The sequence below is a fragment of the Paenibacillus sp. GCM10023252 genome (assembly GCF_042653305.1).
Lineage (GTDB): Bacteria > Bacillota > Bacilli > Paenibacillales > Paenibacillaceae > Pristimantibacillus.
In genome coordinates, this window is the sequence record NZ_JBHSHW010000010.1 from 171,925 (window position 1) to 229,595 (window position 57,671).

46 protein-coding genes (2 of these 46 only partly in view) are annotated in these 57,671 nt (G+C 50.1%); 30 read left to right on the top strand and 16 right to left on the bottom strand.

The window, feature by feature from the left end; all coding sequences use genetic code 11:
* From ACFO9Q_RS08950 to ACFO9Q_RS08965, 4 genes are all read left to right on the top strand, one after another.
* Window positions 1-376, top strand: partial view of a CheR family methyltransferase gene (locus ACFO9Q_RS08950; RefSeq protein ID WP_379180938.1) — the 3' end only. 449 nt of this gene lie to the left of the window's left edge; 376 of the gene's 825 nt are visible here — the last part of the coding sequence; the start codon falls outside the window, past its left edge; its stop codon occupies window positions 374-376.
* 40 nt (window positions 377-416) lie between these two features.
* Window positions 417-2,525 carry a response regulator gene (locus ACFO9Q_RS08955; RefSeq protein WP_417621355.1) on the top strand — a complete coding sequence of 703 codons (2,109 nt, stop codon included), beginning with the start codon at window positions 417-419 and terminating at the stop codon, window positions 2,523-2,525.
* 107 nt (window positions 2,526-2,632) lie between these two features.
* Complete coding sequence (locus tag ACFO9Q_RS08960; protein ID WP_379180942.1) at window positions 2,633-3,436, top strand: ChbG/HpnK family deacetylase; 804 nt, start codon at window positions 2,633-2,635, stop codon at window positions 3,434-3,436.
* Window positions 3,437-5,123: 1,687 nt separating this feature from the next.
* Window positions 5,124-5,849 (top strand): glycosyltransferase family 2 protein, encoded by a 726-nt coding sequence (locus ACFO9Q_RS08965; protein WP_379180944.1) that lies wholly within the window; start codon window positions 5,124-5,126, stop codon window positions 5,847-5,849.
* 20 nt (window positions 5,850-5,869) lie between these two features.
* On the opposite strand, the gene ACFO9Q_RS08970 is transcribed toward ACFO9Q_RS08965, so the two are convergent.
* Entirely contained in the window at window positions 5,870-7,555 is a 1,686-nt protein-coding gene (locus ACFO9Q_RS08970) for a response regulator transcription factor (protein WP_379180946.1), read from the bottom strand.
* A 201-nt stretch (window positions 7,556-7,756) separates the two neighbouring features.
* Here ACFO9Q_RS08970 and ACFO9Q_RS08975 point away from each other — a divergent pair, with 201 nt between their 5' ends.
* A complete protein-coding gene (locus ACFO9Q_RS08975) occupies window positions 7,757-8,881 on the top strand; it encodes a Gfo/Idh/MocA family protein (protein WP_379180948.1) in 1,125 nt (374 codons plus the stop codon).
* Window positions 8,882-8,987: 106 nt separating this feature from the next.
* A complete protein-coding gene (locus ACFO9Q_RS08980) occupies window positions 8,988-9,998 on the top strand; it encodes a LacI family DNA-binding transcriptional regulator (RefSeq protein WP_379180950.1) in 1,011 nt (336 codons plus the stop codon).
* Here ACFO9Q_RS08980 and ACFO9Q_RS08985 read toward each other — a convergent pair.
* Complete coding sequence (locus ACFO9Q_RS08985) at window positions 9,970-11,715, bottom strand: sensor histidine kinase (RefSeq protein ID WP_379180952.1); 1,746 nt, start codon at window positions 11,713-11,715, stop codon at window positions 9,970-9,972. The genes ACFO9Q_RS08980 and ACFO9Q_RS08985 overlap by 29 nt on opposite strands.
* A 244-nt stretch (window positions 11,716-11,959) precedes the next feature.
* Here ACFO9Q_RS08985 and ACFO9Q_RS08990 point away from each other — a divergent pair, with 244 nt between their 5' ends.
* The 3 genes from ACFO9Q_RS08990 to ACFO9Q_RS09000 all read left to right on the top strand — a co-directional run bounded on the left by ACFO9Q_RS08990 (window position 11,960) and on the right by ACFO9Q_RS09000 (window position 15,420).
* Entirely contained in the window at window positions 11,960-12,880 is a 921-nt protein-coding gene (locus ACFO9Q_RS08990; protein ID WP_379180954.1) for an ABC transporter permease, read from the top strand.
* A gap of 13 nt (window positions 12,881-12,893) precedes the next feature.
* Window positions 12,894-13,805, top strand: a complete 912-nt coding sequence (locus tag ACFO9Q_RS08995) for a carbohydrate ABC transporter permease (protein WP_379180956.1) — start codon at window positions 12,894-12,896, stop codon at window positions 13,803-13,805.
* A gap of 67 nt (window positions 13,806-13,872) precedes the next feature.
* Window positions 13,873-15,420: an ABC transporter substrate-binding protein gene (locus ACFO9Q_RS09000; RefSeq protein ID WP_379180958.1), complete on the top strand. Its 1,548-nt coding sequence runs from the start codon at window positions 13,873-13,875 to the stop codon at window positions 15,418-15,420.
* 489 nt (window positions 15,421-15,909) lie between these two features.
* On the opposite strand, the gene ACFO9Q_RS09005 is transcribed toward ACFO9Q_RS09000, so the two are convergent.
* The 3 genes from ACFO9Q_RS09005 to ACFO9Q_RS09015 form a co-directional block, all read right to left on the bottom strand.
* Window positions 15,910-17,463, bottom strand: coding sequence for a sensor histidine kinase (locus tag ACFO9Q_RS09005; RefSeq protein ID WP_379180960.1), 1,554 nt, complete (start codon window positions 17,461-17,463; stop codon window positions 15,910-15,912).
* Window positions 17,460-18,146 (bottom strand): response regulator transcription factor, encoded by a 687-nt coding sequence (locus ACFO9Q_RS09010; protein ID WP_379180962.1) that lies wholly within the window; start codon window positions 18,144-18,146, stop codon window positions 17,460-17,462. Before ACFO9Q_RS09010 ends, ACFO9Q_RS09005 begins: the two co-directional genes overlap by 4 nt.
* Before the next feature lie 182 nt (window positions 18,147-18,328).
* On the bottom strand, window positions 18,329-19,507 hold the full coding sequence (locus ACFO9Q_RS09015) for a YhgE/Pip domain-containing protein (protein WP_379180964.1): 1,179 nt from the start codon (window positions 19,505-19,507) through the stop codon (window positions 18,329-18,331).
* A gap of 136 nt (window positions 19,508-19,643) precedes the next feature.
* Between ACFO9Q_RS09015 and ACFO9Q_RS09020 the strand changes: the two genes are divergently transcribed.
* A complete protein-coding gene (locus ACFO9Q_RS09020) occupies window positions 19,644-20,258 on the top strand; it encodes a TetR/AcrR family transcriptional regulator (RefSeq protein WP_379180966.1) in 615 nt (204 codons plus the stop codon).
* Between the two features lie 43 nt (window positions 20,259-20,301).
* Entirely contained in the window at window positions 20,302-21,072 is a 771-nt protein-coding gene (locus ACFO9Q_RS09025; RefSeq protein ID WP_379180968.1) for a metal-dependent hydrolase, read from the top strand.
* 93 nt (window positions 21,073-21,165) lie between these two features.
* Here ACFO9Q_RS09025 and ACFO9Q_RS09030 read toward each other — a convergent pair whose 3' ends face one another.
* A complete protein-coding gene (locus tag ACFO9Q_RS09030) occupies window positions 21,166-22,077 on the bottom strand; it encodes a J domain-containing protein (RefSeq protein ID WP_379180970.1) in 912 nt (303 codons plus the stop codon).
* A gap of 151 nt (window positions 22,078-22,228) precedes the next feature.
* Here ACFO9Q_RS09030 and ACFO9Q_RS09035 point away from each other — a divergent pair, with 151 nt between their 5' ends.
* The 7 genes from ACFO9Q_RS09035 (at window position 22,229) to ACFO9Q_RS09065 (ending at window position 31,222) form a co-directional block, all read left to right on the top strand.
* Window positions 22,229-23,377 (top strand): sn-glycerol-1-phosphate dehydrogenase, encoded by a 1,149-nt coding sequence (locus ACFO9Q_RS09035; RefSeq protein WP_379180972.1) that lies wholly within the window; start codon window positions 22,229-22,231, stop codon window positions 23,375-23,377.
* The gene (locus ACFO9Q_RS09040; RefSeq protein ID WP_379180974.1) at window positions 23,374-23,982 is read left to right on the top strand and encodes a PolC-type DNA polymerase III; all 609 of its coding nucleotides are present in this window, start codon (window positions 23,374-23,376) and stop codon (window positions 23,980-23,982) included. Before ACFO9Q_RS09035 ends, ACFO9Q_RS09040 begins: the two co-directional genes overlap by 4 nt.
* Before the next feature lie 1,069 nt (window positions 23,983-25,051).
* Window positions 25,052-26,560, top strand: coding sequence for a spore germination protein (locus tag ACFO9Q_RS09045; protein ID WP_379180977.1), 1,509 nt, complete (start codon window positions 25,052-25,054; stop codon window positions 26,558-26,560).
* 1 nt (window position 26,561) lies between these two features.
* Window positions 26,562-27,743 carry a Ger(x)C family spore germination protein gene (locus ACFO9Q_RS09050; protein ID WP_379180980.1) on the top strand — a complete coding sequence of 394 codons (1,182 nt, stop codon included), beginning with the start codon at window positions 26,562-26,564 and terminating at the stop codon, window positions 27,741-27,743.
* A gap of 5 nt (window positions 27,744-27,748) precedes the next feature.
* Window positions 27,749-28,834, top strand: a complete 1,086-nt coding sequence (locus tag ACFO9Q_RS09055) for a GerAB/ArcD/ProY family transporter (RefSeq protein ID WP_379181289.1) — start codon at window positions 27,749-27,751, stop codon at window positions 28,832-28,834.
* Between the two features lie 127 nt (window positions 28,835-28,961).
* The gene (locus ACFO9Q_RS09060) at window positions 28,962-29,588 is read left to right on the top strand and encodes an FMN-dependent NADH-azoreductase (RefSeq protein ID WP_379180982.1); all 627 of its coding nucleotides are present in this window, start codon (window positions 28,962-28,964) and stop codon (window positions 29,586-29,588) included.
* Window positions 29,589-29,776: 188 nt separating this feature from the next.
* Entirely contained in the window at window positions 29,777-31,222 is a 1,446-nt protein-coding gene (locus ACFO9Q_RS09065; RefSeq protein WP_379180984.1) for an ABC transporter substrate-binding protein, read from the top strand.
* A gap of 10 nt (window positions 31,223-31,232) precedes the next feature.
* On the opposite strand, the gene ACFO9Q_RS09070 is transcribed toward ACFO9Q_RS09065, so the two are convergent.
* Together ACFO9Q_RS09070 and ACFO9Q_RS09075 are read right to left on the bottom strand one after the other, a co-directional pair.
* On the bottom strand, window positions 31,233-32,867 hold the full coding sequence (locus ACFO9Q_RS09070) for a response regulator (RefSeq protein WP_379180986.1): 1,635 nt from the start codon (window positions 32,865-32,867) through the stop codon (window positions 31,233-31,235).
* Window positions 32,842-34,704: a sensor histidine kinase gene (locus ACFO9Q_RS09075; RefSeq protein WP_379180989.1), complete on the bottom strand. Its 1,863-nt coding sequence runs from the start codon at window positions 34,702-34,704 to the stop codon at window positions 32,842-32,844. The genes ACFO9Q_RS09070 and ACFO9Q_RS09075 overlap by 26 nt, the downstream gene beginning before the upstream one ends.
* 190 nt (window positions 34,705-34,894) lie before the next feature.
* On the opposite strand from ACFO9Q_RS09075, the gene ACFO9Q_RS09080 reads away from it, so the two are divergent.
* The 5 genes from ACFO9Q_RS09080 to ACFO9Q_RS09100 all read left to right on the top strand — a co-directional run bounded on the left by ACFO9Q_RS09080 (window position 34,895) and on the right by ACFO9Q_RS09100 (window position 45,008).
* Window positions 34,895-35,872: an ABC transporter permease gene (locus ACFO9Q_RS09080; protein ID WP_379180991.1), complete on the top strand. Its 978-nt coding sequence runs from the start codon at window positions 34,895-34,897 to the stop codon at window positions 35,870-35,872.
* A gap of 4 nt (window positions 35,873-35,876) precedes the next feature.
* A complete protein-coding gene (locus ACFO9Q_RS09085) occupies window positions 35,877-36,800 on the top strand; it encodes a carbohydrate ABC transporter permease (RefSeq protein ID WP_379181291.1) in 924 nt (307 codons plus the stop codon).
* 53 nt (window positions 36,801-36,853) lie between these two features.
* The gene (locus tag ACFO9Q_RS09090) at window positions 36,854-38,374 is read left to right on the top strand and encodes an ABC transporter substrate-binding protein (RefSeq protein ID WP_379180994.1); all 1,521 of its coding nucleotides are present in this window, start codon (window positions 36,854-36,856) and stop codon (window positions 38,372-38,374) included.
* An 86-nt stretch (window positions 38,375-38,460) separates the two neighbouring features.
* Entirely contained in the window at window positions 38,461-43,338 is a 4,878-nt protein-coding gene (locus ACFO9Q_RS09095; RefSeq protein WP_379180997.1) for a sugar-binding protein, read from the top strand.
* Window positions 43,339-43,484: 146 nt separating this feature from the next.
* The gene (locus ACFO9Q_RS09100) at window positions 43,485-45,008 is read left to right on the top strand and encodes an ABC transporter substrate-binding protein (protein WP_379180999.1); all 1,524 of its coding nucleotides are present in this window, start codon (window positions 43,485-43,487) and stop codon (window positions 45,006-45,008) included.
* Between the two features lie 42 nt (window positions 45,009-45,050).
* On the opposite strand, the gene ACFO9Q_RS09105 is transcribed toward ACFO9Q_RS09100, so the two are convergent.
* A complete protein-coding gene (locus tag ACFO9Q_RS09105; RefSeq protein WP_379181001.1) occupies window positions 45,051-46,373 on the bottom strand; it encodes a choice-of-anchor Q domain-containing protein in 1,323 nt (440 codons plus the stop codon).
* Window positions 46,374-46,584: 211 nt separating this feature from the next.
* Entirely contained in the window at window positions 46,585-46,794 is a 210-nt protein-coding gene (locus tag ACFO9Q_RS09110) for a small, acid-soluble spore protein, alpha/beta type (RefSeq protein ID WP_379181003.1), read from the bottom strand.
* Window positions 46,795-46,931: 137 nt separating this feature from the next.
* On the opposite strand from ACFO9Q_RS09110, the gene ACFO9Q_RS09115 reads away from it, so the two are divergent.
* From ACFO9Q_RS09115 to kduD, 4 genes are all read left to right on the top strand, one after another.
* The gene (locus tag ACFO9Q_RS09115; protein ID WP_379181006.1) at window positions 46,932-47,813 is read left to right on the top strand and encodes a hypothetical protein; all 882 of its coding nucleotides are present in this window, start codon (window positions 46,932-46,934) and stop codon (window positions 47,811-47,813) included.
* A gap of 99 nt (window positions 47,814-47,912) precedes the next feature.
* Complete coding sequence (gene kduI / locus ACFO9Q_RS09120; protein ID WP_379181008.1) at window positions 47,913-48,743, top strand: 5-dehydro-4-deoxy-D-glucuronate isomerase; 831 nt, start codon at window positions 47,913-47,915, stop codon at window positions 48,741-48,743.
* A 1-nt stretch (window position 48,744) separates the two neighbouring features.
* Window positions 48,745-49,521 (top strand): DeoR/GlpR family DNA-binding transcription regulator, encoded by a 777-nt coding sequence (locus tag ACFO9Q_RS09125; protein WP_379181011.1) that lies wholly within the window; start codon window positions 48,745-48,747, stop codon window positions 49,519-49,521.
* 1 nt (window position 49,522) lies between these two features.
* Window positions 49,523-50,278, top strand: coding sequence for a 2-dehydro-3-deoxy-D-gluconate 5-dehydrogenase KduD (kduD, locus tag ACFO9Q_RS09130; RefSeq protein WP_379181013.1), 756 nt, complete (start codon window positions 49,523-49,525; stop codon window positions 50,276-50,278).
* A 114-nt stretch (window positions 50,279-50,392) separates the two neighbouring features.
* Here the strand turns inward: kduD and ACFO9Q_RS09135 are convergent, their stop codons facing one another.
* Window positions 50,393-51,748, bottom strand: coding sequence for a TrkH family potassium uptake protein (locus tag ACFO9Q_RS09135; protein WP_379181015.1), 1,356 nt, complete (start codon window positions 51,746-51,748; stop codon window positions 50,393-50,395).
* A 196-nt stretch (window positions 51,749-51,944) separates the two neighbouring features.
* Between ACFO9Q_RS09135 and ACFO9Q_RS09140 the strand changes: the two genes are divergently transcribed.
* Window positions 51,945-52,652, top strand: coding sequence for a DNA alkylation repair protein (locus tag ACFO9Q_RS09140; RefSeq protein WP_379181017.1), 708 nt, complete (start codon window positions 51,945-51,947; stop codon window positions 52,650-52,652).
* 71 nt (window positions 52,653-52,723) lie between these two features.
* On the opposite strand, the gene ACFO9Q_RS09145 is transcribed toward ACFO9Q_RS09140, so the two are convergent.
* Window positions 52,724-53,053, bottom strand: a complete 330-nt coding sequence (locus ACFO9Q_RS09145) for a DUF1904 family protein (protein ID WP_379181019.1) — start codon at window positions 53,051-53,053, stop codon at window positions 52,724-52,726.
* Between the two features lie 174 nt (window positions 53,054-53,227).
* Between ACFO9Q_RS09145 and ACFO9Q_RS09150 the strand changes: the two genes are divergently transcribed.
* Together ACFO9Q_RS09150 and nikR are read left to right on the top strand one after the other, a co-directional pair.
* The gene (locus ACFO9Q_RS09150; RefSeq protein WP_379181021.1) at window positions 53,228-54,835 is read left to right on the top strand and encodes a copper amine oxidase N-terminal domain-containing protein; all 1,608 of its coding nucleotides are present in this window, start codon (window positions 53,228-53,230) and stop codon (window positions 54,833-54,835) included.
* Window positions 54,836-55,076: 241 nt separating this feature from the next.
* Window positions 55,077-55,541, top strand: coding sequence for a nickel-responsive transcriptional regulator NikR (gene nikR, locus ACFO9Q_RS09155; RefSeq protein WP_379181023.1), 465 nt, complete (start codon window positions 55,077-55,079; stop codon window positions 55,539-55,541).
* A gap of 39 nt (window positions 55,542-55,580) precedes the next feature.
* Here the strand turns inward: nikR and ACFO9Q_RS09160 are convergent, their stop codons facing one another.
* The 4 genes in view from ACFO9Q_RS09160 to ACFO9Q_RS09175 are tightly spaced (at most 16 nt apart) and all read right to left on the bottom strand, a layout consistent with a single transcriptional unit that may run on beyond the window.
* Window positions 55,581-56,420 carry an energy-coupling factor ABC transporter ATP-binding protein gene (locus ACFO9Q_RS09160; RefSeq protein WP_379181025.1) on the bottom strand — a complete coding sequence of 280 codons (840 nt, stop codon included), beginning with the start codon at window positions 56,418-56,420 and terminating at the stop codon, window positions 55,581-55,583.
* Window positions 56,421-56,436: 16 nt separating this feature from the next.
* The gene (locus tag ACFO9Q_RS09165; protein WP_379181027.1) at window positions 56,437-57,165 is read right to left on the bottom strand and encodes an energy-coupling factor transporter transmembrane component T family protein; all 729 of its coding nucleotides are present in this window, start codon (window positions 57,163-57,165) and stop codon (window positions 56,437-56,439) included.
* A 3-nt stretch (window positions 57,166-57,168) separates the two neighbouring features.
* Window positions 57,169-57,453: a PDGLE domain-containing protein gene (locus ACFO9Q_RS09170; protein WP_379181029.1), complete on the bottom strand. Its 285-nt coding sequence runs from the start codon at window positions 57,451-57,453 to the stop codon at window positions 57,169-57,171.
* Window positions 57,443-57,671, bottom strand: the 3' end of a protein-coding gene (locus ACFO9Q_RS09175) for an energy-coupling factor ABC transporter permease (protein ID WP_379181031.1). It continues 413 nt past the right edge of the window; only the last 229 of its 642 coding nucleotides appear in the window; its start codon lies beyond the right edge, outside the window; it ends in the stop codon at window positions 57,443-57,445. The genes ACFO9Q_RS09170 and ACFO9Q_RS09175 overlap by 11 nt, the downstream gene beginning before the upstream one ends.

The window sequence follows — 57,671 nt, forward strand, 5'->3', positions numbered from 1 at the left end:
ATACCCGCTGGAGCGGATGCAGCAATATACGCGCAACTATATGGATAGCGGGGGGAAGGAATCCTTCTCCCGCTATTATAAGGCCAGATACAACTCTGTTATTTTTCAGGCGGAGCTGAAGAAAAATATTATTTTTGCCCAGCATAATCTGGTGACAGACGGCTCGTTCAATGAATTCAATGTCATTCTGTGCAGGAATGTGATGATCTACTTCAACAAGCAGCTTCAGGATCATGTACATGGCCTGCTCTATGATAGTCTGAGTATGTTCGGCATATTAGCGCTTGGCACGAAGGAGTCCATTACCTTCACCCAGCATAGCGAAGCCTATGAGGAGCTGGACGTTCACAATCGCCTCTATCGCAAGGTGAAATAATGATATAGGCAGGTGAGGAAGATTGACAACAACTTCAACAATGGAATTGGAAGAACTGGTTACTCCCATTAACATATTGCTCGTCGATGATAATCCGGATAATCTGCTGGCGCTTGAGGCGGTCCTGGATCATCCATCCTACCGGCTGCTGAAGTGCTTATCCGGCGAAGAAGCGCTGCGGGCGCTCATGAAGGAGGATGTCGCGGTCATTGTGCTGGACGTGCAGATGCCAGGCATGGACGGCTTCGAGACAGCCAGGCTCATTAAGTCTCGTGAGCGAACGAAGGAGATTCCGATTATCTTCATCTCTGCGACCAGCAAGGAGACCGAGCACTTCTATACCGGCTATTCCGTTGGGGCAATTGACTATATGCTGAAGCCGTTCGTGCCGCAGATTCTTCGCACGAAGATTGAAGGCTTCGTGAAGCTCTATGCCAGCAACAAGAAGCTGCAGATTCAGACGGAGCTGCTTCATCAGAAGACTCGTGAGCTGGAGAAGATGAACAAGGAGCTCATGCGCACGGCCTACAAGCTAAGCAAGACCGAAGCCCAGGAGCGAGTCATTCGGCAGACCTCCATCGATACGATGATTACCTTCGATGAAGCGGGGATCATTCTGTCAGCTAATCCTGCCTTGAGGCGAATGTTCGGCTATCAAGAGGATGAGGTGGTCGGGAAGCATGCTTCGATGCTCATTCCGTGCCTGGAGGAGACGGATTGCTCAGGTGAGGCATATGATCCTGACGCGGAGCACTCGGGCAGCAGGCTGTTCGAGGTTAGGCCTATGCGGAAGAGTGGTGAGCGATTCTATGCGGAGATGAAGCTGGGGAAGGCGATGGTCGATCATGAACAGATATACGCCTGTACGATCAGTGACATTAACGACCGGAAGCTGGCCGAGAAGGATCTAATCGAAGCCCGGGATACTGCCGAAGTGGCTCTGCGGGCGAAGACGGAATTCCTCGCGATGGTCAGTCATGAGATTCGAACACCGATGAACGGGGTCATTGGCATGACGAATCTGCTGTTAGAGACCGAGCTTGATGAGGAGCAGCGGGAATACGCCGATATTATTCACAAGAGCGGCGATGCGCTTCTGCTCATCATTAACGATATATTGGATTACTCTAAGATTGAGTCTGGCAAGATGGAGCTTGAAGAAATACCGTTCGCACTCTCCACCTGCATGGAGGAAACGATCGGACTGTTCAGCGCGAAGCTGCAAAGCCGCAGCTTGCAGACGAGCTATTCGGTCGACTCACGTCTGCCGGAGCTCGTCGAGGGTGATGTCACGAAGCTTAGGCAGGTGCTTATTAACTTAATCGGCAATGCTATCAAGTTCACGGAGGAAGGCAGCATTGTCGTGTCTGCTGAGCTTGCTGAGGAGGATGGGGAGTCCATTCTGGTGAAGGTCTCTGTTAAGGATACAGGCATCGGCATCCCTCCAGAGAAGGTGTCGGAGCTGTTCCAGCCCTTCTCTCAGCTTGATTCTTCCATGACTCGCAAGTATGGGGGGACGGGCCTCGGACTCGCCATATGCAAAAATCTTGTCGAGCTTATGGGGGGCACGATTGGGGTAGATAGCGAGGCCGCAGAAGGGGCTGTGTTTATTTTCACCGTGCGGTTGAGGCGGCATAGCGAACTCCCTATGAAACATGAGGATGAACAGGAGAATCGGGCAGTGTCCGTGTCTGGACAGCAGTCTGGCGGGGCTCGTGCTGAGCAGTTAAGGGCGCGCTCATGCCGCATCCTAGTTGCAGAGGACAATGACATTAATCGCAAGCTGATCATCAAGATGCTGGAGAGAATCGGCTATCCGCAAGCGGCGATTGCGGAGAATGGCGAAGCGGCCTTGTTGGAGCTGAAGAGCGGGGACTATGACTTAGTGTTCATGGACATTCAGATGCCTGTCATGGATGGTCTGGAGGCTGCACGGAGGATTCGTCAGGAACTGCCAGGGGAGAGGCAGCCAGTCATTGTTGCGATGACCGCCAACGTGCTGGAGGGAGATCGGGAGAAGTGCCTGGAAGCAGGTATGAATCATTATATGGCTAAGCCTATACGGATGAACATTCTCGAGCAGGTGATGCAGCAGTGGCCTTCCTATCGGGGGCTTAGCCAAGGTGCAACGAAGTCCGCTTTGCTCTAGAGCAAGGCGGACTTTTTTTATTCTGCCCGTCGCGAGGCGGGCAGAGTTAGCATTATAATAGAGACCATATAAGAGTAGGAAGATGAATAGAAGGCAGGGGGAACAAGATGAGACAAGGTAACATCTATTTGCTTACGCAAGGGGACGACCTCGGCAGCAGCCGGTCGGCCAACCAAGCGATTATAGAAGCGTATGAACAAGGTGTGATGCGCAATACTTCCTTCATGACCGCCTGTGAGCATGCCGCGGACGCTGCCAAGCTGCTGGCTGCACAGAGCAGTGGCCTATGCATTGGACTGCATTGTACGGTGAATGCGGAGTGGGACCGCGTACGCTGGAAGCCTGTGCTCCCTGCGTCTGAGGTTCCTTCACTGGTGCGGGAGGACGGGAGCTTCCATCGTTCCCCGGTGCATATGCGGGATGCAGGATTCAAGCTCGAGGAGCTAATGGCCGAGCTGCAAGCTCAGCTGGACTATGCTCGTCAGCTTGGCGTACAGCCGGTCTATGCCGATACGCATATGCGCTTCGAGTGGGTGGATGAGCGGATAGCGCCGACCTTCGATGCTTGGTGCGAGCGAGAAGGGCTGATCTCTTACCGCTCTTACTATCGCGAGCTGCCGCCTGCTCCTGCTGATGTGTCACGCAGAGACCCTGTCGAGCAGTTCCTCTCGCGACTCGATGCTGCAGAGCCGGGATTGTACGGGTTCTTAGCTCATCCAGCCTATGATGATGAAGAGACTCGCTGCCTGGGCAACGAGCAGGTGTCTGGCAGCGAGGTAGCGGAATCAAGGGAATGGGAGCGCAGACTGTTCACCGACCCGAGGGTGCTGGCTTACTTCGAGGAGAATAGTGTTGTACCGGTTACTTACTTGGAGGCGGCCCAGTTGGTTTTAGAGAAGCATAGATTTTAAATAACGGTTCCTTATCCCAGCCATTTGCAACCGTTGCTAAATTTCTAGACACGATACCTTGTATATTTGAGAAGGAGTGTATTACGGTCAGGAAAACGACAATTAAAAAGTCAGGAACTTCGGGAAATCCGATTACGATTCGAAATTCCCGAATGAGGTACCTGTGTTCGATGGAGAACGTAGCAATAGAACTGGCGCGTCCAATGTTGCCCATATGGCTTTTTATAGTAATGATACTGTAAAAATTTTTGGGGTAACCATTCAGGGATTATACATTCGTAATTATAAGCGTTCAGGTATTAGTCTTGTTGAAAACTATACGAATATTGTAGTTATAACGACATTCTCCACAACAATACGATTGTTAATAATTCATTGGCCTCTGACTATATTCTTCCCAATATTGGATTAACGTTGTGGGATGCCAATAAGTACATGACGATTACAAATAATATCGTCTATCAATCAAGTGGAGCAAATGCTTGGTATGAGAACTTGTCGTCGTATGAGAATAGTACACTATCAAACAACAATGTATCTGGAAAGTCCGGTTATTCAGATCCGAAGTTTACAAGTGCCAGTAGGTACGACTTCTCCTTGCAATCCAGTTCAGCTAGTATCGATGCAGGTGTGTCTGCATTTGCAGCGGCATCAAGTTTACGTTATGACAAACGCCTCATCAAGAGTGAGAGTCTTGGTCAACTTCACCCGTCGTGATACCACCTGGCACCTGATTTGGAGTTCATTCGTTCAGCAAACGGTCTTGAGAGTACCTTTGGATCAGTGTCCATACCTCAGAGTAACGGGATAGACATAGGAGCCATGGAGTTAACAACATCAAGCAAGGCTTTCCCTAATTCAAACGGCCCTAAGCCAGCCCTACCTGAATCACCAAATCGTCTTCTAAATGGTGGATTTGGAGTGAACACGCATCCATATTGGACCTCCCTTGAACCATGCTGACAGGACATAGTCGGTGTTCGGTTTTACACTCACGGTTTGGCTGAGTGTTTCCCAACTCTGAATTGGGGGACATGGGCAAATAGCCCGGCTGCTAATACCTTTACCGTAAGCAATGGATAAGGCGTAGTCACGATTAGTAATGCCGGCAGCTCAATTGATAGTCTGTTTATAAGCAATACAACAGATATGACTCAATATAGCGGAACCATTAATGTAAACAAAACAGCTTGTACACTCCGACTTGATCTTTATGCAGGAGGAAGCATGAAAACTACTTATTTTTATGATATTGTGGTTACAAAGAACTAGCGGTTATTAAAAGTTACCGAAAAGCCTTATTCGTTGAATATGGCTTTTAGTGTTTTAGTATCTTTATTTTTGCAGCCATAACTAACCAACAATGCTCTAATACTGGCGGTCAACGTGGCTTTTCCACCTTTTGCTCACTATCCCCTTCAGTCAGGAATGGAATTCTGAGCGAAGGGGATAGTGTAGCAAAGAAAAAAGCTCTTCAACTTCTGACTAAGACCCTACTTGCCTCTCCCCGCCAAGCTCCTCATCGGTATGTCACTAGCGAAGCGCAGTACTGCGTCAGCGATACCTCATACCGTCTACTTGTATAGTCTCGTTAATTGAACCATCGTCCATACGAATACAACATTCTTGCATATCCTAATATGGTACTTCAATAAGTTGCAATAATGTGAAAACGAGGTGACTTGATTTGCAACCTAAAGTAACCATAATAATTCCTTTCTACAATTGCCCGTACGTTGAACAGGCGGTCAGCAGCGCTCTTAGTCAATCTTATGATTCGATTGAGGTCATCCTGGTTAATGACGGTTCAACTATTCATACGAATCTTCTTAAACCTTACTTAGGCAGAATAACATATATAGAAAAAGAAAATGGCGGCACTGCATCCGCATTAAACACAGGAATTATAAATGCAAATGGTGAATACATTGCATGGCTTAGTTCAGATGATTTCTTTAACAGAGAGAAGATTGCTAAACAAATGGTAAAGCTCAAACAACATGGTGGTAGATTTTGTCATACTTCGTATGCTCTAATTAACACCAAGAATGAGGTAACTAGCAGCATGAACGGTATGAATTTTCCGAAAAAAATATACCTGGCAAACACACTAATCAAGGGCTGTGTTGTGAATGGGTCCACCGTATTAATTAAAAAGGATGTGTTCTCTAGTATTGGCCTATTCGACGAATCTCTGCCATATACCCATGACTATGAGATGTGGTTAAGAATGCTGCCGCACTATGAGTATTATTATATTCATGAGGACCTTACATTCTATCGTATTCATGATCAGATGGGATCCAAAAAACACTTGGAAGAAATCGACCGTGAAATTATTCTTGTACAAAACAAGTACCACAATCAAATTCAATCTTTAATAAGATACCTTGAATCTGAAAGCTTAGATTGACCAAAGCTGACTCATATCAGTCACTTTAACTTGTCTGAGTCATATGAGCTGAGTCCCTTCCGATACTCCTGCGGGGTGAGGCCGATGGATTTTTTGAACATTTTCGCAAAGTGCGAGAAGTGGGTGTATCCGACAGAGGCCGCCACATTGCTGACCTTCACTTGAGGCTCGCGCAGCAGCTCCTTCGCCTTGTCCATCCTCAGCTTCATTATATAGTCGCTCAGGGACATTCCTGTCTCCTTCTTGAACAGCCTCGACAGATAAGCGGAGTTAAGATGCACATGCTCGGCAATCATCTCCCGGGAGATCTCCTCGTCCAGATGCTTCCCGATATAATCTATGACCTGATCCACGACCTCCGAATAATGGACCCCGTGCGTACGTACAAGCTCATCGTATTCCTCAATGACACTAACCGCCCAATGCTGGAGATGCTGCAGCGAGCGGAGGTAGAGCGGCACTTCCTCTTCGCTGCGAAGGCACTCTAAGTCGGTAATACGCAGGTTCTTGGCCGCTGCGGCCTTGTAGATCAGCTGCACATAATCGGTATAGAAGGCCTTCAAGGTTCGGGAAGTGACCGATTCCGCGATGGCCATGGAAGTGAAGATGCGCGCCAGCTCATCCAGCAGCTCCGTCTTGCGCCCTGTCTCGAGCAGCGTCTGCCACTTATCGAAGTCCGGCAGCACTAGGCTGGCAGGCAGCTCTTCGGCGATCCGAGGCTGATAGAGCAGGACCGATTGAGGCTGCGTCACATTATCCCTCTCCAGATTAATCAGATTGCGGAACATATGAGACAGCCGATCGAGCGGACTCGGCTCGCCAATATAACAGGATAGGATACACCCGAAGTACTCTGCGCACTTGCGAATATACACCTCACAGCCCGCCCGAATGGAATGCAAGAGCCCATCATGATCCATAGCGTCGAGGCTATCGGTGAAAATAAGAACTAAACTAGACCCATTCCGCTCCTGAATCACCTGTCCTTGCATCGTGGAAAGAATGAGCTCTGCGGCCGCATTGCGCAGCGCATATTCCATAATCTCTTCATCCCGTGTGTTCAGCTCCTTGCGCCATTCCTCTACCGAGATCAATACCGGAATAATCGTTGACCGATAGCTAACGGGAATGTCATACAGAGTAGTCTGCGCTTCCAGCTTGTCCTGGGTCAGCAGCACTCGTTGATTGACGACATCCTGCCAGAACCGCTCACGAAGGAGCGGAAGTTGACCATTCCATTGTCTGTTGTATTGTTCATAGATATCCTGGAAGGTCTCCAGGCTGCGCTTCTCCTCAAGCTTGGCAATCGCGCCTGCAATCAGGGAGCGGAGCTCAGCGAAGTCGAGCGGCTTCAGCAGATAATGCATGCTTCCGTAACCGATTGCACGATGCGCGTAGTCGAAGCTCGCGTGTCCTGTCGTAATGAGGGAGACGATATGGGGATTAACCGATTGGGCATGCTCGAGCAGCTCAAGACCATTCTTGCCAGGCATCTCAATGTCGGTGATTAGCAGATCGATGGTATGCAGCTTGAGGAGTTCGGCTGCTTCATCATAGTCGTAAGCGGTGTAAATATGGGATATGGCAAGTCCCGACCAATCTATTCCTTCGGCAATCGCGCGTACAGCAATCATCTCATCATCTACTATAAGCAGTGTATACATGCTGCTCCCCCCAAGGCCGTAATTGGTAGCGTTAACTTTCAATATACCTACATCCCCCTGCGCAAGTAAAGCACCGTGATGACTTCTTGTATCACAATTATGACTATTAACAATCTTTCCGTAATACATATGCGATAAGAGGCTTTCTCTCTTGACGCATCGTTCTGCCTTTGATTTAATGAGGAAAGAAATGTGTAAACGTTTTTACAATTATATAAAATTATTTACACAAATAAAAGGGGGATGGTTATGCTTGCTGTCGGCATGGTTGGGTATAAATTCATGGGCAAGGCACATTCGCATGCTTATCACGACTTGAGCTTGTTCTTCCCCGAGGTATCTGCGGTCAGGCGGGTCATGATCTGCGGCCGTGATGCCGGAGGTGTAGAAGAAGCGGCTCGGCGATTCGGGTTCGAATCCTTCACTACGGAGTGGCGCGAGCTAGTATCCCATCCGGACATAGACGTCGTTGACATTAATGCTCCAAGCGATGTCCACAAGGAGATTGCCATCGCAGCTGTGGAAGCAGGCAAGCATGTGTTATGCGAGAAGCCGCTTGCGATTACCCTTGAGGATGCCAGAGAGATGCTGGAGGCGGCTGAGAAGGCGGGCGTGAAGCATATGGTCTGCTTCAACTATCGCTTCGTGCCAGCGGTCCAGCTGGCTAAGAGGCTTATTAATGAAGGTCGAATCGGTCACATTAAGCAGTATCGGGCATCCTTCCTGCAGGATTGGCTCATGGACGAGAATGCGCCATTCGTATGGCGGCTTGATAAGAAGGTAGCAGGCTCTGGTGCCCACGGAGACCTGAACGCTCATGTCGTGGATCTTGCCCGGTATCTGGTGGGCGAGTTCGAGGAGGTCATAGGCGTCAGCCGTACCTTCACCAAGCAGCGGCCTTACGGCAGAGAGGAACAGCGGGAGGTGACGGTTGACGATGCGACTGCATTCTTGGCCTCCTTCAAGAGCGGTGCCATCGGAACCTTCGAGGCGTCACGTGTTGCAGGCGGCAAGAAGTGCTCGAATGCATTCGAGGTGCATGGCAGCAAGGGCAGCATCCGCTTCGACTTCGAGCGGATGAACGAACTTGAGCTGTATCTGGACAGTGATGAGGAGGAGATTCAAGGCTATCGCCGCATTCAGGCAACAGGGGGTTGCCATCCGTACATGGAGGCTTGGTGGCCGGCGGGACATGGACTAGGCTTCGAGCATACGTTCATCCATGCGGTCCATGCGCTGGTGAAGGCGATTGACAGCGATGAGCCCTGCAGCCCAAGCTTCGTCGATGGAGTCAAGTGCCAGCAGGTGCTGGAGGCCGTGGATGCCTCTATTGAACGGAAGCGCTGGGTAGCCGTCGAGGAGATGTAAGGAGCTTATTGCTGCTGGGCTTACATCAGCGGCCTCTGGCAAGCCTTTACAAGGGGGAGTGCTTGATGATAAGCTTCGGGTAACATGGCTAAGATTGAGGGATAAGATGAATAAGTTAACGATTAGAGATGTAGCGGAGCGGGCAGGAGTATCGATTGCTACGGTGTCGCGCGTATTGAACGGCAAGGATCGCGTGCTGCGCAGTACGAGGGAGAAGGTTCAGAGCGCGATTGAAGAGCTGGACTTCCAGCCGGACTACATCGCCAGATCCATGGTGATGAAGGAGACGAAGACGGTCGGCCTGCTGCTGCCCGGTCTGACGAATGAATTCTGGGCCACGCTTGCTGAATATATTGAGAAGTCGCTCTGGGAGCGAGGCTATACCATGACGCTGTGCATGATAGGCAATGAAGGAGTGGATAAGGAGCGGGCAGCGCTTCGTTCCTTCGCGGATAAGAAGGTGGACGGCATCATCTTCTGCGTCTCTCATCTGTTCGCGGACTACACCGAGCGCCATAGCGCGAGCGGCCCATTCGATATTCCTGGAGTCAGCTTCGAGCTTGAGATTAGCGGCATGTCCTCCGTACAGGGAGATCACATTCAGGCTTCCAGACAAGCCGTCGATCATCTGCTTGATCTCGGACATACCGAGATCGCCTATATCGGGGGACCGATTGTAAGTCCGGATCGAGAGCTTGGCTACAGACAAGCTCTCCTCACGCGTCAGATCGCAGCTTCCGAAGCTCTCATACAGCGCGGTGACCCTACGATTGCCTTCGGCCGGGAAGCGGCGAGGAGGCTTGTGGACAACAAGACCCCGTTCACCGCTATATTCTGCGGCAATGATCTGATGGCTATTGGAGCCATTCAGGAGTTGATGAGCCGCGGGCTGCGTGTGCCGGAGGATATATCGGTTGTCGGCTACGATGATATTAATGCAGCCGCGCTCGTTACCCCGACGCTCACGACCGTTCGTCAGCCAATTGATCTTATTGCACAGTCGCTTGTAGACCTGCTGTTCAACCGGATGACTGGACTTGAGCAGCCTCAGCAGTCCCGCAAGCTGCTGTTCCCGATGGAGCTTATCGTTAGAGGAAGCACTTCTCCTCTTCGTTAAGCTTTATTTTTTTTGCCGTTAACGGCAGCTTCATTCGAATTCGCAGTCCGCCCTCCGGTACATCCTCGAACAGAATGAGCACATTCTCCTCTCCATAGCTAAGCTTCAATCTTCGTTGAACGTTCCAGATTCCCAGATGCTGGTTATCCGTGCCTGGAAGCTGGGCGGAGCGCGTCAGCTGCTCCAGCTGCTGGGATGATACGCCCACTCCGTTATCCTCAATGATAATCTCGAAGCTGTCCGCCTCCTCCAGTGATAGTCCGCTAGGAAGCTCTGAACGAAGTCTGATGATGAAGGGGTTAATCTTCTTCTGATAGCCGTGAATAATGGCATTCTCGACGAACGGCTGAATCGTCAGCGGCGGCAGCAGCACATGGAGCAGCTCATCATGCACGTCCACCTCGAACACAAGTGTCGTCGGATAGCGGTACTTCTGAATCTGCAGATAGTTCTGAATATGCTCGATCTCCTCCTGCAGGGATATGGTGGGCCGTGAGCTTGTCGTGACGAAGCGGAAGTAGGCGGCGAGGAGCCGGGTCATATTCTGGACCGAGGAGTACTCCCCCAGCTGTGCCATACCGTTAATAATATTCAAGCTGTTAGCGTAGAAGTGGGGGTTGATCTGCATCTGGAGCTGCTTCATCTCCGCTTGCTGAACTCTAAGCTTCTCCTCATAGATATAGAGCTTGAGGCTCTTCGTCTCCTCCGCCATATTGTTGAACGTCGTCATCATGTAGTTGAATTCTGTAGATGAGCTCAGCTCCAGCCTCGTATCCAGATTGCCCTGCGAGAGCCTCCTCATCCCGCTCATAATATACTTCATCGGGCGAATGAGCATTCTCTGCATGAAGGCGGCATACAGCCCCAGTATGAGCAGGATGGCAGCAGGGATGACCAAGATGACCTTCTGGAAGAAGGAGAGGCTGAGCAGAATCTGCTTGGATGGAATCATGATGACATAACGCAAGTCTTGAGAGGCAGATGTCTTCATGAACAGCAGGTGGTCCCGGTCATGCAGGAGGACTCGTGTCTCCAGCTCTGAAGGCCGTGAGCCTGTGCTGGAGAGATACTCCTTCATCCATTCCAGCTGCTCTCCCGATAGTCCGCGGTTGGCCAGCACGGTGCCTTCATTCGACAGAATAGCCGAGTTGTCCGCATTCAGAGAGGCTACGAGCATATCAAGGTCAATCCATGCTCCTAGTATGAGAGTAGAACTCGCTGTATAGAGCCGAATCATATAATGCTTGCCGTTGATGTTAAGGAAGGTGGTACCAAGCTGTCCCCGCTGAGGAATAGGGGCACTAAGACTTCGTTCATTCATGAGCTTCGTTGCAGCATCAAGCTTAGACTGGTAGTCCGTATGGCTGGTGGACAGTACGGCTTCATTATTTTTAATAGAGTACAGCATAAGGGAGTCAATTCCGTTCATATAACTCAGGTTCATCGAGAATTTATTGTACACCCGGACTTTGGACAAGGTGTAATTCGTGTGATCGGTGAACGTAAGGTCCATGGCATTCACGTCCAGCTCCTGCTGCTGTATGTTGATTAAGTACTTCTCAGCAGCCTCCATAATCTCATCCGACTGATTGACGAAGTTCGACAGCATCGTCTCATAGGAATCCGTCACCTGCTGCTCTACTACGTTGCGGGCATAGTAATTATTGTAATAGAGGAAGAAGACAAGAGGAGCAATGACGACAACGAACAACAGCATGAACTTAGCGACTACAGAACTGAACAATCTATGGAGATAAGCGATAATAGCAGATCAGCTCCCTACAACCTCTAGTGTACTCTCATTATTATAGCGCTTACTTTATTTGTCCAGCTTAATTGTCATCGGAGTCTAGCGTCAGGGGCAAATAGTCATAAGAGTGTTAATGAAGGTGATGAAAGCGTTAGACCACAGCGTTCGCAGCTCGCTATACTTAGAGCAAATCAGAGAAAAGGTGAGAGACATGCAAATACTCAATTGGAACAAATACTGGAGATTCTGGCCGCTATACGTCATGCTCCTGCCGACGACCGTTATCCTTATTATTAATAATTACATTCCGATGTTCGGTCTGCTCGTTGCGTTCAAGAACGTCAATTATACAGACGGCATTCTGGGAAGTCCCTGGAACGGCATCGAGAACTTCAAGTTCCTGTTCTCCACGAATGACGCCTGGATCATTACGAGGAACACGTTGTTGTACAACTTCGTATTCATTGCAATGAACATTATAGTGGCTGTATTATTCGCAGTTCTCCTGAATGAGCTGAGGGGTCGTTACCTACCTAAGATCTACCAATCGACGATGTTCTTCCCGTTCTTCCTGTCGATGGTTGTGGTGAGCTATCTCGTCTACGCGTTCTTGAACAATGAGAACGGCTTCATGAATAACACCTTCCTTCCGTGGCTGGGGCTCGACACCATCTCTTGGTATTCAGAGCCCAAGTACTGGCCGTTCATTCTACCTCTTATCAATCTGTGGAAAAACATTGGCTACTACACAGTCTACTTCGTCGCCGCAATGGTCACGTTCAACAGCGAATATTATGAAGCAGCCGTCATAGACGGTGCGAGCAAGTGGCAGCAAGCGATACGAATTACGCTGCCTCAGCTGATGCCGCTAATCGTTGTGCTGACCTTGCTGCAGATTGGTCGAATATTCTACGCGGACTTCGGGCTGTTCTATCAAGTACCGCTGAATGCTGGAGCCATCTTCGATACGACGAATGTTATCGACACTTACGTCTACCGCACCTTCCTGACGATGGGGGATGTGGGCATGTCCTCAGCAGCTGCCTTCTATCAATCGTTCGTAGGATTCATTCTCGTATTCTTGTCCAACTATATCGTACGCAAGACTAATAAAGAGAACGCATTGTTCTAGGTGGAGGCCCAGCATGTTCAAGCTTAAGCGTGGCATTAACAGCGTCAGTCCGGTGACCGGCCTGTTCATCAATATCTTCTTCGCCTTCTTCGCATTAGTATGTATCGTTCCCATCTTCCTTGTCGTATCCGTCTCGTTATCGGATGAGACGATGGTCATTGCGAATGGATACAAGTTCTGGCCGGAGAAGTTCAGTACGTATGCGTATGAGTTCTTGTTCCAGGATGCCAGTCAGATTCTAACCTCCTATGGCATTACGATGATCGTTACTGTGGTAGGCACTGTGGTCGGCGTCCTCCTGATGGCCTTGTATGCCTATCCCATAGCGAGGAATGACTTCCCGCATCGGAAGATCTTTTCCTTCTTTATCTTTTTCACCATGCTGTTCAATGGAGGATTAGTGTCTTGGTATCTAGTCTATGTGAAGATGCTTGGCGTGAAGGATAGTCTCCTTGCACTCATCCTGCCGATGCTCGTAGGACCGTTCTTCGTCCTTATTCTCCGGACCTTCTTCGGAAGCTTGCCTTCGGAGCTGTTGGAATCCGCGAAGATCGATGGAGCGGGAGAATTCCGAATCTTCTTCCGCATTGTCGTGCCTCTATCAGTGCCCGCAATTGCAACGGTAGCTCTATTCTCGACGCTCAACTACTGGAATGACTGGTTCAACAGCTTGCTCTTCATTACCGACAGCTCGAAGGTGTCTCTTCAGTACCTCATGTACAAGACGATGCTGAACATTCAGTTCCTAACCTCTAACACACAAGCTGCACAGGGAGCCTCACAAGGTGGATCTGTGCTGGAGCTTCCGTCTGAGACCGTTCGCATGGCGATGTGCATCATCGGTATTGGTCCTATTGTATTCGCTTATCCGTTCTTCCAGAGGTATTTCGTGAAGGGACTTATGGTTGGTGCCATTAAGGGATGAATTTAGCTATATCCAGCCTGGCTGGTTAGCATATATTATTTTCTGTAGAAGACAGGGGAGGATTACAATGAGAAAAAAATCAATGAAGTTAGCCAGCACGGTATTGTTAGCTTCGGCTATACTGTTGTCCGCTTGCGGCAACAATGGGAACAATGAGCCGTCAAGTACGAATGCGAACAACAAGCCTGCTGCCACGAATGAAGGGACGGGCGAGGCACAGAAGCCTGAGCTTAAGCCTTATAAGCTGATCTTCATGTATCCGGGTACTCCTCAGAAGGATGAGCAATTAGTGGAAGGCAAGATGAATGAGCTTCTGACAGCCAAGATTAACGCGACGATTGATCTGCAAGCGATTGATTGGGGCGCTTGGAATGACAAGATGAACCTCTTGTTCGCCTCAGGCGAACCAGCAGATGTGGTGTTCACGGCGAGCTGGAACGGACATTCGCAGAATGCGAAGAAGGGGGCATTCGTGCAACTGGATGACCTGCTGCAGGAGCATGGTAAGGAGCTGCTCGATTCCATTAATCCTGACTTCCTGAAGGGTGCCAAGGTAGACGGCAACTTGTATGCGATTCCAACGAACAAGGAAATTGCAGCTTCACGGGGAGTGCTGGTGCGCAAGGATATTGCTGAGAAGTACAAGATGGACTTCTCTAGTGTGAAGACCGTTGCTGATCTGGAGCCGTTCCTGAAGACGATTAAGGAGAATGAGCCGGGCATGACGCCTCTGTTCGAATCCTCAACGCAGACGCTTCCAACTTATGTTCGCGATCTGGATTCGCTCGGTGATGCGAGTGTTCCTGGGACGATTCACTCTGGCAGTGCCGATACGAAGGTAGTGAACAGTGTTGAAGAGCCAGAGTACTTGGAATATCTGAAGATGATGCATTCCTGGTACAAGCAAGGCCTCATTAACAAGGATGCTCCGACCTCGAAGCTAATGGCAGGGGATGTGGCGAAGACTGGGAAGGTATTCATGTGGCCAGAGAGCTTGAAGCCTGGCAAGGATAAGGAGATGGAAGGCAGCGTAGGATTCCCGCTTACGCAGATTGAGATCATTCCAGCTTATACGACTACAAGTGAGACAACGAATTCGATGCTCGGCATCTCGAAGACGTCCAAGGATCCAGCTCGTGCGATGATGTTCATTAACTTGCTGCATTCCGATAAGGAACTGCTTAACTTGCTAGATTGGGGCATTGAGGGTACTCATTATGTGAAGGTGTCAGACAATGTGATTAAGCTTCCAGATGGCGTTGATCCAGCTAATCGTCCATACAACCACGGTTCTGCTTGGATGTTCGGCAACCAGTTCAACAGCTATCTGTGGGATAATGAGGATCCGCAGAAGTGGGACTTGTTCAAGAAGTTCAATGATTCGGCGAAGGCATCACCAGGACTTGGGTTCTCCTTCAATCCGGAGTCAGTTAAGTCTGAGCTGGCGGTGCTCGCTAACATCGGCACGGAATTCGGAGCCAGCTTGGATACTGGGGCTGTCGACCCGCTGGAAGTATTGCCTAAGTATATTGCCAAGCAGAAGGCTGCAGGCGTAGACAAGGTTATCGCGGAGAAGCAGAAGCAATTCGACGCATTCTTGGCTGGGCAGAAGTAGCATAGGAGTTAGAGGGGCTGCCCGAGGCGGGCAGCCCTTATTCGTATTGGCGGCAGGCGATGAGGGGGGTAGATACGACTGTTAACCCCTGATTCGGGAAGGGCAGGTAACAAGAGGAGATAAGTGCTGATAAGTGCTGATAAGTGCTGATAAGTGCTGATAAGTGCTGACACACTCCTGTCCCGCTCTCTTAGTAGGGTGGGGTCAGTTACAGCAGGTTAAGACCGCTCAGCGGTCTTAAGTCGGGGAAAAGCAGCCAACTAGATACTGTTAAGACCGCTTAGCGGTCTTAAGTCAGCAAGGCAGGTTGAATATGGCAGGGTTCCAGCATCTTAAGACCGCTACGTGGTCTTAAGATGGGGGAAAGCAGCCAACAGGATACTGTTAAGACCGCTCAGCGGTCTTAAGTCGGCAAGGCAGGTTGACTGTGGCACTCAAGCAGGCATATGTGCAGATATGCTTCTATCCCGGCCCACGGCCTGCTTGTACCTATATCTGCTCCACTATAGGAAGCTTAATGGTGAACGTTGAGCCAATACCGAGTGTGCTCGACACCTCAATTGTCCCCCCGTGAGCCTCGACGATAGCCTTGGATATGGCTAGGCCGAGCCCTGCACCACCTTGAATTCGTGTGCGTGCCGCATCGCTGCGATAGAACCGTTCGAATAGCCTCGGCAGATGCTCCTCGGCAATTCCAGTCCCATTATCTTCTATACTAATCTCTGCGAACGAATCTCCCAGCACCTTCATACTAACTCCGCTTCTCCCAAGTCTAATTCCAATATGGCCACCGGTCGGTGAGGTGTGCTGTACGGCATTGAGGAACAAGTTCAGGATGACCTGCTTCAGCTTGTCCCCATCCCATGAACCATCCACGCCACCTTCAGGCAAGTCGATGCGGACCGTTCGCTCACCGGCTAGCAGCTGAAGCTGCGGCTGCATGTCTCGAAGCAGCTCCCCCAGAGACAACCGTCTGCCTTCCAGCTGCGGGTCTCGGTCAAGCTTCGCCAGCAGCAGCAGATCTTCAATGAGCTTGTTCATTCTCGTCGATTCCCCGTACATGCTGCGGAGAGCACCTTGAAGCTGTGCAGGGTTGGAAGCTGCTCCTCTGAGCAGCACTTCGAGGAACCCATGAATGGAGGTCATTGGCGTCCTCAGCTCATGTGAAGCATCCGCTACGAATATGCGCATCCGTTCAGCGGCTTCGCGCTCCGCGTCGAAGGAAGCTTGCAGCCTCTCCAGCATGGTGTTGAAAGAATTCGACAGCTGGTCAATCTCCAGCTGTCCCGCATCAGCGGGCAGCCGTTGGTCCAGCTTGCCTGCATCAATTCGCCGCACGAGAGTAACCATGTTCGTCAGAGGTACAAGGGTACGGCGAAGCAGGGGCAAGTAGAGCGCAGCCCCTGCGCCAAGGGAGAGCAGTGACAGCCCTGCGAAGGTAAGCAACTGTTGCCGCAAGACGGAGTGCAGGGGAGTGAGGTCTCTGCCCATCTGCAGCCATTCGCCAGATCCCGACGGACCGATAGCCTTCCATATGACCAACTGCTCAACTCCATCCGCATTACTTGCAATATGGTAGTTCGCCCCAGATGATCTATGATTAGGCGGTCCATCAGCAGGAGGTAGATCAGGACTAACAGGCCCAGGCCTAGCTGGTCTAGCAGGGTTAACAGCGCGGTACCCTGTCCGCAGCTCCGCATACTTCTCCTTGCTAAGCTGCGGAGCAGCTAATCCTCCCGAACGAGCCAAGTCAATCAGCTCGCCATTCGAGGACACAACAGCAAGAGAGGTACCGGGCATGAACAGATAGGGCAGCTCTCGTCCGACTCTCCTCATCGTTCCTTGCGAGTCAGGACGAGGGATGAGGAGGTCCTTGGGCAGAGTCATCAACTGAACGACCATCGCCTCAGCTTCATTATCATAGAGGTAGCTCTTGGTGACGGCATACTGCAGCAGTCCAATCAGCAGTAACAGTGCCGCGAGTACTAGCAGTGACCTGGCAAGCAGCTGCGAGCGGAGGGAGGCTGGACGGACAAGCTTCATGGCAGGTCCATCCTGTATCCAGCTCCTCGAAGCGTACGAATGAGCCGGTGCTCCTTGTCCCCAAGCTTGTCCCGCAGAGACCGCACATACACCTCCACGATGTTGTCTTCCCCGCCGAAGTGGTAGCCCCACACCTTATCCAGAATCATCGTCTTGCTGAGCACAATACCATGATGCAGAATCATGCACTTAAGCAGCTCGTATTCGGTAGGGGACAGCGCGAGCGCCTCGTTCCGATACAGAATCTCCTTCCTCTGGTCATCGACACGGAACGGACCCGCATTCACCTCGCCAAGCAAGCTTGGGAACTGATTGCGGAGCCGTGCTCCAATACGTGCTACTAGCTCGTCGAAGCTGAACGGCTTCACCAGGTAGTCATCTGCGCCAAGCGTCAGTCCGGCTACCCGATCAGTTACCTCTCCCCGCGCGGTCAGCATAATAATGGCGACGTTGTCGATGGATTCCTTCAATCTGCGGCATACCTCGAAGCCGTCCAGCTCAGGCATCATTACATCTAGGATGACGACATGGGGGTTGTAATTGCTCGATATGTCAATCGCTTCCAGTCCGTCACTTGCCGTCTTCACCTCGTATCCCTCATGAGTGAGCCCAAGCTCCAGGAACTGAATAATAGCAGGTTCATCATCGACGATTAATAGTCTTGCTCCTCGTCCAGCAGCCATAGCCTTATCCTCCATTCAGCTTAATCCAGTAAGGAGTGAATGAATAATGGTACATATCGGTTCCTTCTTACACTACAACAGTTGCCAGCATGCTGCCAAGCTTCCACAACTAAGAAGGTCATTATTATCATTGACAAGAAGAGCAGCCCGCATCATGCGGCTGCTCTTCTTGATGTCGAATGTTAATTCACATGATCAGGCATAGGCTTCAGGGCAGACAGCAGCAGCACTATAGCGCTGGCCCCAGCAATACTGACAAGGGTAAGTGAAGCGGTGCCGAAGTGGAAGCTCTGTCCGAAGTAGAACAGCTCGCGCAGACCTTCGACCATGAAGCGCATCGGGAGCCAGGAATAGATCCAATTCCGATAGAACGAAGACATAAGCTCAGGAGCCATCCCTAACAGTGGCCCTCCGAAGAACAGAACGAGTACGAAGAGTGGAACTCCTGCGTAACCTATCCAAGCTAGAATGGCTGATATCATCAGGAAGAAGGTTAAGTAGCTAAGAGCGAGCATCCAGGCTGTATCCATGAAGCTCGGAATATGCAGGCCCAGCAGCCCATCAGCCGCCCATGTGAAGACTAAGCCTGCGGCAACCGCTGCGACTGCTCCAATTGCAATCTGCATGAATCGCATAGCAAGCCTGCCTTTTCTACCATTCCATTGCTGCTTGCGAGCCGCTAAGAAGAACAAGATTGCTCCTACCAGACTTCCCATCCATAGCGGCTGGAACATCGATATAGGTGCATTACCATTCGCACTGTGAGTGCCGATGGGATTGGCTAATAGGACTTCCTTCTGTATAGGTGAAGCCAGCGCCGAAGCTTGCTCCACGGTCAGCGTCCCGCCCTGCTTGGAAGCAGCAGCGAGCAGCTCTGTTCTTACTTGATCATTCAGCTTATCGACGAGCTGAGTCAGCATAGTGCTGGCCATCGTGGCGGCACTCATGTTCATGCCCTGGTTCACATAGATGCGAAGCTGGGGTGACACAGGGGCAACTGACAGCAAGGACATCTGCTTCGCGGTGAAGTCAGCCGGAATGATGAGTGCCGCATAGTAGTTCTGATTGTTCAAGCCGACTTGAGCTTCTGCTTCGGAGGATACTTTTATCCATCTTATCGGAGGTTCCCCGTTAGCAGCGGTGGAGGAAGCAGATTCCATTACCTTAGCAGCCAAGAGTTCCCCTCGATTCAACTTTCCTTGACCTGGAACCTCAGCGCCCTGATCTTGATTTACAATGGCAATAGGCAGATTTTTTGGAGTTGGATGAACAGTCGGCACAGCCGTTAGGCTGAAAATAACGATAACAGCGATGACGATTAAGGGAAGGAGCAGAACGAGTTTGTTTTGTATGATTTTCATCAGGTGGACCTCCTCGATAATAGACAGTATGTTGAATAAGCTTCATATTGTATATTATAATGGTTCCAATCGGATAGCAATGAACAGTATCGAGCCGGCTGTCGATTAGGAGACATGAGGAGCGGAGGTGTATAGGATGATGCATATTGATCGCAGAATTGTACGGACTAAGCGTCTTCTTCGGAGCGCCTTAGCGGAGCTGATGGAAGAGAAGGGGTTCGACAGTATTACGGTTAGTGATCTGACTGAGAGAGCTGATCTCAATCGGACGACCTTCTACCTGCACTATCGGGATAAGTTCGATCTGCTCGAGCAGAGTGAGAATGAGATAATAGATGAGTTGGAGCAGCTTCAGAGCAAGGTGAAGGACATGCTGCCGACTGTACTGCGGCACCCGGAGCAAGTCCCAGAGCAGCCTATCTTGTACTTAAGCTCATTACTCGCCTATATGGAGGACAATGCTGACTTCATCAAGGTGGTCTTAGGTCAGAATGGCAATCCTGCCTTCCAGGTCAAGATTAAGGAAGTGATGAGGAAGAATATGCTTAGCAATCTAACGACTCTGCTTCAGGATCGTGTGCTGCCTGTTCCTCCTGAATACTTCACTTCATTCATATCCTCGGCCTGTCTCGGCGTTATTCAACAATGGCTGGACAATAATAGGCAGCAGACGGCTAAGGAGATCGCATCCTTCCTCTTCAGCAGCATCTATGCCGGCGTATTCCGCACTGCTAATCTGCTGGATGATTAAGGTTCTGCTCGTGTAGTGACTCATAGAGAGGAAGATAACCTGCTTGAATAAGAATGGACATCTAGCATTCGGAGCTGCGGCAGGCGCAGCTTCACTCTACTTCATGCCGGAGGCTGTACTTCAGGCTGATCAGCTGGCTCCACTGGTCGTTGTCGGCATGGCGGCGCTTGCCGGACTAGCTCCCGACTTCGATCACAAGACCTCCACCATCTCCAACCTGATTCAACTGTCAACTAGACGGAGGAGGCTGTCCCGCACGATCGGGGCGATCCTGCTCCTCATTGGAGTGCTGCTGCTCGCGCTTCCCTACGTTCCATGGGTGCCTTACAATGGAGAGCTTCAAGGAAGCGCGAAGCTGTGGCTCGGAGCCGGGCTGTTCGGCATCGCGCTGTCGCGTATCCGAAGCTTGATACTAGTGGCAGCAGGTGTAGCGTTAATCGTGGCTTATCGCATGTATGACTGGCACTGGATCGCTGCCTTCACTGGAGTGACCCTGCTGCTGACGCCAGCTCTGAAGCATCGAGGACTTATACATACTCCTGAATTCTCCTTCGCCCTAAGTATGGGCATACTATCCTTCACCGAGCTTCAGCCTTGGTATATTGAAGCGGGAGGTCAAGGGCTGGTCGTCGGGTGGTGGGCGCATCTGGCTGGTGATCTGTTCGGCAGGGACGGCATTCATTCCTTATTCATTCCGAAGCTGAAGCTGGCCCTGCGTCTATTCCGTAACGGCAGCGCGGGGGAACGTACTCTTAGCACGCTTAGCTGGGCATTCTGCTTGATTAGTCTGTGTGTGTTCTGGATTGGATTATGAATTTTTTTAGCAAAAAAACGCTGCACTCCTTAGTTGTCGATTGCTCGGCATTTAAGGGTGCAGCGTTTTTTGTTATGGAGTCGTTATATGGAATTACTTCGTCTGCAGGTATGTCTCTATGAACTGCTTCGCTTGCTCGGGATGCTTGCTGTCAGCGCGAATTCCGACGATCATCTCTCTCTTGAGAAGGGTCAATTCCTTGGCAAGCTTGGTCTGGCTGATGTTAATGGCGTAGATATGCTCTTCAGGCACATCCTCTGTCCGCTGCTTCAGCACACTGGCTGTTCCGCCGGATAGGAATGGCTTCCAAGCGCCCTCCGCCTCCGCATCGAGATTGATTAGGATGCCTTGCGGTGACAGCCAGTCGAAGGTCCCCTTGTCCATAATATAGATATCCGGCTTCTCCGTCACGAGGTTGAGGAGGGCCTTCTGCTGCAGTGCAACATCCATCTGACTAGTCGTCTCGAACGACACTTGATTCACCTGAACTGCTAACCGCTTCCACTCGGGGAATGGCTTCAGCATCTCTGTCTCGAGATAGCTCGCATCATCCTTGCCCTCTGGCAGGTAGAAGCTGCCCATGAAGTTAATAGAGAGATCGATAGGAGGAAGGCTGGCTAGGTATCGCTGCTCCGCCCGGTGATCTGCATAGCTCATCGCACCATAGATAATGGCTGCAATAATGGCAATAACGCCTAATGTATGGAACTTGTAATATCTCCAGAAGTGGTCAAGCTTCTGCGCTGAGCCCGCCATGCCGCGATACTTGCCGTATTCCTTCTTGTTGAATTCCTCTGCTGCTTGGCGTTCTTCGTATCCTAGAATATAACGGTAAGCTTCATTAATCTCGGCGAAGGAAGTGTCTTCTGCTGCGGACGAAGTGCCGCTTGCCTGCTGCCTGCTTCTTGCTTGACGCATTAAGGTTGTGTAGCGCTTCTCCAGCTCTTCTCTTGATGAATTCTCGGGTAAGCCCATACGCTCGTAGGCTTGTCGTAAGTCGTCCATGGTTCACCTCTGCTCAATTATGCTTACTATACTAGTATAACGGATGAATAGAGTGACAGTAAACCAGAGGGATGAAGAGCCGGAAGTGCCGCTGTCCTCGAATTCGTTATATAATGGTGAAAAAAAATAATTAAGAGAGACGAGGGATAGTATGACTACTCTAATAGAACGTATGAAATCGGAGTATCCATCGATAGAGTCATCGGTATGGGATGCGGTTCAGATTGATCCCATTGTCATGGAAGCAGGGGCTTCAGGGCAAGCGGCACCGTACTTGCAGGAGAAGGGCTATAGTCGCGTCATTATTTGTGCGGATGAGCATACATACGGTATCGTTGGCCGAGAGCTGGAGGAGTCCGTTGCTGCTGCAGGGATGCAGGTTCGGGTGACGCTGATTCAGCCTGACCGGCTAGGCGATGTCATCGCGGATGAAGCGTCTATCGTACAGCTGCTGCTGGACATTCAGCACTTATCGGCGGAGGTAGTCGTTGCGGCAGGCTCTGGCACGCTGCATGATCTATCCCGCTATGCCGCTTACACCGCTGGCCTTCCCTTCGTATCCGTTCCGACAGCGCCTTCGGTCGATGGGTTCAATTCGAAGGGAGCTCCTATTATTATTCGAGGGGTTAAGCAGACGATTGCGGCGATTGGTCCCCAGGCGATTTTTGCAGACTTGGATATTCTATGCGCTGCACCTCCCGCCATGATTGCAGCTGGATTCGGAGATATGCTCGGCAAGTACACCTCGCTGTTCGATTGGACCTATGGCGCGCAGACGGGAGGAGAGCCATTCGACGAAGCGGTCTATGAGATGACGTGGAGGGCGCTGCAGCGCTGCGTGGAGCATGTGGACTTGATTGGATCGGGTGTTGCTAAGGGAATACGTATACTAATCGAGTCGCTGATCGAATCGGGTATTGCGATGCTGCTGTTCGGGCAATCGCACTCTGCCTCGGGCGCAGAGCATCATCTATCCCACTACTGGGAGATGGAGTATCTACGTCTCGGCAAGCGCCAGCTGCTGCATGGCGCGAAGGTAGGCGCCGCGTGTGCGGAGATTGCGAAGCTGTACCATAAGCAGGCGGAGCTGCTTAGTGAGGCGATGCAGGAGGAGCTGCTCAAGGTGCCAAGTGAGGCGGATATCCGGGGATTGCTTAAGCGGGCAGGGGGCCCGGCTGCAGCTTATGAGCTGGGTATAGATGAGGAGCTGCTTGCTCGCAGCTTGAAGGAAGCGCACCTAGTGCGGCCTAATCGGCATACGCTGCTCAGAGCGGTGAATGAGGGGGCTGCAGCTCAATGAAGCTTACGAATATGACTGTCATTGACTTCGAGACGTCCGGGCTGAATCCGGAGCAAGATCGCATTATTGAAGTGGCAGCGATACGCTGCCATGAAGGGGAGATTGTGAGCCGATTCAGCACGCTCGTTCAGTTCGATGGTGTTCTGTCTCCGAAGATTACGGAGATTACCGGCATACAGACAGAGGATCTTGTGAATGGCATGGATGAGGAGACGGCGCTCCGAGTGCTTAACCGCTTCATTGGAGGCAACACAATCGTGGCGCATAATGCTGCATTCGATCTGAGCTTCCTTCATTATGGACTCATGCGGCATGCGGGCAGGTCGTTCCGCAACGACTTCATCGATACGCTGACGATCTGCCGCGACCATCAGGTCTATCCGCATACGCTGGGAGAGATGTGCCAGCGTTATGGTATTGACTTATCCGGCGCACATCGGGCGCTTAACGATGTTGAGGCTTGCTGGGCGCTCCTCGGCAAGCTGAATGAGGAGCAGCAGGTAGAGGATTATATCAACAAGCTGTCTTACATAGCCAAGTACGGCCCGCCGAAGTGGCTCCCGGCTCATGCGAATACGGAGCCGGTGAGACTGAAGTACGCATAGGCGCTCCGGGTAACACGGTGTCTGCAGCGTTTTTCATTCCTCCCCCTGAACGTATCAAGGATTATGGTGGGGGAGGAACGAAAAAAATGCTGCAGCCACTCGTGTTACCCTCCGCTGGGAGGGTAAAGCAAGAGCATAACAGATAAGAGCATAACGGATAAGAGCATGACGGATAGGACCAATCTCCTGTGGGATTGGTCTTATTTGTGTGTAAAAAATGGTACGCTCTTGTGCTAGCTCGCGCGGTCAGCCAGGCGAGCAAGTAAGTGCGCCAACCAATCAGCCAGGTGAGTAAGAAGTGAGCTTGGTTGAGCGGTTCGCTCCACGCTTGGCTCAATAAGGTGCACAAATGCACCACATGGGGCTGTTCCCCCCCACGCATGCCCCCAATATGGTGCATTTCTGGCACCACATGGAGCTGTTGGCCGCACGCATGCCCTCAATAAGGTGCACAAGTGCACCACATGAAGCGATTTGCTCCACGCATGCCCCCATTATGGTGCATTTCTGCACCACATGGAGCTATTCGCCCCACGCATGCCCTCAATAAGGTGCACAAGTGCACCACATGAAGCGGTTAGCTCCACGCATGCCCCCATTATGGTGCATTTCTGCACCACATGGGGCTGTTCGCCCCACGCATGCCCTCAATAAGGTGCAGAAGTGCACCATAATGCGCATGCCGCTCCTTACTCATGGGTATAAATATCCTTATATGGGTGATGAGAGTAAATTTAAATGCAATATTTCATTATCGCGTCTATTGTCAGATATGGAAACGTTATTGGAGTTAGATGGAGCAGAATTGCACATCCTATAATCGTCCCATAATCTCTCCTAATCGGTTCTAATCCGTCCTAGTTGATTCTAATCGCTCCTAATCGGTCCTATTCAATCCTAATCCTTCCTAATCCATCCTTAGTCGATTCTACTCTGTCCTAATCTGTCCTAATCGCTCCTTATCGCTCCGCATCTCCCCTAATCACCCTGATGCATACTATTCGAGACAACAACACAATCTAACCTATCGAATTGAAATCTCTGTCAGTTGGGAGTGGGCACCTACCCTATGCATACCTATACGGTCGATTCCTACTTGCAGGTCAAGGCTGAGGAGCAGCTCGATCTGTCCCTAGCTAACAATCTAGAGGTTCTTGATAGGTTCTATCAAGACTGCTCGGATCTGGTGAGGTACAACTTCCATACCGGAACGAATCAATCGGCCTTGTTACTGTACTTCGATGGGCTAAGCGATACGAATGAGCTGAGTCATGAGGTCATTCGTCCACTGATGCAGTCTAATGAACCCGTTCAGATTACGGACCTTAAGGTGACCTCGGCACAGATGAAGCTCGTGCGAACCTATGGTGAGATCATTGAGCAGTTAGCGGTCGGCAATTCTATCTTGCTCCTGGATCAAGCGGAGATGGGGGCGTCTATCGGATTAATCAAGTTCAGCAGCCGTGCGATCGAGGAACCTCAGGGTGAGACCGTCGTGAGAGGACCGAGGGAAGGCTTTACCGAATCGATAGTGGTCAATACTTCGATGCTAAGACGGAGGCTGAGAACGCCTAGTCTGAAAATTGTCGAGCATCCCATTGGACGATACTCTCAGACCAAGGTTCTGGTTGTCTATCTCGATGGTGTAGCAAGAGACGATATTATTAAGCTTGTTAAGGACAGGCTGTCGCTTATTGATGTTGACGGAGTTATTGCGGGCGCGATGATTGAGGAGTGGATTGAAGACTTCACCTACTCTCCGTTCCCTCAGATTCAGACGACAGAGAGGCCGGATGTCGTCACTTCCGCCGTCTTGGAAGGGCGAGTAGGCATCTTGATTGAGAACACACCGATTGCCATTATCGCACCCACTGTACTAACTTCACTGCTGCAATCTCCAGAGGATTACTACCAGCGATTCATCGTGGGGACGCTTATTCGTTGGCTCAGATATAGCTTCCTAATAATTGCCTTGCTGGCACCCTCCGTGTATGTCGCGATTCTTACCTTCCATCAAGAGATGGTGCCAACGACGCTGCTCCTGAGGATTGCGCAATCCCGAGAAGAGATTCCATTCCCTGCCCTCATCGAAGCGCTCATCATGGAGATTCTATTCGAAGCACTTAGGGAAGCGGGTATTCGACTGCCCAAGCAAGTCGGTTCAGCCGTGAGCATCGTCGGAGCGCTCGTCATCGGCCAAGCGGCTATTCAAGCTGGGCTAGTCTCTTCACCGATGGTGATGGTGGTGGCGATTACGGGAATCTCCTCCTTCATGCTGCCGCAATATGAAGCGAGCTTCCCTATCCGTATGCTGAGATTCCCAATCATGGTCTTATCCGGCATGTTCGGCTTGTTCGGGCTCATCATTGGGCTCTTGGTTATCGTTACGCATCTGTGCTCGCTGCATTCCTTCACCGTGCCCTACTTGGCACCGCTAGGCCCGATCCAATATGGAGATTGGAAGGATCTATTCGTCCGTGCACCCTATCGGAAGATGCGTAATCGTCCTGCCATCTATGGTGCCAAGAATAAGCAGAGAATGTCCAGGAAGGACAGCGGTGCAGGAGGAGGAGCTTAAGATGAACAGACATCTCAAGCGATGGGGGATCCTACTCGCTGTCTCTATAGCCGTATTACCATTGTCTGGCTGCTGGGACCGGAAAGAGGTGAATGGGATGGCTCTCATCATGGCGGCCGGTCTTGATCTTCTGAAGGATTCCAGAGTGGAGTTAACGCTGCAATTGTTCATTCCCAATCCGTCTGCCTCTGGGGCAGAAGGTAATCAGAGCAAAGGAAGAGTATTTACAATCTCACAGCAAGGGGATTCATTCAACGATGCCATGACCGATTTGCAGATGCAGGTTCCAAGAATGTTCTTTTGGGGGCATGCGAAGGCTTTTATCTACGGGAACAAGCTGGCCCGCCGTGGATTAATGAGCGACATTGATTTTCTGTTCAGAGACAATCAGCTCAGACAACAAGCGAACTTATACATTGCTCCTGGAACAGCTAAGGAGCTGCTCTACTCCCTGAACGATCCCGATTCTTACGATGCGCTTGTTCGATTAACCGAGCAGAAGTCGCTTGAATATTCGGCCATCTATCGGGTAGAAGAGAAAATAACAGGCGAATCGAACTCCATTCTCTTGCCCCTCGCACGTACTGCTTCGCTGGAGAGTGAAGGGAAAATAAGTAAAATACTTGCTGTAAGAGGCCATGCCGTAATCAAAGAGCAAAAACTATTCACCTATCTGACCGATCAAGAGTCTCACAACATTAACTGGCTAACGAATCGGAGATTCGATAAAAACCTCTGCTTGTCCTACAGCACGGATGATGGGAGCATAAAAATCAGAATCATTAAAGCGGCTATGCGCTATGAACCTCTAATAAAAAATGGCCGCTGGAAAATGACAATCAAGTATAAAGTAAATGCGGATGTTGTGGAAAGTTCACTTCCTGCAAATCTGCTTAGTCCATCAGATAATTTGGAAAAAATGGAGAAGCCGTTCAACGAGGAAATTACTAGACAAATCTCCGATGCCATTAAAATGATGCAGGGTTATAAGACGGACGTGCTGTCCTTCGGCAGAGCTTACCACAAAAAATATCCGAAGGCTTGGAAGCAGGCTGAAAATAACTGGAATGAGCTTTTTGCAAAGGTTGAGGTTGAGGTTAAGGTTGACATGATTCTTCGCAGTCCCGGAATATCTAACGTGACCCATCACGTTGAAATGCAGAAGAGGGAGGAAGGCAAGTGAATACGATGTCACTGTCCAGCCGGCAGATCTACTGGCTCATGGTAAGCATGCAGATCGTGATGTTAGTGCTTCTGACCGCTTCGCCAGCAGCTATGCTCGCTAAGCAGGATGCATGGATGTCCGCCATTGGAGCCAGCTTAATAGGCGGGGCAGTTGCCTACATGGCCACTCGTCTCAGTCTGCTTCACCCTGAACAATCCTTCATCCAGTATACGAGGACATTGCTCGGGGGGTGGGCCGGCAGTGCGCTGAGTCTGCTCTATCTGCTCTATTGGCTCGTTGTGTTCAGCGTCATCTTAAGGCAATTCGCCTCCTTCATTAATGCGACGATCCTTCCACAGACCCCAATTGCCTTCGTCATGTTCATGATGGCTCTTGCTGTCGTCTATCCAACGATGCTTGGCATCACTGTAATTGGCAGGCTGAGTGAAGTGCTTGGTCCAATCATACTACTAGGTGTTATTGTGCCTATCTTACTGGCGACGAACAAGATGAGTCCCCAGTTCATGCTTCCACTATATGGAGACAGCGGGCTGAATGCCGTCTTCAAGGGTGCGCTGCCAGGAGCAACCTTCCTGGGGGATTGCTTCGTCCTCATTATGCTGATCTCCATCGTCTCCAAGAAGGAGCAGGTCATGAGGCATGCCATTGGAGGGGTGCTGACAGCAGGGGGAGGACTTGTCCTTACGCTAGTCGCGTGCACGATGATATTCGGTCCTACGGTTATAGCGAATGAGCCTTATCCGTTATTGATGCTGGTAAGATCGATATCCGTTGGAGGAATTATTGAGAATCTAGATGCCATCGTTGCTGCAATCTGGATTATGAGTATCTATATTAAGCTCTCCCTGTACTTGTTCGCCGCCAGCTACGGAACGATGCAGTGGACGGGCCGCGGGAACTGGCGTCTATACGTCCCTATCTACGCCAGCATAGCCATTCTGATTGGCTTGCTGCCGCGCAATTACGTGGAGATCTCGATTGTATTTCCACAGAAGCTCGCAATTCCTTACATCTTGCCCATTCAGATGGTAGGAATCCCTCTGCTCTTGCTTATCGTGGCGCTTGTGAGAAGAAGAATAGCCGCTTAATAAAATTAACATTAAATAAGTAAGTAAATATACTTGAATAATTTAATTACTCCAATTATAATGAGCGTATGAGATTTTGTGTCTCACTAATCTAGAAACATCATTATACTATTGGAGGGAAATCATAATGGCTAATGTACTATTGATTAAAGCAAATGACCGTCCTGCTGATCAGGCGGTAAGCGTGAAGCTGTATGATGCTTTTGCAGCATCCTATAAGGAAGCACACCCAGAGGATTCCGTAACCGAGCTCGACTTGTACGCTGCTAATCTTCCTTACTACGGCAATACGACTATCACTGGCCTCTATAAGCTAAGCCAAGGCTGGGAGCTGACGGCGGAAGAGAAGGCTGCTGCCGAGACCGCTAACCAGTATCTGGACCAATTCCTTGCAGCTGATAAGGTTGTGTTCGCCTTCCCGCTCTGGAACTTCACGGTACCGGCACCACTGATTACTTATATCTCTTACCTATCTCAGGCTGGCAAGACATTCTCTTACTCAGCTGAAGGACCTAAGGGTCTTGTTGGAGACAAGAAGGTTGCTCTGCTAAGCGCACGCGGCAGCGACTATTCTCAAGGCTTCATGGCTTCTGCTGAGATGGCCGTTAACTATGTGACAGGCATTCTTCGCTTCTGGGGTATCTCGAACCCTGAGACCGTCATTATCGAAGGTCATAACCAATACGCTGACCGCAGTGGCGATATCGTTGCTGACGGCTTGAAGTCTGCTGCTGAGCTGGCTGTTCGTTTCTAACATTTCGCAGCTATACACTCTTAGACCAATTTTGTACCCTCTATGATAGAGTGGATGGAAGCACGTACTTGTTCCCCAGAGGACAGGTGCGTGCTTTTTTTGATATATTGAACAGTTGCATGAATTCAGGTATGTTTGTCACATAGTGAGGAAGAGATAGGAAGATGAATGAACGGGGGGACTAAGTCATGCTAAGAGATCGGAAGACATGGTTAATTCTTTTTGCAATGATGCTCACTTTTATCTCGCTTATTATCGTTGGACATACTTTTGTAACTCTACCACCAGCTGAAGTGGATGAAGGAGAGGTCGTTTCCGGCAAGCGCGACGTACGACAGGTGCTTAACTTTGCTTATCTCTCATCAGGAACTGGAAGTGAGATGAAGCAGGTCGTAGATCGATACAATGAGATTCAATCCGAGGTCCGTGTAGAGATGCTCTCGATATCACCAGGGCGATATAGCGAGATGCTGAATATGTTAATGGCATCCGGCAAGGGTCCGGATTTGCTGACTATTCATCATGAGTGGATTACGACTTATATGAACAAGAACTGGCTGCTGGATTTGACACCTTACGTGGATAAGGAATTTCTGAACAATTATCCGAAGTTTGCACAAGAATATGGCAGGTCCAACGGTAACTATTATACCTTCCCTACACGCTCGGTAACAACGCGCTTGTTGTACAACAAGACCATGTTCCGTCAGGCCGGGTTAGATCCGAATAAGCCTCCAATGACGCTGGAAGAGCTGGTCAAGAGCGCGGATCTCATCGCACGTTCTCAAGTTGGAACACAAAAAAGAGGCTTTGCTTTGGCTGGAGGTGAAGACTGGAAGGGGTTTGTTCAGTCGATGGAGACGGCTAATACACTCAGCGGTTCCTATTTATTCGATTTCTCCAATGGGACATACGATCTCACCATTTATAAACCATGGCTTCACAGCATGATGTCAATGGTTAAGCAAGAATCCTTATTTCCGGGGGAAACATCCTTAAAATATGATACGGCTCTTACTCAATTTACAGAAGGCAACATCGCAATGATGATAGTGAACAGCGGGGATCTGTCCGTCCTGCAGAGAGGGCAGCCCTTATCATTTGAATGGGGGGCCAGTATGCCTCCAGCAGTTGATGCTGATCATGCGGGCAGAGGAGCATTAATGATGCATCCCGAGCCTTCCATCGCTATCAATAGTTCAACCGAACACACAAACGAGGCGATTAATTTTTGGCGGTACTTGCATGAAGAACGACAATTAGGGGAGATGTTCCAAATGAGCTGCATCCCGTCTATCGTTAAGGGGATTAATGACAATCCCCTGTACAAGCCTGCATTACCTGACTGTGAAGCGTTCATGCCCGGTACGCTGGATTCCTTCTATCCTAGAGATCCCGTCTGGCAGGATGACTATGGAACGGTGCGTCCTTATGATGATCCCAACGCGGGGTGGACGCCACGCATGCAGGTGTATCGGGATATATTATCAGGGAAGGCCGATATGAATGTTGCTCTGAAGAACGAGAGCGACCGATTGAACAATCAGCTGCAGCGAGCGGTTTCAGATTATAGGCTCGATCCCGCTTCGTATCTGAATCCTAATTTTAATCCCAGGTTGCCGCTTAATCGTTGAACGTCTCTGATTAATTACCTTCGAAGAGTGACCGGTATTTACCAGGATGCATCCCGGTGTATTTTTTGAATAATGTGCTGAAGTATTGCGGATTATCAATTCCAACCATTTCTGATATTTCAAGCACTTTCAGATCGGGTGATTTTAGCAAGTTTTTGGCAGTCTCAATTCGATGCCTAGTAATATATTCAGTAATGGTCAACCCAGTCTCCTGCTTGAAAATTTGACTAATATAATTTGGCGTTAGAAATACTTCTTTGGATAAAAGTGTTGTGTTAATATCTTCCATATATCGCCGACTTATAATTTCTTTGATCTTATGGGTAACGCGCGTATTCTTGGTCATGTGCTTCTTCTCAAAATACATAGTTGCCTTGATGAACATATTCTGCAACAGTACCTGTAGCTCTTGAATCGTGCGTGCTTGCTCAATTCCCTTCAACACTTCAAGCTTGCCTGCAATGATTGTGTCGAAGGATTCCTCCATCTCATACATCATCCGGGATAAGCTGAACAACAGCTCCGCTGCAAGGTGACGGACGTAATTAACGGATATATGAGTCTCTTGCAGGTATGGATCGAAGAGCTGATGAAGCGATCTGGTTACACCCTCCTCATACCCAAGCTTCACTTGCGACAAGAGCTCATGCTCCGCGGTATAGATTGGGCTTGGAGGAGATATGCTTTCTGTTGTTCTCAGATCCTGAATACTAAGAATGGAGTTGCTGCCCGTATAGAACGTATATTGCAAGGCGGACTTGGCTTCCCTGTAAGATGTGCGGAGGGAAGTCAGCTTATTTACCGGATTCCCTATTCCAATGGATACTGAAATTTTGAGATACCTAGTCACACTCGAGACGATGTCTTCACAGAATTCCATAATGGCAGATGGACCGTAGACGGTCCGCTCTTCGGAACTGCGAACCACAATTATGAATTCATTATCGTTATGATTCGTGAAGCATATACCGAATTTATGAATGGAAGTGATTTCCTCAACAACGTTGTGTATGGAAAAGAAGAGCAGTTGCTTATTCTCTTCAGTGAAGCGCTCTACGGCTTGTTGGTAATTATCCATCTGAATAACCGCCGCACACATGGACTCTCCTCTGGTGAAGGGAATCATATAATAAGATGCCTTCTCCCACAGGTCTACCTCATTGTCAGAGAAGCCGGCAATGACTTGGTTCAGGAATTTCTCCCGAAGTGCAGGAAGACTTTGCTCCAATTGAAGCTTTAATTTCTCCTCTATAAGGGTTCTATCCCGATCAGCTTGTATACTTTCCGTTACCTTGCTAACGACCTCAAGGAGCTCTTCGAGCTTGACAGGCTTTAATACATAGCCATCCGCATTTAAGCTAAGGGCGGTTTTGACATAGTCAAAATCTTGTATACCGCTAATGAAAATGACCCGTGTGGCATACCCTTCTTCTCTTAGTTGGCTGGCCAGCTGAAGCCCATCAATGAAAGGCATTCTAATATCGGAGAGGAGAAGATCCGGGTGATGCTGTCTACATAACTGTAAGGCCTCTTCTCCATCCTCTGCTTCGCCTAGTAGTTGAATACCAAGATCCTCCCATTCCAGCGCTTTACGCAGCCCTCTCCGTACGTTGAATTCGTCATCCGCTATGATCATTTTTAACATCAGCAATCTCCTCCATGTAATGAACGATTGGCAGTTCGATAACAGCAAGCACACCTTGGCCCTGATGCTCACGATAGGATAAGCCATACCCTTCTCCGAACCACATCTGAATACGATCATTGACGTTGCGCGTCCCGAAGGATTGGACGGCGGCACCTTCTTCCGGCTTCGAACGGAGCTGCTCGTTCAGCTTGTCAACCTCAGCTCCTACTCCGTTATCCAGAATCTCAATAGTTAGCTTGTCAGGTTCGAGGGAATGAATGGTGATCTGAATGACTCCCGTTCCACGCCGCTTCTCAATTCCATGGAGAATCGCATTCTCAATTAACGGCTGAAGGAGCAGCTTGACGGTCAGACATCGGAGCAGTTCCTCCTCCACGTTAATGTAGTAGCTAATTCGGTTATTGGAACGGATTTGCTGGATGATTAAGTAACTCTCGGCTTGCCTCAGCTCTTCCTGCACTGTGATGATATTTTTGCCTTTGTTCAAGGATAGCCTGAAGAAGTCGGACAGAGCCGTTACCATCTTACTAATATCAGGAGCTTGATGATCAATGGCAAGCCAATTAATAGAATCCAGTGTGTTATACAAGAAGTGAGGATTAATCTGAGCTTGCAGCGCATCTAATTCAGCTTTTTTCTTGCGGGCTTCCGTGACGTACAGCTTCTGAATCAGCTCATTAAGCTGTCGAATCATTCGATTATAGTGGTCGAACATGAAGGAGAACTCATCTCTCCGTGTATATACGATTGGCTCGCTAAGCGTTCCAGTCTTGGTGTAGGACATGGAGTGTACGAACTTGCGGATTGGGGAAGAGATGTCGTTGGTCATCAAGAAGGACAGAATCGTCGCCACCAATACACACAACACAAGCATGATAATAATCACCTTACGGAATGCAACCAGCTTCCCGTTAAGATCTTGCATAGGTGATATGGATATGGCCTTCCACCCTGTCAATTCTATTGTCCGATAGGATACTAGATGTTCGGTTCCGCCAATAACTGTACGGAGGCTCATGCGATCCTTCCATTCCGGTGCGTTGCTGCTGATATAACGCCAGATGGACTGTGTCTGTCTATCTTCATTAGCAGGACCGGTTATGATGCGATTGCTGGCATCCAGAAGATAGATGGTGCTATTGGGTGAAGGCTTCAATGAAGTTAGAATCTGATTGATGTCGTCTAGGTTCAAATCAATGGTTAGGAGACCTGCCATAGGAATCTGAATATGTCTCAGAGCATAGAGGCGTTTAACATAACGTAATGCCGTTACCTTGCTGAAGGGTTTCTCATCCGCATACATTCCGATAACTGTAAAGTCACTTCGAAACGGGATGGATTGAAACCATGCTGTATTTTCAATACTTTCCATATTGGCAATGTTGTCGGTAAAGTTCTTCTGATAATATTCAGGTCTGTCCAGAATGAATAGCTTGGGTCTGATCTGGGGACTGGCTTCATCGGGAACGTCATAATCCTGCATAATGTTGCCCAAGTTGGACAACTCATTAATAATCGCAGTATCGTCAGCCGGTCGTCCCGAGGACAGAATATTCTGGAGCTTCGGATTCAGGTATATAAATGAGGCAATCGTATTCATATCCTCTATTTTCTGAACAATGTTGCCCTCTACTAATGAGAGATTATTCTGAATGGATGTGGTGATATTCTCCGATATCGTCTGTGCTGAACGGGAGTAGATAATGGAAGTAAGGATGGAGACCGGAAGCAGGACTAGAATGAGAAAGTAGATCATCAGTCGATAACGGATACTGTGCCTGTATAATGCCAGAACATGAAAAATGGAATGCCAATTCAGCTTATTCTGATTCATTCTCCACACCCTTTGTATGCGGTATTCGAACATTAATATTGTAGCTTATCCTCAATTACAAGTCTCGTCTTCCTTGCAAAATTTGATGAATTTCAAACGGATTTGGAATTTTGTTTATTTTCATAAAAGAGCAGGGGGGCTACACTTAAGCCAATAGAGAGCCAGTCGATAGGCGGAAGGAGCGGGAAGGATGGCCCAAATGAAATCCATCAAAAACATACAGGCATTGAATGTAAAGGGAACCAAGCTGCCCAATAAGGGGTTTTGGCATGACGTTATCAAGTATCGTGTTTTCTTTGCCTTAATGCTTCCGGCATTGCTAATCGTCATCTTCAACAGCTATGTACCTATGTTCGGTATCATTCTAGCGTTCAAGGACTACAGCTACGTTGGCGGTATTCTGGGGAGCAGTTGGTCTGGGTGGGAGAACTTTGAGTATCTCGTACGAACGGACGAAGCATGGCGCGCGACTCGAAATACGCTGCTGTATAATACCTCCTTTATAGTAATTAATACTGCAGCAGCCGTTACAGCAGCTATTGCACTTAATGAAATTCGCAATCGTCATTTTGCCAAATTTTTTCAGAGTGCTATGCTTTTCCCCTACTTTCTATCTTTCGTCGCGGTCAGTTACTTGGCTTATGCCCTTCTGGGTCAGAATGGCTTTATCAACACCGGTATCCTCGAATGGCTGGGGATTGAAGGCATCAGCTGGTATTCCAACCCCTTCTACTGGATATTTATTCTGCCCCTTGTTAATCTGTGGAAAAATATCGGCTATATAGTTGTCGTCTATCTGGCATCCATCGTTAGCATTGACAATGAATACTATGAAGCCGCCGTAATTGATGGAGCGTCAAAGTGGAAGCAGATCCTATATATTACAATTCCCTTGATGAAGCCGGTCATTATTACTATGGTGCTTCTACAAGTAAGCCGGATCTTCAATGCTGATTTCGGATTATTCTATCAACTCTCGCTCAATACGGGACCGCTGCTCCCTGCAACAGAGGTTATCGACACGTTTGTTTTTAGAAATTTCATGATTAGCGGGAATGTGGGAATGTCAGCTGCTGCAGGGCTGTATCAAGCGGTAATGGGGTTTGTCATCATCCTATTAACCAATTCTGTCGTTCGCAAGATTAATAAAGATGAAGCGCTATTCTAGAGAGGTGAATGACTTGAATGACCATAATCAATCTAACTCCCGATTTAACCGCATATCTACACCGGCTAACGCTGTCCTGACACTGGTCTTCTGGCTTATGGCCATTGTATGTCTCGTACCCGTTCTTCTGGTGCTCTCCGTATCCCTTTCTGACGAAGGGTCTGTGATTCGTCACGGCTATAGTATATGGCCAAGAGAATTCACATTCTACGCATACGAGTTCTTGCTTAAGGATATTGCGAAAATCGCCAAAGGGTACGGGGTTTCCATATTCGTCACCATAGCAGGTACGCTTTTAAGCTTGTTGTTTACGGCCATGCTGGCCTATCCGTTATCTCGAAGAGACTTTAAGTTTCGCAATTATTTCTCCTTCTTCGTGTTCTTCACCATGCTGTTTAACGGCGGACTCGTTCCTTTCTATATGACATATTCAATTGCCGGATTAAAAAATTCATTAATCGCCCTGATCCTGCCCTATTTAATCGCACCGTTTAACGTCATTGTCATGAGAGTGTTCTTCTCGAACACGATACCGCCCGCATTAATTGAGTCGGCCGTTATCGATGGGGCTGGGGAGTTACGCATATTCAGAAGCATCATTGTACCGCTGTCCCTTCCGGTTATGGCGACCATCGGCCTCTTTCAGACGTTTGCCTACTGGAATGACTGGTTCCTTAGCCTAATCTTCATCAGCAATGATAATCTGGTCAACCTGCAGTATCTCATGTACAAGGTTATGCGGGAAGTGGAGTACCTCAATTCCGGGCTTGTCGAGGCCAGCCGTGCTGGAGAATTGAGTAAAAACCTGCCCTCCGAGACTGTTCGGATGGCCATGGCCATTGTGGGAATAGGGCCGATCATCTTCGTCTATCCTTTCCTGCAAAAATATTTCATTAAAGGACTTACCGTTGGATCCGTTAAAGGCTAACCCCGGTTATCCGGATAGCATATTCATCATCATCAATAAGGAGGAGCTGTATCATGAAGAAGGGGTTCATATTATGGAAAGGCACGGTTCTATTACTAATTATGCTTACATTGGTTCTGTCAGGCTGCGGCGGCAATATTAACGAGAATTCGCCATCTCCCAACGCGGAGTCAGACGCTTCAGAGAAGTCGAGTCTTGAATCGAGAGAGATCACGCTCTATTATCCAGGTTCCCCGCAGACGGACGTCTCGCTTGTCGAGCAAGAAATGAACATCATTCTGAAGGAAAAAATTAACGCCACTATTAAGATCCATGCGGTGGATTGGGCGAATTGGACACAGAAGATCAATCTGATGTCATCCTCCAATGAGCCGTATGATCTGGTATTCACGGCGTCGTGGGATAACCTCAGTGGCAATGTAGCCAAGGGTGCATTCGTCGATCTGCTCCCGCTGATGGAGCAATACGGTCAGGATATTAAGGGCAGCATGAACCCGCTGTTCATTAAGGGGAACATGATGGACGGCAAGCTGTTCGCTCTGCCGACCCAGAAGGAGTTTGCCAGCAGGCAGGGCATGTTCCTGAATAAGGAGCTGGTCGACAAGCATCAGATTGACCTCTCATCCATCAAGTCGCTCGGAGACCTAGAGCCGATTCTTCAGAAGCTGAAGGACAACGAGCCTGACGTCGTTCCATTCTGGGCCAACAGGAACTGGGTGAGTGTATTGCCTTACGAGAACCTAGGGAGCACCAAGGTGCCAGGTGCCCTTGTGAAGAATGGTGAATTGAAGGTGGTCAATCAATTTGAGCAAGCAGATATGAAAGCGTTCTTCGAGCTGATGTACAGCTGGAAGCAGAAAGGCTTCTTCCAGAAAGATCCCGCTACGAATACAGACAGCACGAACTATCTCAAGGAGGGTACCGTATTTGCAACATGGTCGCAGCTGAAGCCAGGCGCGGACGGAGAGAAAAATGTAGGGCTTGACCACAAAGTCGTACAGGTGGCTCTTGAGGAGACGCCTTACACGACAACAAACGACCTGAACAACTCTATGCTCGCTATCTCCCGTACATCCAAGGATCCGGAACGAGCGATGATGGTAATGAATCTTCTGCATAGCGACGTTAAGCTACTCAATCTGCTGGTGAACGGTGTAGAAGGTAAGCATTATGCGAAAGTTGCGGGCAAGGAGAACATCATTAAGCTGCCTGATGGGGCCAAAGCGGGTGAAACCGGTTATTCCCCGGGGAACAACTGGATGATGGGTAATCAATTCCTCAACTACTTGTGGGATCATGAAGATCCGACGAAGTGGCAGAAGTTTGACGAGTTCAACAAATCAGCCACTCCGACCAAAGCATTAGGATTCAACTTCGACAGCTCTAAGACCAAGACGGAAGAGGCTGCGGTGTCCAGTGTGTATGACAGCTTCCTTGACGGACTCGCTACGGGAGTATTAGATCCTGCCAAATCACTTCCTGAATTTAATGAGAAGATGCAAAAAGCAGGCTTGAATAAAATCATCGCCGAGAAGCAAAAGCAATTGGATGAATTCCTGAAAAACAAACAATAACAGGATAACCGCCCTATTAAAACTGCCTTTAACGGCAGTTTTAATAGGGCGAGCATAAATAAAAGGATACAAGGAGGAATTGTAAAGTGAAACGCTACATGAAAACGGTCTCAAGCATAATTGTATTCTCGCTGCTGCTAAGCATATTTTCTGCAGTCGGATTGACAGTTCCGCAGGCAAGCGCAGCCGGTGAAACCAGTTACCTGAAGATGACGTTCGAAGAGTCGGACCCTAACTTTGGAAGCTTGGCGGTTGGTGAGGCTACACAGTCAACTCTTATTGATGCCCATACCTCCAAGTCGAGCATGACGATCGCATCTCTGGACGCCGTCCGCTGGCTTCAAGTGGCTACACCTGCCAATGAGAGAGGCTCAATGGTCATTCCAGATGGCTGGTCCAAGCTGTCGATGACACAGAACAATATCAACCTCACTGCAAGCTTTGTTGTCCAGGATACCAATCGGGATTATAACTTGAGAGCCATTCAAGGCGATTGGGGCGGCTCTTATGATCTGGTGAAGATCGCGAAGGACGGAAAAATTTATTCACTGGGAAGCAATAATGCGTTCGTCGAACGCGCAGCATGGTCTGTAAACGCTAAATTCTCTCTAAAGCTCTCCCTGTACAAGGACAGCCTAACTTATGATTTGTATGCAACAAAAGACGGCAGCACGACTAAAATTGCGGATCAGGCTCCTCTGCCTGCCACTCAATTCAACGGGGACGGCATAGCCATGTTCCAGCTGGAGGCGCCAACAGACACTACCCCCTCCACAATTATGGTCGATGATGTAGAGACCAGCGGTTCGGACAACAGCGCCCCTGTTCCGGTTCCTCAGGATGAGACCGTTTACAGGGAGACGACCTTCGAAGAAGACGACTCGGATCCTACAATTGCGGGTACCCAAACCGGTGAATCTATTCGCACTTCTCTCCTGGACGACAAATCACCGTCGGAGATGAGAATTGTAGAGTTCAATAACAGCCGTATGCTTGAGGTGACTACACTTCAGAACGAAAAGGGGAATCTGGGAATCCCGTTCGATAATGGCTGGAGCAGCCCTGCAGTCAACAACAGCTATACGTTGGAATCAACGTTCGTAATGAAGGATAACGGAGCAGATGCCAGACTCTATCTGGTCAATAGTGCTTGGACGTTGAAATCGTATCTGATGATCTTGGGAAGGGACGGCAAAATATACGCCCGCTCCAACAGCGGTGCGGACGGTGCAATGGCTGCCAGAGGAGAATGGGAGATTGATAAGCCATTCACCATTAAGCTGGTAACCCACCTCGATTCTAAAAGCTATGACCTGTATATCGACGGAACTAAGGTTGTAAATCATGAACCGATGCAAGCTTCGACCCTTTATTCCAACGGCCTGGCTGCATTTATGCTGGAAACGCTGCCAGGGATTCATCCGCAATCGGTGTATTTGGTTGACAATATTAAGCTGTCCGGTTCCAACACGGCCGGCCCGGCACCCGTCGTGAATCCCAATCCCGGGACTATCTACAACGACGAACCGCAAGTGGGTGAGCCGGTTACCTATTATGTTAGTCCGACAGGGTCGGATACTAACAACGGCACGTCGATCGACACGCCATTCAAGACACCGCAAAAAGCTGCAGATGTATCTGCTCCAGGCGACACGATTCTTCTGCGGGGTGGGGAGTATCCTTATGACGGCAGCAATCGGCAATTAATTATTAAGCAATCGGGTGCTAAGGACCCGGTAACAGGCGATGAACACTATATTACATTCAAGAATTATCCGGGAGAAACGCCGATTCTGAAACCGACGAATGGATGGGAAGCCCTCTCTATTCAGGCAAGCTACATCATCATCGATGGAATTACCGTACAAGGCGATAACAGGAATATTACGGTTGCGGACGGGGAGGCGGACTACGAGAATGCACTTCTCCACGGGGATGAACCCGACTTCGACTGGAACTCTACAGCCAGAACCCAGACGGGTGGGATTAGCGTAGATGGAAGAAATCGCGTCGAGAACGGACTTAAGCCCTTGCATCATATCATCATCCGGAATAACCACATATTCGAATTGCCAGGCGGCGGTATAGGCGCGATGGAAGCAGACTATGTCACCATTGAGAATAACCACGTGCACGGGAATGCATGGTATACGATGTGGGCTGGCAGCGGGATAAGTATTCTTCATTCGAGGGACCTTGACAACAATACGAGCGAATACAAAAATTTCATCCGAAACAACATCGTCTATGATAATGAAACGAAGGTAAAATGGATTGAAGTGGAAAGATATTCGGACGGCAACGGGATTATCGTGGATGCCAACCAGTGGGCGGCCTACAAGGGAAGAACGTTGGTAAGCAACAATATCTCCTACAACAACGGCGGTTCGGGCATTCATGCCTTCTATTCGTCCAATGCGGACATCGTCAATAATACGATCTATCAGAATGGCAGAAGTCCGCATATTAATTATGCTCAGTTATTTGCGGCCAACTCCGAGAATATTAACTTGTTCAATAACATCGTCTATGGACGCGAAGGGAAAGTCATTAATTCCGAGAGCGGCAGCAGCCGGGTCATCTATGCAAACAATGTGTATTATAACGGGAACGTTACCATACAAGGCCCGAATGATGTGATTGCAGACCCTCAATTTGTATCACTGACTCCGGATGCGCTCGATTTCCATCTCAAGGCGGGATCTCCTGCCATTGATCGAGGTACCCGGACACTTGCGCCTGTCATCGATTACGAGGGTGACAACCGGCCGCAAGGTGGAAATGACAGATATGACATCGGAGCATACGAATCGAATAATACAAGCGACAATCCAATCGAAGACGACGTAATCGATATTGCAGCGATCCATGCCGCCTCTGCCTTCATCCCACCCCAAGGTCAGGCCATGAAGGGGTCGCCGACTATTGACGGCAACGTAGATGAAGTATGGAGCACGACTAAGCCGTTCGCAACGACCAAGTTCCAGAACACGACAACAGGTGCAACGTCAGTCGTGCGGACACTATGGGATGATAACAACTTCTACGTGTTAATGGAAGTGACAGACGCTCACTTGTCCAAGATTGCCAGCAACCCTTGGGAGCAGGATTCCGTGGAAATGTTCTTGGATGAAAACAACGGGAAGACAATCGCCTATGAGGCAGACGACGGCCAATACCGCGTCAATTATGAGAATGAGCAAAGCACAGCTAGCAACGGCAAAGATATGAGCTTCACTTCTGCCACAAAGCTGACAAGTGCGGGCTATCTGGTTGAGGCTAGACTTCCGCTCGCTACCGTAACCGGAACGGAAGGTATGAAGGTCGGCTTCGATGCCCAGACCAATGATGACCAGGGGGCCGGCAAGCGCGACTCGACCTCCATCTGGAGTGATACCGAGTTCTCGGGATGGAGCGGTACGAACCGGTATGGCGAGATCAAGCTGGTTACGAAGCTGGAGGAGATCCAGAGCCCGGCCATCGTGACGCCGTCAGTAGCATCCTTCAACAAAAATGCACCGGCCGATATTCCGTTCCAAGTGGATAACAACGGAAATTCGCTTGCAGGGCTCAAAAATGGCAGTTACGTTCTTGTGAAAGATCAGGATTATACGGTGAGCGGCAGCGTGTACAGCATTTCCAAAGCATATCTAAGTGCCTTCCCGGTCGGAACGGTCACGATTACGTTTGATTACACCAATACGGTGGATCAGAACGTCAAAATTACCATCACCGGAGACACACAGGCTCCTGGCGGCGGAGGAGGCACAACGAATCCAGAACCACCGGCTGGTTCGCCTGCTACCATAACGGGTTCTATCATTAAAGTTCAACCCGTCCTGACGAATGGACACTCGGCAGTCGTGCTGAACACCGAGCATATGAACCAAGCAATTGCTCATGCTGTATTGGCCAAAGAGAAAGAGCTGGTTGTCGATTTCTCCAATGCAGCCGGGATTACTTCAATGTCCTTGGAGCTTCGGTCGGATGCTCTGCTCAAGGCGAAGGAGGAAGGAATCAAGACCATTGAAATCAAGTCTTCCATGTTGAGTTTGCACGTCTCCCCTGATGCAATCAAGGGTTTGCAGACGGGCAGCAAAGTGACGCTAGACGTGAAAACCGTCGATCCGGCATCTTTGCCGGAATCTGTTAGAGATCAGCTTCAGGGTATGCCGGTATTTGACTTCAACTTAAGCGTTAATGGTCAGAAGGTGACTACCTTCAAAGACAACAACTCGATTGAGGTCCGGGTTCCCTACTCCCTGAATGCAGGTGACAAAGCGAATGCGGTGGTCGCGGCCTATGTGACGGATAACGGCAGCCTGGAGATTGTCCGTAATGTGAAGTATGATGAGAAATCTGGCGTCCTTATATTCAAGGTCAAGCACTTCAGCAAGTACGCCGTTGTTACTGCTCAACCGGCATTCAAGGATATGGGTTCCTATTCTTGGGCGCAGGATAGTGTGACCGCTCTGGCGGCACGGCATATTATTAGCGGCATCAGCAAGGATGCTTTTGCTCCTCAGCGAGCATTGAAGCGGGCGGAGTACCTGAAGATGTTGATGGAAGCGCACGATCTTGTAACGACCGGAAGTTCCACTACGTTCACTGATGTCCTAGCGGGGGAGTGGTACTACGATGCGATTGCATCAGCCCAAGCTCTCGGCATTATATCGGGTTATCAGGACGGAAGCTTCGGTCTGAGCCAAGAGATCTCCCGTGAAGAAATGGCAGCCATGACTGCACGTGTCCTGAAGGCTGCGGGTGTGGTCATTAGCAAGAACAGGACGGCGGTTCCATTCACGGATGAAGCGGATATCTCCGATTATGCATTCGATGCTGTACAGCTAATGAACGAAGCAGGATGGTTCAACGGGCGCAACAACGGACAGTTTGCTCCCAAGTCTCATGCAACAAGGGCAGAAGCAGCTGTTCTGCTAGCAAGAGTGATGTCCTTGAACTAATCGTCCCAATAGCCAAAAGCTGGGCTCTCTTTCCATAAAGAGTCCAGCTTTCTTCATTCTTTCAAACCTGGTAGGCAAAAGTGTCAGATTAAGGTATTATGACACATATAGAGACTTGGCTGCGCCTAGAATTGGAGGGCAAACAGATGGTAATGTCGTTCGGCCGATTACTTATTATCATTCCCTGTATCCTTATGGTTGGATCCATTCTTTCGGGTTGTACTACTGCTAACGACATTAATGAAAGCGTTTTAGATAGAGCGGCCAGCGCGACAGTGAAGGAATGGGAACCGCGGGAGATATCCCTCTACTATCCGGGTGCCCCGCAGAGGGACGTATCGCTTGTGGAAGAGGAGATGAACAAAACTCTGAAGGAGAGAATCAATGCCACCATTAAGATTAATGCGGTGGATTGGGCTGTCTGGACGCAGAAGATCAATCTGATGTCTTCCTCTAATGAACCTTATGATTTAGTATTTACGGCATCGTGGGATAACCTGAGCGGCAATGTGGCCAAGGGTGCTTTCGTAGATCTGCTGCCGTTAATGAACCAATACGGACAGGATATCATGAGCGGCATGAACCCGCTGTTTATTACAGGAAATACGATAGACGGCAAGCTGTTTGCGCTTCCAACCCAGAAGGAGTTTGCCAGCCAGCAGGGGATGTATCTGAATAAAGAGTTGGTTGACAAGCACCAAATCGACATCACTTCCATTAATACGCTGGCTGATCTGGAGCCGATCCTGCAGAAAATTAAAGACAACGAACCCGATGTCGTTCCCTTCTGGGCCAATCGGAACTGGGTAAATTCGCTGCCTTACGAGAAGCTTGGAAACGATGAGGTGCCGGGTGCCCTTGTAAAGAACGGCGATTCAAAGGTCGTCAATCCATTTGAGCAGGCGAACATGAAGGACTTCTTCAAGCTGATGTTTAGCTGGAATCAAAAAGGATTTTTTCAGAAAGACCCCGCTACGAACACCGACGCCGCGAATCACCTCAAGGAGGGTACTGTCTTTGCGACTTGGACTAGTCTGAAGCCTGGTGCGGACGGCGAGAAGAATGTAGGCCTTGCCCACAAGGTGGTGCAGGTAGTACTGGAGAAGACGCCATACACAACAACCAATGATCTGAATATCTCCATGCTAGCCATCTCCCGAACCTCCCAAGACCCGGAAAGAGCGATGATGCTATTGAATTTACTTCATAGCGACGCCAAGCTACTCAACCTGCTGGTGAACGGTGTGGAAGGGAAGCATTATGTCAAAGTAAAAGATAAGTCGAACATCATCAAGCTGCCGGCTGGTGCGAAAGCGGGAGAAACGGGTTACGCACCCGCTAACGGTTGGATGATGGGCAACCAGTTTCTGAACTATCTGTGGGAACATGAGGATGAGAATAAATGGAAGATAATTAAAGAGTTTAATCAAGCGGCAGTGCCGACCAAAGCGCTTGGATTTGTATATGACAGTACAAATACGAGGAATGAAGAAGCGGCCATCGCTAGAATCTATGATGAATATATGGATGGACTCTCAACCGGTGTGTATGAACCCAATCAGAAGCTTAAGGAGTTCAACCATAAATTAAGGAAGGCAGGGCTGTCCAAGGTCATCGCTGAAATGCAAAAGCAGTTGGATGACTTCCTTAATACGAATCGCCCATCCTAACGCACATTGGCGTCATGACGGGCGACTGTCCTCTGATGAATATTAATGGTACTCGTAAGCCCCGCGATCAACGATGTTCGCGACAGGTCGGCTGATCCCATCATAGTCTGTACCTGTACCCATGTTGTTGTCGCCTGAGTTAACGGCTGGGGAATTAGATTTTAGATGAAAATCGCGTGCGGCAAGATTTACGAACAAGGGATCCGCTACGATATTGTTCCATCCTGTGACCTTTACTGCTCCATTAAAGAAAATATTGTGATCGAATTTCACGGTAGGCATGGTGCCTCCGGTAAAATCGTCAGCACTGTTAACCGTCTCATTGTTGGAGTAAAAAATATTGTTCGCGACATAAACGTTGGACGAGCCCCCTGCACCAATCTCACCCCAGTTCAAATAAGGGCTCTTGGAGTTTGCATAGGTCGTATTATAACTAACCGTAACCTCTTTGCTCTTGAAGATGTTGATGCCCGCACCGCCGTTCTCATACACAAGATTATTGTTAATGAGAGTCTTGCCAACGTAATTATTCTCCACATTGGTGTCGATAGCAATGCCGTTGCCGTCGGAGTACTTGTTCTCGTCTACCCACTTATAGTTGGTGATATTGTCATATACCTTATTGTTGTAAATAAAGGTTTTGTATGATGTATTCGAGTCGATGCTGCGAGGAGCTCGAACGCTTATGCCGCTTGGTCCCCACCCGCTGAACCAGCAATTAGAATAGACCGTATTGTAGGAAATGTCGAAGTAATCGCCTTCGGCCACTGCAATCCCCGCGCCTGGGGCGTGGTGTACCGTGTTATAGCGTATATTGATGTGATGAGGAATGTTGTTTCCATCACGTTCAACACTAATCCCGTTCGTGTTGAATTTGGCTTGGTACGCAAGTGTGCCTTGATCTTCGTACTGTTTGGCTTCTGTGTTGGACAGGTAGAGGTTCCAACCGAAAATCTCAAAGCCTTCAATGTTGATATAGGAGGCGCCTTTGACCATAATATGGTTCCATGCTCCTTGGCCTACGCGGATGACGGGTTTGTGTCCCGGGTAAGCTTTGTACGTAATGTAAGCGTTGGGTGCTCCTGAACGCGTGATGTCAAGCGGGGGTTTTCCCGCGCCGTCCCAATAGGTGCCATTCATAACATAGACGGTATCTCCGGGGTTCGTTTTGTTTGCGGCCGTTTGTATATACTGCAACGGCTTGTCTGGACTGGTACCGCTGTTTGCATCACTGCCAGTAGGACTCACATAGTAGCTTACGGGAGGGGCGGCTTGGGCGGATACGGGAATTAGCCCGATTGCCAGTAAGCCTGACAAGAGAAGACGCAGTGCTAGTGGGTAGTGTATCAGCTTTCGAACGTTCATTAACATTAGCCTCCTTTAATATGAATAAGCTTCTTAACATTAATTCCTCCTTTCGATATTACTGTAAGCGTTTTCAATAATCTTGTAAATAAAAGATTCTCTGAATTCGTACAAAAAACTATAAACTTGAACGAGTGCTATAAAGTGGCGTAGTCATATTTTATGGGCTGAGTGAATCCAGCCCATAACTATGGAACGGAACTCGAATGGTCTAACGCCCGCCAAGCTGCTGCTCAGCCATCTGAACGAGCTTCCGCGTAATATACCCGCCCAGGGAACCGGCGTCGCGCGTCGTGAAGTTGCCGTAGTAGCCGTCTTGCGGAATCTGAATGCCGAGCTCTTGCGCGGCTTCGTACTTGAGCTGCTCCAGAGCCGCTCTAGCCTCGGGTACAAGCAGTTGATTAGAGTTGTTGTTCGCCATCTGTCCTACACCTCCTAGTTCTGTGAAGCTAGTATGTGGATCTTGTCTCCACGTTATACATGATTTACCTTCTGAAGGAGGAAGCCGTCCATGCTACAATGAGTTCACTAATTGTATATACGGAGGATATAGCATAGATGATAGCATATGATTCGGGTCCGATGCTGCCGATCTCTTGTGATGAGCTGAAGGAGCATACGGGGTTCCTCTATGAGCCCCATCTCAGGGGCAAGCGGCTGTTCGTCTCCTTGTTCAGAGGCCAGGTGCGCATCACGACTAGCTTGGGCAACGAGGTGACAAGCCTCCTTCCTGAATTGCATCATGTTCCCGTTCCATACGGCTGTGACGTCATCCTTGACGGCGAAGCCGTGCTGCTGAACCAGGCTGCGGGACTGCCTGACTATGAAGGATTAATGGAGCGGTTCCGGCTCCATAAGCCAGCCAAGATTCGGGAAGCGATGAAGCATCAGCGAATCGTCTATTATGCCTTCGACCTGCTGTACGCTAACGGGCAGGACTTGAGAGAGGAGCCGCTGGCGTCTCGGAAGGAGCAATTGATGCAGCTGCTGACTGCGAACGGGACTTATGAGCGGATGCCTTGGGCAGAGTCGAGAGGCCCCGAGTTGTTCGAGGCAGCGAAGCAGCACGGTCTCGACGGAATTATAGCTAAGCGGAAGGATAGCTCGTATGCCAGCGGACTCTCGGATAGCTGGGTCCGATTCAGGCACCGTCAGGAGACGATCGTTGAGCTGGCCGGATGGCGCAAGCGCTCCTTCGCATGGAAGGCAGAGCTCGGCGGCGAGCATGCTGGCCTGCTGGAACCGCCATTCACGAGTGGGTCTCACCAGTATCAGAAGCAGCAGCATGAGGAGCATTTGCAGCTTGCAGCCGGGATGATTCGCAGTGAAGATCGACATTATGTATATTTGCAGCCAGGTCTGCGAGCTCGTATCCGATATGATCGACAGCTGTCTTCAGGACTGCTCATTAAGCCTAAGTTCATGGAATATGTGACTTAGGTTTTTTGTTTTTTTATGAAAAAAAAGTGTGATTAAGTTCGTAAATGTATGTTATGATAAAACAAACAATAACGAACTACATAGGAGGCTATTATTAAGATGGATATTCGCCACGCAACGAACCCAACAGACTTCAAGACGTACACGACGGAGAGATTGAGACAGGACTTCCTCATCGAGAGCCTGTTCGTACCAGGTGAGCTGTCCATGACGTACACGCATTACGACCGGATGGTGGTAGGTGGAGCGGTGCCTGTGAAGGAGCCGATTACCTTGGAAGCGGCTGAGCTGAAGACCGAGTACTTCCTGGAGCGTCGGGAGATTGCGTTCCTGAACGTAGGGGGCGGCGAGGCTGTCATCACGGTGGATGGCGAGACTTATGAGCTGAATAAGCTGGATGTTCTCTATGTAGGCAAGGGCAAGCAGGATGTGAAGCTGGGCAGCAAGGATGCTTCGAACCCGGCTAGGCTGTACTTCTGTTCCGCACTTGCTCATGCAGAGCTGCCTACTCGCAAGGTGTCCATTGAGGAAGCGAATCCGAATGAGCTTGGCTCGCTTGAGACGTCGAATGCACGTACGCTGTACAAGTACATTCATGCGGACGGCATTCAGAGCTGCCAGCTGATGCTGGGCGTCACTTGCCTGAAGACAGGCAGCGTCTGGAACACGATGCCGGCCCACGTGCATGACCGCCGTATGGAGGCCTATCTCTACTTCGACATGCAGCCGGACACACGCATTATTCATCTGATGGGGGAGCCTTCCGAGACTCGTCATCTGGTGGTATCCAATGAGCAGGCGATTATCTCTCCGCCATGGTCCGTTCATTCCGGCGCAGGGACGAGCAACTATTCCTTCGTATGGTCTATGGCTGGCGAGAACTACACGTTCACAGACATGGATGCTGTGAAGATGGGCGAGCTGAAGTAGGATGCTTGCCATTGATCGGCATCGCAGAGTCATCGAGCAGCTCGAGGAGAAGGGCAGCATTAAGGTGTCCGAGCTTAGCGAGCAATTCGGCGTGACGGAGAAGACGATTCGCGAGGATCTGGAGCGGCTGGAGGAGAAGGGGCTGCTGAAGCGCATCCACGGCGGAGCTATACTTGTACAAGAAGGGGAGAATAGTCTGCTGCCGCTGCAGCTGCCCAACAGCAAGTATCCCGATGCGAAGAGTGCTATCGCTGATTATGCAGCCTCGTGTATCGAGGAGAATGACATTATTGCTCTGGATGCGGGCAGCACGACGCTTGAGATTGCGAAGCGGCTGAAGAACATGCCGCTGACGGTGCTCACGAACGATCTGCTCATTATCCGTGAGCTGACGTCGAAGGAGCAGATTCGATTAGTCGTCCCCGGCGGCTATCGGCAGCATAATTTGCTTGTTGGCACTGAGGCGCATGATTGGATTCGCAAGCTGAATGTGCATAAGCTTTTTCTGTCGACGACGGGCATTCATTTGGAGTATGGACTGACGATTTTCAACGAGGACTCCCTAGAACTGAAGAAGGTCTATATGGCTTGTGCCAAGAAGATCTATTGCGTCGCGGACCACAGCAAGTTCGACCGGGGGGCGCTACTCACCTTCGCCGAGCTGGGAGAAGTGGATACGTTCATTACGGATGCAGCCCTGCCCGCTGATACGGTGAAGCGTTATGAGGAGCAGGGAGCCAAGATGGTCATCGCGGGTGCAGCAGAGAGGATGAGATAGGATGAGTATATTTGAACTAACAGGCAAGACGGCAGTCGTAACGGGAGCAGGCCGCGGTCTAGGCGCCGCAATTGCTATAGGATTAGCCAAGGCAGGGGCGGATGTGGCGCTTGTCACCAACCAGACACCAGCAGATGAGGCAGCGGAAGGAATTCGCGCCCTGGGGCGCAAGGCGATTACGATACAGGCGAATGTATCCGACCGAAGCGAGCTGCCGGCTATTATCGATCAGACGCTTACCGAGCTCGGCGGACTGGACATTCTCGTGAACAATGCAGGCATCATTCGCCGCACCCCAGCGGCGGAGCATGCTTATGAGGATTGGCAGGCGGTGCTGGACGTGAACTTGAACGCGGTATTCGTACTGTGTCAGCTTGCTGGCAAGCATATGATTGAGCAGGGTTCTGGCAAAATCATCAACATCGCCTCCATGCTCTCCTTCCAAGGAGGCATTAACGTTCCGGGCTATACCGCTAGCAAGCATGCGGTGGCCGGCTTGACGAAGGCGCTCGGCAATGAGTGGGCGCCGAAGGGCGTTCAGGTGAATGCGATTGCGCCAGGCTATATGAGCACGGACAACACAGAAGCGCTTCGCGGTGATCCTGTGCGCAGCAAGCAGATACTTGACCGAATTCCAGCTGGCCGCTGGGGGACTTCGGAGGATCTTGTAGGTCCTTCCATATTCTTGGCATCCGCGGCTTCCGACTATATGAACGGACATATCCTATGCGTGGACGGCGGCTGGATGAATCGATAAGTCAGGAAGCTGGAAGTAGAGTAAGGCCCCGGAAGGTGAGGATATCCTCGTCTTCCGGGGCCTTTAATGCGCTTGGCACATGTTGGTCGCTAGTCAATTCCTGAGCGAGTGGGATCACCCAATCATAATCTTCCCTTCAGGATGTCGGTACAGCTCCTTACGCGTCGTTGGGGCGAGAGTGTACGCTAGGGTGAGTGGTCCTAGCCGTCCGATGAACATCATCGTAATAATCAAGACCTTACCGGCGTCTGTTAGATTAGGCGTCAGTCCCATGGACATGCCGGTCGTCCCGAAGGCAGAAGTAACCTCGAACAGCAAGGGCAGCAGAGTGCGGTCCTCGAAGGTGCTCATAATCATCGTCGCCGATACGATGACGAACACGGCTATTACGGTAATGGTTATCGCCTTGTAGATGCGATCCTGCGCGAGGCGGTGGCGTAGAATGACAATATCATTCTTCCCTCTGGCCATGGCAACGACAGCCCATACGAGGATGACGAAGGTCGTCAGCTTAATGCCGCCGCCAGTCGAACCTGGAGCTGCGCCGATGAACATGAGGATGATGATGAAGAACTGAGTTGATTGCCGGAGCTGCGCCACATCCAGCGTTGATATCCCGCCCGAGCGAGGGGAGATAGAATGTAAGGAAGCGCTGTACAGCTTGCCTTCCAGACCTAATGGTCCGAGTGTATTCGGATTAGTGAATTCCATCAGCAGAATAACGATTGTCCCGATTGTGAACAGCCCTGCAGAAGCGAGCAAGACGACCTTCGAGTGCAAGGTCAGCCGCTTATTAAGCCGGAAGCTCCACACATCCGCCAGGACGACGAATCCAATACCTCCAAGGAAGATAAGGACAATGGCTGTCAGGTTCACGATGGGATCATTCACATGTGAAGCAAGGGAGCTGAATGGTCCGGCAACACCGCCCATAATGTCGAAGCCTGCATTCGTGAACATCGATACACTGTGGAAAATCCCAAAATAAATCGCTTGTCCAAGCGGCATGTCCAGCGCCCACCGTATACTGAGAATGAGCGCACCTGCAAGCTCAATGATCAGTGCATAGATTAATGTTCTGCGTATCAGCTTCACAATGCCTTCAAGCGAGGCTTGATTCGTTGATTCTAACAGAATCAACCGCTCCTTGAACGAGATTCGCTTGCGGAAGACTAGAGCTATCAGAGTCGCCATCGTCATGAAGCCTAAGCCGCCAATCTGAATGAGAGCAAGGATGACAAGCTGGCCGAACAGAGTGAAGGTTGTGCCCGGATCCACAACAGCTAGTCCCGTTACACACACTGATGAAGTAGACATGAAGAGCGCATCCAGGAAGGACAGACCTGCTCCCGATTCGGTTGCATGAGGCATCATAAGAAGGAAGGTGCCAGTTAATATAATAATGACGAAGCCGAGAGACAGAGTCTGCGGCGGCGACAGGCGTTGCCATAATGACTTGCGCTGCTTCATACTGCATAGCTCCTTGCTGAATGAGTTCATTAGCCGTACAGTTCATATTAACAATTATGCAGGCGCATTGCCAATCTATGGATGGTGTTGAAGGTAGTGCTGTCGTTGTTCTACACTAGGAGAAGACATGAGCACATGAGAGGACAAGAGGACATGAGAGGACAAGTATTAGTCATATTGCAGGGGGTGTAAGTAGGTGACCTACGATCAGATTATGGAGCAGCTGCAAGCGATGGGTTCGGAGCAGACGAAGAAGACCTACATGAATCACGGAGCTCGGGAGCCGTTCTTCGGGGTGCGTATTGGGGATATGAAGAAATTAGTGAAGCATGTTCGCAAGGATAGGCTCCTAGCTCAGCAGCTATTCGACTCCGGGAACCATGATGCGATGTACTTAGCAGGGTTATCCATTGATCCAAAGGGGATGACGAAGGATCAGCTGAGGAAGTGGGCGAGCTCCGCATATTGGTACATGCAAGCAGAATATACAGTTGCAGGAGTAGCGGCGGAGAGTCCGTATGCTGTGGAATTAGCGAAGGAATGGATGCAATCGTCAGATGAGATGACAGCTACATGCGGCTGGAGCACCTATGCGGGATACATCTCCATTACACCAGATGAAGAGCTGGACCTAGCTGAGATCCGGCAGCTGCTGGAGCAGGTGAGGAACACAATCCACACGGAGTTGAACCGGGTTCGCTACACGATGAATGGCTTCGTCATTACGGTTGGGGGAAGCGTCGCAGAGCTGCATGAGCTGGCGGTTAGCGTAGCGGAGGATATTGGCAAGGTCCATGTGGATGTAGGCAGCACCGCATGCAAGGTGCCTCTCGCCAGCCAATACATCGCGAAGATTGAACAAGCTGGCAAGCTTGGCGTGAAGAAGAAGACTTGCATCTGTTAGGGGAAGGGGAGGAGAGAGTAAGCACGGCTTACATGGGCATACCCCTCTCCTCTGCTTCGGCCAAGAGCCAGCTAACCGCACGGCTTCCCGTCTATGTAATAGCTGTCTTCCCGGTAGACGCGGAAGGCGACTTCGGCCTCTTCCACTTCAATCTGGCGAAGGTGGCTGGCAATCGCTGCTGCGAATCTATCGCGGATGGCTTGACCTCGATCGAACCAGCCAACCTCCACGAAGGGATAGGACTCCTCTTCATTACCCCCATAGACGGAATTAGTGTGCAGGCAATCGATCGTGAAGTTGTCTGTTCCGCAGCTGCAGATGTCCGCGAGTTCTTCTACTAACGAGCTGCTGATCGTTCTTAGCTTCAGCAGCGATATTCCTCTAACGAGTAAGTTAGGCATGGGTAATTTCCCCTCTCTACGAAGATAGTTCTATTATGAAGGACTGCGGCCCCTGATGGTAATATTAATTTTCTACACCTAAGTGATCCATCTCCTTCCACCCTTCGTGTTATTAGCTGTAGGTGTTCACACAGGCCTAGCAGCCTAATAACGATGAGGAGTGATTAGAAGATTATGAGACAACTTAAAAAATTAATCGTACCTGTACTTAGCTTATCACTGGTCCTGCCAACGATGGCGAGTGCTGCGCCAGCACCGGTAAAGCCAGCCGCTCCAACGGTCAATACGCCGGCTGCCGATCTGAGGGCTGGACTCGATTATCTGCTCTCCGAACATTTCGTGCTGGCGGTTAACGCCATGACGAAGGCATACGACGGAGCGAAGGATGCCGATCTCGCATTCAAGGCATTAGATCAGAACGCGCTGGATATGACGCCGGCTATTGCTTCTATCTACGGCAAGGCGGGTGCTGCTGAGTTCGAGAGGATATTCAGAGAGCATAATAATTACACAGATGACTTGGTCATGGCAACGAAGATGAAGGATCAGGCGAAGCTGGATGAGGTAGCGGATGAGGTTGAGGAGTTCGTCGTGGAATTCGCCGACTTCCTGGATACCGCCACAGAAGGCAAGCTTCCGCAGGAAGCAGCTGAGGATGCGCTTCGACTCCATGAACAGCAAGTGCAAGAGACGTTCGAGCAATATATTGCAGGTGACTATAAGGGTGCATACGAGACTTACCGTGAAGGATTCTCACTGATGTTCGTCATTAGTAAGGCGCTGAGCTCTGCGATTGTGGAGCAGATGCCAGAGAAGTTCGGCCATAGCAAGGCGGACACTAAGGCTGCTGATCTTAGATCCACTCTGAACAGCTTGGCTGCCGAGCATGTGGCATTGACCGTGCCTCAGATGCAGAAGCAGTTCGAAGGAGCGAAGGATTACCAAGCTCTGATTGATGCGGAGAAGGCACATACAGCTGACTTCAAGGAAGCCATCAAGTCCATCTATGGGCAGGCTGGAGCGGATCAGTTCGAGAAGATCTGGGTAGAGAATCACATCATGGCTCAGAGTGACATTGCGATTGCAGCTATGAAGGGTGACATGGCAGCCCGTGCTGAAGTGAACAAGCGTGTGGAGAGCTTCGTTAAGGAGTTCGGCTCCTTCCTAGGTGCGGCAACCGAGCAGAATCTTCCTGCTGCCGCTGCGCAAGATGCAATACGTACACACGAGAACCAAGTGGCTGCAGCGTTCGATCATTATGCAGCAGGCGACTATGAGAAGTCTTATATGAGCTTCCGCGAAGCCTATAAGTTCGTGTTCGGTATAGGCCAAGCGCTGGGCGGGGCGATCGTGACCCAATTCAGCGAAGAGTTCCAAGAGGAAGCGTCTCCACATGACATGACGAAGATCTGGTTGAAAATCGGCAGCAAAGACCTCAGCGTGGACGGTAAGGTGACGAAGATGGATACGGCTCCGTTCATCTGGAGCGGTACCGCGTTCGTACCACTTCGTTACCTCAGCGAAGGAATAGGTGCCGAAGTGAAGTGGGATGAGAAAACGAGGACGATCTGGGTCATGGCTGGCGAAGACACGCTGACATTCTGGCTAGGCAAGGACTACATGGAAGTGAACGGAGAGAAGCGTGATATTGGTACCAAGCTGTTCGCTCGTGATGGCCGCACCGCTATCCCGCTCCGCTTCATCGCCGAGCTGCTTGGCTGGGACGTGAAGTGGAACGACGCAGAATGGTCGATTACACTGACGAAGTCGATGATGGAATAAAGTCACATTGATAGGAGGAGGATTCCTCCTGTATGGCATAGAGCCGGATGTTTCCGGCTCTATTTGTGTTTAGGAGCCGTTAGTAGTCATGGAATTAAAGGGAAATAGACTAAAGTAAACGCCGTATGTACGGTCCTACCCGTATTGAGGGTGAAGTAGATCTTCTGTTCCATCTAACAATGATGATTGTGTTACAATCGGAATAACAGAACGACAGACGAAGACGGGGATGATTTTTACGATGGCGGAGAAGGAAGAATTAACTAGGTTCGGCGTGTCCATACCGGTGCCGCTCATTGAGCAGTTCGATCGCAGCATTGCTGAGCAAGGCTATACGAACCGTTCAGAGGCGATTCGGGATCTCGTGCGCAAATCATTGATTGACGATGCGAAGCTCCAAGGGGACAAGCAGGTGGCTGGCACGGTTGTACTTGTCTATGACCACCATGCGAGCGAGCTGTCTTCCTCGCTGATGGAGCTTCAGCATCAATACCATCACGATATTATATCGACGATGCATGTTCATCTCAATCATGACCAATGCCTGGAGATTCTTGTAGTCAGAGGTCAGTTGGCGAGGCTGCGAACGCTGCATCAGCAGATTCAAGTGCTGAAGGGGGTACTATATGCTGAGCTCTCGGTCACCTATGTGGTTGAGGAGGCAACAGGGAACCAGCACAGTCACCCGCCTGTTAATGGCAAATAATCTAGTTGGACAGTGCGCTCCGCCGCATGACATGGCCGATCAGCGGATCCATCCAGCGGCGATTAATTGCTCCAGGCGTGCCCGGGCATCGCTCACTCGGATGGGCAGCGTCGCCTCATCCTTCCACAGCCCGGTGAACACTTCAGCGACAGTTGGCAGCTCCAGATTCGCTGCTTCCATGAGCCCGCTGTGCTGCGTGAACAGCTGTTGCGGCGTCATCGCCGCCAGGCACTGGCCATCTGCCATGACCACCACGTGTTCAGCCCACTCGGCGACGAATTGCATATCATGCGTAGCGACGATGACCGTCTGGCCTCGCTCCCCTAGCAGCTCCATAATCTCCCGCATGCGCCGCTTGCCGGCAGGATCAAGGAAGGCCATCGGCTCGTCGAAGATGACGACATCCGTATGCATGGCGAGTACGCCGGCGACAGCAGCCTGCTTCTTCTGACCGAAGCTCAGCTCGGCCGGGTTCAGGTCAGCCAGATCAGCAATGCCAAGCAAGTCAATACTAGCCTGCACCCTAGCCTGCACCTCTTCATTCTGCAGACCCTGCTGCTGAGGACCGAACGCGATATCCTCCGCTACGGTCAGCGCAATTAATTGATCGTCGGGGTCCTGGAACACGACACCAACCCGGCCAGGCATCTGCCTTCTCCTCTCCTTCGTCAATTCCTCTCCCAGGTACGACACCTTCCCGCTCCCACACCCATACAGCCCATTCATATGAAAAATCAGCGTAGACTTCCCGGCCCCGTTCGGACCGATAATCGCGGTTCGTGCGCCTACGGGAATCTGAAAGGACAGCCCATTCAAGGCAGGGAGCCTGTCCTTGCGATACTGATAGCAGACCTCATCAAATTCAAACAAAGACGTCATACATCAAACCTACTCTCTATATGATCTGAAGCAGCAGCAATACATACACGGGGACAACAAGCAGCAGCATAAGCAGCCAATCCCTCCAAGCAGCAGGGGCAAGCTCCCCGGTTACCATCTGCCCGCGGTAGCCCCGCGCCAGCATGCCTGAGTAGACCCGATCTGATCTATGCAGGGAACGAGCAAGTAGACTGCCCAGCAAGCTGGACAGCATTCGATAATAGGAGATAGAGTAGAAGCTGCGAACGTGCATCCCTCTGCTCCGCAGCGCGCGCAGCAGTCGGAATGCTTCATCACGAATGACCTCCATATAACGGAGAGTGAATAAGATAAGCTCGGACAGCAGGGCTGGCAGCTTAAGTCTGATGAGCGACTGGACGAATACAGATAAGGGCAGTCCGTGCAGCATGAGGGTAATCATCATTAGGGAGAACAATAATCGGCAGCTATAACGCAAGCCTTGCTCGACCCCGCTGACGGACAACGTCAGTGGACCCGCTTCCATATAATAAGGCGCACCGCCATACAAGCTGAAAAAAATAACAGAAAACAAAAAGAACGGAGCAAGGAGACGAACTCTCCTCCAAAAGCTAGAAAAAGGCACTCGGAATGCTGCCAGCCAAAGTGCACCCCAAGCAAGCAAATAAAGAAGCGTTCCCACTCCCTCGATGGAAACGCCTGCTGCAATGGCAAGTATAGCCCCTGCTATCCGAAGGGGAGGATGAGTAATAATCGTACTGGTCATTCCTTATTCCTTCTTATTCCGTCTTGCCATCCACTTGCCTAAGCCAAGGAATAACAAGAAGGTAGCCAGTACGCCAAGGATGCCAGCTAGGCTTCCAGAGAGCGCGGAGCTTAGTCCCGGAATGGTATAATCGGGAAGCGGGGAATGGAGATAGGCTGCTGCAGACTCGATGTACCCTACCTCTTCGCCTGCCTTCTCGTAGCCGTCCGGGTGAGAAGATGCGTACAGCGAGAGCACGCCGGCGATTAACAAGGCAGCTGCGAGCCAAGGCCAGATTTTACGACTCATAGGTTAAGGTCTCCTTATGCGGAATGTGAGAGAATGAACGAAGGGCGAACGGCAGGACGACAGCTGTGATGAGACCCTCTCCAACTCCGATGAAGGAATGCCAGAACAACAGGGCGGAAGCAGCATGAGCGAAGGAGGCTGCGCCGGATAAGGCGAGCTGAGCCGCAGCTGCAACCGACACAACAACGACAGAGGTCCACCCGGCTGCGAATGCGCTC

Bases quoted from the DNA above. Each gene is read 5' to 3' on its own strand.
- ACFO9Q_RS09100 (WP_379180999.1), top strand. From the start codon at position 43,485: ATGGTAATGTCGTTCGGCCGATTACTTATTATCATTCCCTGTATCCTT.
- ACFO9Q_RS09015 (WP_379180964.1), bottom strand. From the start codon at position 19,507: ATGAAAATCATACAAAACAAACTCGTTCTGCTCCTTCCCTTAATCGTC.
- ACFO9Q_RS08955 (WP_417621355.1), top strand. From the start codon at position 417: ATGGAATTGGAAGAACTGGTTACTCCCATTAACATATTGCTCGTCGAT.
- ACFO9Q_RS09170 (WP_379181029.1), bottom strand. From the start codon at position 57,453: ATGAGTCGTAAAATCTGGCCTTGGCTCGCAGCTGCCTTGTTAATCGCC.
- ACFO9Q_RS09060 (WP_379180982.1), top strand. From the start codon at position 28,962: ATGGCTAATGTACTATTGATTAAAGCAAATGACCGTCCTGCTGATCAG.
- ACFO9Q_RS09005 (WP_379180960.1), bottom strand. From the start codon at position 17,463: ATGAAGCTTGTCCGTCCAGCCTCCCTCCGCTCGCAGCTGCTTGCCAGG.
- ACFO9Q_RS09070 (WP_379180986.1), bottom strand. From the start codon at position 32,867: ATGTTAAAAATGATCATAGCGGATGACGAATTCAACGTACGGAGAGGG.
- ACFO9Q_RS08985 (WP_379180952.1), bottom strand. From the start codon at position 11,715: ATGCTGTTGTTCGTTGTCGTCATTGCTCCTCTTGTCTTCTTCCTCTAT.
- ACFO9Q_RS09165 (WP_379181027.1), bottom strand. From the start codon at position 57,165: ATGACCAGTACGATTATTACTCATCCTCCCCTTCGGATAGCAGGGGCT.
- ACFO9Q_RS08995 (WP_379180956.1), top strand. From the start codon at position 12,894: ATGTTCAAGCTTAAGCGTGGCATTAACAGCGTCAGTCCGGTGACCGGC.
- ACFO9Q_RS09150 (WP_379181021.1), top strand. From the start codon at position 53,228: ATGAGACAACTTAAAAAATTAATCGTACCTGTACTTAGCTTATCACTG.
- ACFO9Q_RS08990 (WP_379180954.1), top strand. From the start codon at position 11,960: ATGCAAATACTCAATTGGAACAAATACTGGAGATTCTGGCCGCTATAC.
- ACFO9Q_RS08975 (WP_379180948.1), top strand. From the start codon at position 7,757: ATGGTTATGCTTGCTGTCGGCATGGTTGGGTATAAATTCATGGGCAAG.
- ACFO9Q_RS09115 (WP_379181006.1), top strand. From the start codon at position 46,932: ATGATAGCATATGATTCGGGTCCGATGCTGCCGATCTCTTGTGATGAG.
- ACFO9Q_RS08960 (WP_379180942.1), top strand. From the start codon at position 2,633: ATGAGACAAGGTAACATCTATTTGCTTACGCAAGGGGACGACCTCGGC.
- ACFO9Q_RS09000 (WP_379180958.1), top strand. From the start codon at position 13,873: ATGAGAAAAAAATCAATGAAGTTAGCCAGCACGGTATTGTTAGCTTCG.
- ACFO9Q_RS09135 (WP_379181015.1), bottom strand. From the start codon at position 51,748: ATGAAGCAGCGCAAGTCATTATGGCAACGCCTGTCGCCGCCGCAGACT.
- ACFO9Q_RS09090 (WP_379180994.1), top strand. From the start codon at position 36,854: ATGAAGAAGGGGTTCATATTATGGAAAGGCACGGTTCTATTACTAATT.
- ACFO9Q_RS09075 (WP_379180989.1), bottom strand. From the start codon at position 34,704: ATGAATCAGAATAAGCTGAATTGGCATTCCATTTTTCATGTTCTGGCA.
- ACFO9Q_RS09110 (WP_379181003.1), bottom strand. From the start codon at position 46,794: ATGGCGAACAACAACTCTAATCAACTGCTTGTACCCGAGGCTAGAGCG.
- ACFO9Q_RS09065 (WP_379180984.1), top strand. From the start codon at position 29,777: ATGCTAAGAGATCGGAAGACATGGTTAATTCTTTTTGCAATGATGCTC.
- ACFO9Q_RS09125 (WP_379181011.1), top strand. From the start codon at position 48,745: ATGCTTGCCATTGATCGGCATCGCAGAGTCATCGAGCAGCTCGAGGAG.
- ACFO9Q_RS09020 (WP_379180966.1), top strand. From the start codon at position 19,644: ATGATGCATATTGATCGCAGAATTGTACGGACTAAGCGTCTTCTTCGG.
- ACFO9Q_RS09105 (WP_379181001.1), bottom strand. From the start codon at position 46,373: ATGAACGTTCGAAAGCTGATACACTACCCACTAGCACTGCGTCTTCTC.
- ACFO9Q_RS09045 (WP_379180977.1), top strand. From the start codon at position 25,052: ATGCATACCTATACGGTCGATTCCTACTTGCAGGTCAAGGCTGAGGAG.
- ACFO9Q_RS09055 (WP_379181289.1), top strand. From the start codon at position 27,749: ATGTCACTGTCCAGCCGGCAGATCTACTGGCTCATGGTAAGCATGCAG.
- ACFO9Q_RS09050 (WP_379180980.1), top strand. From the start codon at position 26,562: ATGAACAGACATCTCAAGCGATGGGGGATCCTACTCGCTGTCTCTATA.
- ACFO9Q_RS09040 (WP_379180974.1), top strand. From the start codon at position 23,374: ATGAAGCTTACGAATATGACTGTCATTGACTTCGAGACGTCCGGGCTG.
- ACFO9Q_RS09145 (WP_379181019.1), bottom strand. From the start codon at position 53,053: ATGCCTAACTTACTCGTTAGAGGAATATCGCTGCTGAAGCTAAGAACG.
- ACFO9Q_RS09010 (WP_379180962.1), bottom strand. From the start codon at position 18,146: ATGGCTGCTGGACGAGGAGCAAGACTATTAATCGTCGATGATGAACCT.
- ACFO9Q_RS09080 (WP_379180991.1), top strand. From the start codon at position 34,895: ATGGCCCAAATGAAATCCATCAAAAACATACAGGCATTGAATGTAAAG.
- kduD (WP_379181013.1), top strand. From the start codon at position 49,523: ATGAGTATATTTGAACTAACAGGCAAGACGGCAGTCGTAACGGGAGCA.
- ACFO9Q_RS08980 (WP_379180950.1), top strand. From the start codon at position 8,988: ATGAATAAGTTAACGATTAGAGATGTAGCGGAGCGGGCAGGAGTATCG.
- nikR (WP_379181023.1), top strand. From the start codon at position 55,077: ATGGCGGAGAAGGAAGAATTAACTAGGTTCGGCGTGTCCATACCGGTG.
- ACFO9Q_RS09160 (WP_379181025.1), bottom strand. From the start codon at position 56,420: ATGACGTCTTTGTTTGAATTTGATGAGGTCTGCTATCAGTATCGCAAG.
- ACFO9Q_RS09035 (WP_379180972.1), top strand. From the start codon at position 22,229: ATGACTACTCTAATAGAACGTATGAAATCGGAGTATCCATCGATAGAG.
- kduI (WP_379181008.1), top strand. From the start codon at position 47,913: ATGGATATTCGCCACGCAACGAACCCAACAGACTTCAAGACGTACACG.
- ACFO9Q_RS09030 (WP_379180970.1), bottom strand. From the start codon at position 22,077: ATGGACGACTTACGACAAGCCTACGAGCGTATGGGCTTACCCGAGAAT.